This window comes from Dyella sp. C11 (genome assembly GCF_003121485.1).
Lineage (GTDB): Bacteria > Pseudomonadota > Gammaproteobacteria > Xanthomonadales > Rhodanobacteraceae > Dyella.
This window is the reverse complement of sequence record NZ_QAVX01000007.1, coordinates 1-57,671: the sequence shown is the minus strand read 5'-3', so window position 1 is coordinate 57,671 and position 57,671 is coordinate 1. Positions and strand designations below refer to the sequence as shown.

The 57,671-nt window shown below is 61.4% G+C and carries 52 protein-coding genes and 1 pseudogene; 21 read left to right on the top strand and 32 right to left on the bottom strand.

The annotated features are described in order from the left end of the window. The first annotated feature begins 308 nt into the window (after window positions 1-308). The 4 genes from trxA to DK366_RS08750 all read left to right on the top strand — a co-directional run bounded on the left by trxA (window position 309) and on the right by DK366_RS08750 (window position 4,881). Window positions 309-659 (top strand): thioredoxin TrxA, encoded by a 351-nt coding sequence (gene trxA, locus DK366_RS08765; protein WP_109125164.1) that lies wholly within the window; start codon window positions 309-311, stop codon window positions 657-659. Between the two features lie 185 nt (window positions 660-844). Continuing rightward, window positions 845-2,617, top strand: a complete 1,773-nt coding sequence (gene rho, locus DK366_RS08760; protein ID WP_109125278.1) for a transcription termination factor Rho — start codon at window positions 845-847, stop codon at window positions 2,615-2,617. Between the two features lie 477 nt (window positions 2,618-3,094). After that, complete coding sequence (locus tag DK366_RS08755) at window positions 3,095-3,871, top strand: hypothetical protein (protein ID WP_109125163.1); 777 nt, start codon at window positions 3,095-3,097, stop codon at window positions 3,869-3,871. A gap of 236 nt (window positions 3,872-4,107) precedes the next feature. Continuing rightward, entirely contained in the window at window positions 4,108-4,881 is a 774-nt protein-coding gene (locus tag DK366_RS08750) for a hypothetical protein (protein ID WP_109125162.1), read from the top strand. Between the two features lie 59 nt (window positions 4,882-4,940). Here DK366_RS08750 and DK366_RS08745 read toward each other — a convergent pair whose 3' ends face one another. The 4 genes from DK366_RS08745 to DK366_RS08730 form a co-directional block, all read right to left on the bottom strand. Beyond that, window positions 4,941-5,522 carry an OmpA family protein gene (locus DK366_RS08745; RefSeq protein ID WP_109125161.1) on the bottom strand — a complete coding sequence of 194 codons (582 nt, stop codon included), beginning with the start codon at window positions 5,520-5,522 and terminating at the stop codon, window positions 4,941-4,943. 237 nt (window positions 5,523-5,759) lie between these two features. Then, the gene (locus DK366_RS08740) at window positions 5,760-6,008 is read right to left on the bottom strand and encodes a hypothetical protein (protein WP_232820976.1); all 249 of its coding nucleotides are present in this window, start codon (window positions 6,006-6,008) and stop codon (window positions 5,760-5,762) included. Window positions 6,009-6,103: 95 nt separating this feature from the next. Beyond that, entirely contained in the window at window positions 6,104-7,777 is a 1,674-nt protein-coding gene (locus tag DK366_RS08735; RefSeq protein ID WP_198651487.1) for a methyl-accepting chemotaxis protein, read from the bottom strand. A gap of 160 nt (window positions 7,778-7,937) precedes the next feature. After that, window positions 7,938-8,333: a GFA family protein gene (locus DK366_RS08730; protein ID WP_109125276.1), complete on the bottom strand. Its 396-nt coding sequence runs from the start codon at window positions 8,331-8,333 to the stop codon at window positions 7,938-7,940. A gap of 190 nt (window positions 8,334-8,523) precedes the next feature. Between DK366_RS08730 and DK366_RS08725 the strand changes: the two genes are divergently transcribed. Further along, on the top strand, window positions 8,524-9,363 hold the full coding sequence (locus DK366_RS08725; RefSeq protein ID WP_109125159.1) for an endonuclease/exonuclease/phosphatase family protein: 840 nt from the start codon (window positions 8,524-8,526) through the stop codon (window positions 9,361-9,363). A gap of 24 nt (window positions 9,364-9,387) precedes the next feature. Here the strand turns inward: DK366_RS08725 and rsgA are convergent, their stop codons facing one another. From rsgA to DK366_RS08700, 5 genes are all read right to left on the bottom strand, one after another. Further along, window positions 9,388-10,440, bottom strand: coding sequence for a ribosome small subunit-dependent GTPase A (gene rsgA, locus DK366_RS08720; protein ID WP_109125158.1), 1,053 nt, complete (start codon window positions 10,438-10,440; stop codon window positions 9,388-9,390). A gap of 262 nt (window positions 10,441-10,702) precedes the next feature. After that, window positions 10,703-10,987, bottom strand: coding sequence for a hypothetical protein (locus DK366_RS08715; RefSeq protein ID WP_109125157.1), 285 nt, complete (start codon window positions 10,985-10,987; stop codon window positions 10,703-10,705). A gap of 77 nt (window positions 10,988-11,064) precedes the next feature. Beyond that, window positions 11,065-11,595: a PH domain-containing protein gene (locus DK366_RS08710; RefSeq protein WP_157956483.1), complete on the bottom strand. Its 531-nt coding sequence runs from the start codon at window positions 11,593-11,595 to the stop codon at window positions 11,065-11,067. A gap of 84 nt (window positions 11,596-11,679) precedes the next feature. Further along, the gene (locus DK366_RS08705; RefSeq protein WP_198651486.1) at window positions 11,680-13,146 is read right to left on the bottom strand and encodes a hemopexin repeat-containing protein; all 1,467 of its coding nucleotides are present in this window, start codon (window positions 13,144-13,146) and stop codon (window positions 11,680-11,682) included. 286 nt (window positions 13,147-13,432) lie between these two features. After that, on the bottom strand, window positions 13,433-13,789 hold the full coding sequence (locus tag DK366_RS08700) for a hypothetical protein (protein WP_198651485.1): 357 nt from the start codon (window positions 13,787-13,789) through the stop codon (window positions 13,433-13,435). Window positions 13,790-14,052: 263 nt separating this feature from the next. On the opposite strand from DK366_RS08700, the gene DK366_RS08695 reads away from it, so the two are divergent. Further along, entirely contained in the window at window positions 14,053-14,835 is a 783-nt protein-coding gene (locus DK366_RS08695) for a hypothetical protein (protein WP_109125154.1), read from the top strand. 239 nt (window positions 14,836-15,074) lie between these two features. Beyond that, the gene (locus DK366_RS08690; protein WP_109125153.1) at window positions 15,075-15,407 is read left to right on the top strand and encodes a hypothetical protein; all 333 of its coding nucleotides are present in this window, start codon (window positions 15,075-15,077) and stop codon (window positions 15,405-15,407) included. 439 nt (window positions 15,408-15,846) lie between these two features. Here the strand turns inward: DK366_RS08690 and DK366_RS08685 are convergent, their stop codons facing one another. Continuing rightward, entirely contained in the window at window positions 15,847-16,311 is a 465-nt protein-coding gene (locus DK366_RS08685) for a hypothetical protein (protein WP_109125152.1), read from the bottom strand. Window positions 16,312-16,669: 358 nt separating this feature from the next. Beyond that, the gene (locus DK366_RS08680) at window positions 16,670-17,197 is read right to left on the bottom strand and encodes a hypothetical protein (RefSeq protein ID WP_109125151.1); all 528 of its coding nucleotides are present in this window, start codon (window positions 17,195-17,197) and stop codon (window positions 16,670-16,672) included. A gap of 256 nt (window positions 17,198-17,453) precedes the next feature. On the opposite strand from DK366_RS08680, the gene DK366_RS08675 reads away from it, so the two are divergent. From DK366_RS08675 to DK366_RS08650, 6 genes are all read left to right on the top strand, one after another. Further along, on the top strand, window positions 17,454-17,999 hold the full coding sequence (locus tag DK366_RS08675; protein WP_157956482.1) for a PAAR domain-containing protein: 546 nt from the start codon (window positions 17,454-17,456) through the stop codon (window positions 17,997-17,999). After that, window positions 17,996-18,598: a lysozyme gene (locus DK366_RS08670; RefSeq protein WP_232820975.1), complete on the top strand. Its 603-nt coding sequence runs from the start codon at window positions 17,996-17,998 to the stop codon at window positions 18,596-18,598. The genes DK366_RS08675 and DK366_RS08670 overlap by 4 nt, the downstream gene beginning before the upstream one ends. Window positions 18,599-18,603: 5 nt before the next feature. Continuing rightward, entirely contained in the window at window positions 18,604-18,975 is a 372-nt protein-coding gene (locus DK366_RS08665) for a hypothetical protein (protein ID WP_109125148.1), read from the top strand. Between the two features lie 302 nt (window positions 18,976-19,277). After that, window positions 19,278-19,754: a hypothetical protein gene (locus DK366_RS21185; RefSeq protein ID WP_157956481.1), complete on the top strand. Its 477-nt coding sequence runs from the start codon at window positions 19,278-19,280 to the stop codon at window positions 19,752-19,754. 157 nt (window positions 19,755-19,911) lie between these two features. Then, window positions 19,912-20,691 carry a hypothetical protein gene (locus DK366_RS08655; RefSeq protein ID WP_109125146.1) on the top strand — a complete coding sequence of 260 codons (780 nt, stop codon included), beginning with the start codon at window positions 19,912-19,914 and terminating at the stop codon, window positions 20,689-20,691. Window positions 20,692-20,746: 55 nt separating this feature from the next. Continuing rightward, window positions 20,747-21,745: a restriction endonuclease gene (locus DK366_RS08650; protein ID WP_109125145.1), complete on the top strand. Its 999-nt coding sequence runs from the start codon at window positions 20,747-20,749 to the stop codon at window positions 21,743-21,745. Between the two features lie 73 nt (window positions 21,746-21,818). Here the strand turns inward: DK366_RS08650 and DK366_RS08645 are convergent, their stop codons facing one another. After that, on the bottom strand, window positions 21,819-22,439 hold the full coding sequence (locus DK366_RS08645) for a hypothetical protein (protein WP_109125144.1): 621 nt from the start codon (window positions 22,437-22,439) through the stop codon (window positions 21,819-21,821). 774 nt (window positions 22,440-23,213) lie between these two features. Here DK366_RS08645 and DK366_RS08640 point away from each other — a divergent pair. Next, a complete protein-coding gene (locus DK366_RS08640; RefSeq protein ID WP_157956480.1) occupies window positions 23,214-23,903 on the top strand; it encodes a hypothetical protein in 690 nt (229 codons plus the stop codon). Between the two features lie 235 nt (window positions 23,904-24,138). After that, the gene (locus DK366_RS08635) at window positions 24,139-24,894 is read left to right on the top strand and encodes a hypothetical protein (RefSeq protein WP_157956479.1); all 756 of its coding nucleotides are present in this window, start codon (window positions 24,139-24,141) and stop codon (window positions 24,892-24,894) included. Between the two features lie 166 nt (window positions 24,895-25,060). On the opposite strand, the gene DK366_RS21180 is transcribed toward DK366_RS08635, so the two are convergent. The 5 genes from DK366_RS21180 to DK366_RS08615 form a co-directional block, all read right to left on the bottom strand. Continuing rightward, window positions 25,061-25,468, bottom strand: a complete 408-nt coding sequence (locus tag DK366_RS21180; RefSeq protein WP_157956478.1) for a hypothetical protein — start codon at window positions 25,466-25,468, stop codon at window positions 25,061-25,063. A gap of 163 nt (window positions 25,469-25,631) precedes the next feature. Beyond that, entirely contained in the window at window positions 25,632-27,311 is a 1,680-nt protein-coding gene (locus DK366_RS08630; RefSeq protein ID WP_109125141.1) for a DUF262 domain-containing protein, read from the bottom strand. A gap of 405 nt (window positions 27,312-27,716) precedes the next feature. Further along, on the bottom strand, window positions 27,717-28,460 hold the full coding sequence (locus tag DK366_RS08625) for an NrdJb (protein ID WP_109125140.1): 744 nt from the start codon (window positions 28,458-28,460) through the stop codon (window positions 27,717-27,719). A gap of 200 nt (window positions 28,461-28,660) precedes the next feature. Continuing rightward, complete coding sequence (locus tag DK366_RS08620) at window positions 28,661-29,269, bottom strand: histidine biosynthesis protein HisIE (RefSeq protein ID WP_198651484.1); 609 nt, start codon at window positions 29,267-29,269, stop codon at window positions 28,661-28,663. 107 nt (window positions 29,270-29,376) lie between these two features. Beyond that, window positions 29,377-31,524 (bottom strand): adenosylcobalamin-dependent ribonucleoside-diphosphate reductase, encoded by a 2,148-nt coding sequence (locus DK366_RS08615; RefSeq protein ID WP_109125139.1) that lies wholly within the window; start codon window positions 31,522-31,524, stop codon window positions 29,377-29,379. A 353-nt stretch (window positions 31,525-31,877) separates the two neighbouring features. On the opposite strand from DK366_RS08615, the gene DK366_RS08610 reads away from it, so the two are divergent. The 4 genes from DK366_RS08610 to DK366_RS08595 all read left to right on the top strand — a co-directional run bounded on the left by DK366_RS08610 (window position 31,878) and on the right by DK366_RS08595 (window position 37,256). Next, entirely contained in the window at window positions 31,878-33,254 is a 1,377-nt protein-coding gene (locus DK366_RS08610) for a Do family serine endopeptidase (RefSeq protein ID WP_232820974.1), read from the top strand. Window positions 33,255-33,696: 442 nt separating this feature from the next. Further along, a complete protein-coding gene (locus DK366_RS08605) occupies window positions 33,697-34,890 on the top strand; it encodes a substrate-binding domain-containing protein (protein WP_109125138.1) in 1,194 nt (397 codons plus the stop codon). An 8-nt stretch (window positions 34,891-34,898) separates the two neighbouring features. Then, complete coding sequence (locus DK366_RS08600) at window positions 34,899-35,594, top strand: HAD family hydrolase (protein WP_109125137.1); 696 nt, start codon at window positions 34,899-34,901, stop codon at window positions 35,592-35,594. Between the two features lie 282 nt (window positions 35,595-35,876). Beyond that, window positions 35,877-37,256, top strand: a complete 1,380-nt coding sequence (locus DK366_RS08595) for a leucyl aminopeptidase family protein (RefSeq protein ID WP_109125136.1) — start codon at window positions 35,877-35,879, stop codon at window positions 37,254-37,256. Window positions 37,257-37,525: 269 nt separating this feature from the next. Here the strand turns inward: DK366_RS08595 and DK366_RS08590 are convergent, their stop codons facing one another. Next, complete coding sequence (locus DK366_RS08590; protein ID WP_109125135.1) at window positions 37,526-38,131, bottom strand: DUF4126 domain-containing protein; 606 nt, start codon at window positions 38,129-38,131, stop codon at window positions 37,526-37,528. 177 nt (window positions 38,132-38,308) lie between these two features. Between DK366_RS08590 and DK366_RS08585 the strand changes: the two genes are divergently transcribed. Continuing rightward, window positions 38,309-40,045 carry a M1 family metallopeptidase gene (locus DK366_RS08585; RefSeq protein WP_109125134.1) on the top strand — a complete coding sequence of 579 codons (1,737 nt, stop codon included), beginning with the start codon at window positions 38,309-38,311 and terminating at the stop codon, window positions 40,043-40,045. 510 nt (window positions 40,046-40,555) lie between these two features. On the opposite strand, the gene DK366_RS08580 is transcribed toward DK366_RS08585, so the two are convergent. From DK366_RS08580 to DK366_RS08525, 12 genes and pseudogenes are all read right to left on the bottom strand, one after another. Beyond that, window positions 40,556-42,814: a carboxy terminal-processing peptidase gene (locus tag DK366_RS08580; protein WP_109125133.1), complete on the bottom strand. Its 2,259-nt coding sequence runs from the start codon at window positions 42,812-42,814 to the stop codon at window positions 40,556-40,558. Window positions 42,815-42,832: 18 nt separating this feature from the next. Then, window positions 42,833-43,834 (bottom strand): lipoyl synthase, encoded by a 1,002-nt coding sequence (gene lipA / locus DK366_RS08575; protein WP_109125132.1) that lies wholly within the window; start codon window positions 43,832-43,834, stop codon window positions 42,833-42,835. Between the two features lie 10 nt (window positions 43,835-43,844). Beyond that, window positions 43,845-44,513: a lipoyl(octanoyl) transferase LipB gene (lipB, locus tag DK366_RS08570; protein WP_109125131.1), complete on the bottom strand. Its 669-nt coding sequence runs from the start codon at window positions 44,511-44,513 to the stop codon at window positions 43,845-43,847. 134 nt (window positions 44,514-44,647) lie between these two features. Continuing rightward, window positions 44,648-44,938 carry a DUF493 family protein gene (locus tag DK366_RS08565; RefSeq protein WP_109125130.1) on the bottom strand — a complete coding sequence of 97 codons (291 nt, stop codon included), beginning with the start codon at window positions 44,936-44,938 and terminating at the stop codon, window positions 44,648-44,650. A 13-nt stretch (window positions 44,939-44,951) separates the two neighbouring features. After that, entirely contained in the window at window positions 44,952-46,184 is a 1,233-nt protein-coding gene (locus DK366_RS08560) for a D-alanyl-D-alanine carboxypeptidase family protein (protein WP_109125129.1), read from the bottom strand. A 58-nt stretch (window positions 46,185-46,242) separates the two neighbouring features. Then, entirely contained in the window at window positions 46,243-47,196 is a 954-nt protein-coding gene (locus tag DK366_RS08555) for a septal ring lytic transglycosylase RlpA family protein (RefSeq protein ID WP_109125128.1), read from the bottom strand. Next, window positions 47,193-48,206: a lytic murein transglycosylase B gene (gene mltB / locus DK366_RS08550; RefSeq protein WP_109125127.1), complete on the bottom strand. Its 1,014-nt coding sequence runs from the start codon at window positions 48,204-48,206 to the stop codon at window positions 47,193-47,195. The genes DK366_RS08555 and mltB overlap by 4 nt, the downstream gene beginning before the upstream one ends. A gap of 100 nt (window positions 48,207-48,306) precedes the next feature. Continuing rightward, window positions 48,307-49,380 (bottom strand): annotated as a pseudogene (gene rodA, locus DK366_RS08545) (rod shape-determining protein RodA). A gap of 41 nt (window positions 49,381-49,421) precedes the next feature. Further along, window positions 49,422-51,437, bottom strand: a complete 2,016-nt coding sequence (gene mrdA / locus DK366_RS08540) for a penicillin-binding protein 2 (RefSeq protein WP_109125126.1) — start codon at window positions 51,435-51,437, stop codon at window positions 49,422-49,424. A 4-nt stretch (window positions 51,438-51,441) separates the two neighbouring features. Then, the gene (gene mreD, locus DK366_RS08535; RefSeq protein ID WP_109125125.1) at window positions 51,442-51,927 is read right to left on the bottom strand and encodes a rod shape-determining protein MreD; all 486 of its coding nucleotides are present in this window, start codon (window positions 51,925-51,927) and stop codon (window positions 51,442-51,444) included. Beyond that, the gene (gene mreC / locus DK366_RS08530) at window positions 51,924-52,916 is read right to left on the bottom strand and encodes a rod shape-determining protein MreC (protein ID WP_109125124.1); all 993 of its coding nucleotides are present in this window, start codon (window positions 52,914-52,916) and stop codon (window positions 51,924-51,926) included. Before mreC ends, mreD begins: the two co-directional genes overlap by 4 nt. A 22-nt stretch (window positions 52,917-52,938) precedes the next feature. Then, window positions 52,939-53,985 carry a rod shape-determining protein gene (locus DK366_RS08525; protein WP_038623286.1) on the bottom strand — a complete coding sequence of 349 codons (1,047 nt, stop codon included), beginning with the start codon at window positions 53,983-53,985 and terminating at the stop codon, window positions 52,939-52,941. Between the two features lie 261 nt (window positions 53,986-54,246). Between DK366_RS08525 and DK366_RS08520 the strand changes: the two genes are divergently transcribed. Continuing rightward, the gene (locus tag DK366_RS08520) at window positions 54,247-55,182 is read left to right on the top strand and encodes a carbohydrate kinase family protein (protein WP_109125123.1); all 936 of its coding nucleotides are present in this window, start codon (window positions 54,247-54,249) and stop codon (window positions 55,180-55,182) included. Window positions 55,183-55,238: 56 nt separating this feature from the next. Here the strand turns inward: DK366_RS08520 and glpK are convergent, their stop codons facing one another. Continuing rightward, the gene (glpK, locus tag DK366_RS08515; protein WP_109125122.1) at window positions 55,239-56,738 is read right to left on the bottom strand and encodes a glycerol kinase GlpK; all 1,500 of its coding nucleotides are present in this window, start codon (window positions 56,736-56,738) and stop codon (window positions 55,239-55,241) included. A gap of 78 nt (window positions 56,739-56,816) precedes the next feature. Further along, on the bottom strand, window positions 56,817-57,371 hold the full coding sequence (locus DK366_RS08510) for a TIGR00645 family protein (RefSeq protein ID WP_109125272.1): 555 nt from the start codon (window positions 57,369-57,371) through the stop codon (window positions 56,817-56,819). Window positions 57,372-57,671: the final 300 nt, after the last annotated feature.

Here is a 57,671-nt window from a genome sequence, read left to right as displayed (position 1 = left end):
TACGGTTCCCTGGTCTGGCGCCGGCGGGAGCGGCGGCGTGCGACAGCTCCGCTGGCATAGGTCAAAGGACTGCGTGGCCCAAACCACTGTCAGTCAAGGAAAAACCCTTTCACCTATGTCAACGGAACCGTCCCTGGCCGCCCTTGAATCGCTTGAATCGTGCCCCGACTTCGGCTGGAATGGAGGCCTATCCGCCACATCGGCGGACATCCTTCCGGTACGACCCCGCGCTTCATGGGCGCCCCAGTGTAGCCGATGCTGGGCGCGCGGTCGTGAAACCCCTTACCCGCCTACCTTCGGAGACCCCGGTGAGCGACCTGATTACCCATGTAAGCGACGACGCCTTCGAGCAGGAAGTGCTCAATTCCGTTACCCCCGTGCTGCTGGACTTCTGGGCGGAATGGTGCGGCCCCTGCAAGGCCATCGCGCCGATCCTCGACGATCTGGCCAAGCAGTACGAAGGCAAGCTGCGCATCGCCAAGATCAACATTGACCACAACCAGAAGACGCCCCGCAACTACGGTGTCCGTGGCATCCCGACCCTGATGGTCTTCAAGAACGGCAAGGTCGAAGCCACCCAGATCGGCGCCGTGAACAAGGGCGTGCTGACCCAGTTGATCGACAAGGCGATTGCCCAGCCGGTCGACAAGGCTGTCTAAGACGTATCTGCACGTCAGCGTCATCTCAGAAAAACTTTTCTGAACTTTACCGGCCGCGGCGCTTTACGACGCCGCGGACCCGGTGCTAGATTTCCTCTCGCCTGTCGGGACTGTCCTGTCCCCCGCGCCATCCGCGCAACGCAACCTTCCCTCCTTTTTCAACGGCGCCCCGCAGAGGTTTGCCCGTGTCTGCTATCGAAAGCAAAGAATCCAACGACGCCAAGAGCGCCGACGCCAAGCCTGTGGCTGAAACCCGCACGCGCGCGCCGCGCAAGTCCGCTGCAGCGGCTGCCGCCGCCGCGGAAAAGGCCAACAAGCAGACGCCGCTGGACATGCCGCCGCTGCCGCCGGTCGAGCGCCCCGCGCCCGCTCCGGTAGGCGAGGCCCACGCTCCGGCGCCGGCGCCTGCCGCCGAATCCGCTCCCCAGCAGAACAACGAGGGTGGCCAGCGCCAGCCGCAGGAAGCCCGCGAGGGTGGCCAGCAGCAAGGCGGCGGCCAGCAGCAGAACGGCGGTGGCAACCCGAACTTCAACAACCGCAACGACCGTGACGGTCGCGGTCGTCGTCGTCGCCACGAGCGCAACAACAATCAGCAGCGCGGCCAGGGCGGCGGTGGCGGCAACCAGCAGCATCCGCGCAACAACAACGGCCTGCCGGTGGACGACGAGTACGCCGATGCCGGCAGCAACGATCGCCTGATCAACCTCACCGAGCTCAAGCGCAAGAACGCGATCCAGCTGGTGGAATTCGCCGAATCGCTCGGCATCCAGGAAGGCGTGGCCCGCGCCCGCAAGCAGGACGTGATCTTCTCCATCCTGAAGGCCCACGCCCGTTCGGGCGGCGGCATCTGGGCGGAAGGCGTGCTGGAAATCCTGCAGGACGGCTTCGGCTTCCTGCGCTCGGCCGATGAGTCCTACCTGGCCGGTCCGGACGACATCTACGTGTCGCCCAGCCAGATCCGCCGCTTCAACCTGCGCACCGGCGACTACATCACCGGTCGCGTGCGCCATCCGAAGGAAGGCGAGCGTTACTTCGCGATGCTCAAGGTCGACGACATCAACGGCGATCCGCCGGAAGCGTCGAAGAACAAGATGCTGTTCGAGAACCTGACGCCGCTGTTCCCGCGCAAGGCGTTCAAGCTCGAGCGCGGCAACGGTTCGACCGAAGACATCACCGGTCGCATCCTTGACCTTGTCGCGCCGGTCGGCCGTGGCCAGCGCGGCCTTATCGTCTCGCAGCCGAAGTCCGGCAAGACGATGATGCTGCAGAACGTGGCCCAGGCCATCCAGTACAACCATCCGGACGTCCATCTGATCATGCTCCTGATCGATGAGCGCCCGGAAGAAGTGACGGAAATCGCCCGCACCGTGCGTGCCGAAGTGATCTCCTCCACCTTCGACGAGCCGGCCGTGCGCCACGTGCAGGTTGCCGAAATGGTGATCGAGCGCGCCAAGCGCCTGGTCGAGCACAAGAAGGACGTGGTGATCCTGCTCGACTCCATCACGCGCCTCGCCCGCGCCTACAACACCGTGGTGCCCAGCTCCGGCAAGGTGCTCACCGGTGGTGTGGACGCCAACGCGCTGCAGCGCCCGAAGCGCTTCTTCGGTGCGGCCCGCAACGTGGAAGAAGGCGGCAGCCTGACCATCATCGCCACCGCGCTGACCGACACCGGCAGCAAGATGGACGAGGTGATCTACGAAGAGTTCAAGGGCACCGGCAACATGGAAGTGCACCTGAGCCGTCGCATCTCCGAGAAGCGCGTCTACCCGGCCATCGACATCAACCGTTCCGGCACCCGCCGCGAAGACCTGCTGATCGAACCGGACCTGCTGTCGAAGATCTGGATCCTGCGCAAGCTGCTGCATCCGATGGACGAGCTGGCCGCGATGGAGTTCATGCTCGACAAGATGAAGAACACCAAGTCCAACGACGAGTTCTTCAATTCGATGAAGCGCTGAGTCGCCCATCGAAACGCCACAGGCAAAGGCCACCTTCGGGTGGCCTTTGTCGTTTCAGGTGTTCCCGGGCACCTGAAAGAGGCTCTGAAAACGCCGCCTAGGCTGTTTGACGTATTTCCCGCCGCGCCAGACGCGTCACCATGCGTGAGCCGCCCGGCATCAGCCCCGTCGATGCATCGTGTTGTAAGCAAGGCGCAAGCATGCTGCACCCGATGTCCGAATCGACGGGTCACCTTGCGGAGCCGGCCACCGATGGTCACCTGTCCCATTTCAGCACCCTCACCGGCTGCTCATCGCCCGCCGTTCGTCATCACTCCCGCTCTCGCCCGGCGCCATGCCGATCGAGCGCATGCGAATGGCTGCATCACTCGTCCACGCTCTTGATGCCTTGCTGATCCGCAGCCGGCGTCATCGCGTGGCTGCGCCCTCGAACGACCTTCCCTCACCCATCGGGGTTCATCCCCAGAGGAGCATGCGATGAAGCACACTACGCTCGGGCTGGCACTGACGCTGCTGTTTTCATGCACCACCGCCGCGCTGGCCGCCGACAATGCAAAGACCATGGTGGTTCGCGACTACACCGACTCGGTCGCACCGGCGGACCAGGAAGCCTATGAAGCAGGCATCAAGTCCTTCAACCAATGCCTGAGCCAGCACGGCTTCAAATACAGCTGGACTGCCTGGGTGCATGAAACCGGCGACACGTATTCGTATTCCTACGTCACCGATCCACTGCCCTGGTCCGCGTTCGACGCCATGCAGGCGGCAGGCAAGGCCTGCGATGGCACGCTTCGCAGCGCCGTGAATCCGCACCTGAAGAGCGAGTACAGCGCCTTCATGCAGGTTCATCCCGACATGAGCCACCTGGCTCCCGGGCAGACCATCAACTCGCCCTATGTCGAAGTGATCAGCTTCAAGCTCAAGCCGGGACATGAGGCACGCGAGGCGTTCACCGACGTGGTGAAAAAGATCGCCGCGGCCGCGGACAAATCGAAATGGCCCAATCATTTCGCCACCGCGGAGATCCAGGATGGCGGTCACGATGCACCCGATTTCCAGGTCATCCTGCCGGCCAAGTCTTGGGAAGAACTGGGCAAGGACCCCGATACGCCGCTGTGGGCCATGGTGGAGAACGTCTACGGAAAGAGCGATGCACAAGCCATGCGCAAATCGCTCAACGATGCCGTGGTGGAACAAAATTCCCATGTGGACAGCATGAGCGCCGAGCTGACCTACAAGGCCGCAGGCAAGTAACGGCACGACCGCTGGAAACCTCACCCAAGAAAAGGCCGCCCTCAAGGCGGCCTTTTCTTGCGGTCGTTTCCGGCGCTGTATCACAGCCACCACCCGCCCCTATGGCCGTCTGCGTCGGCGGAGCCGTATCGTAGACCGGTGCCGCGATGGCCCGAACAGGCACGCGGAGCGAAGCCACGAACCAGCGCAGTCCAACCACCGCCCTCGACGCAGGACCGTAGCCCAAGGAGATGTCGATGAAAGCCGTCCCTGTACTGCTCGCCTTTGCACTCGCCAGCACCATCACCATGAATGCACGCGCGGCCAATGACGCACCCGGCGTCATCCGCACCTACACCGATGTCGTTGCGCCAGCAGAACAGGCCGCCTACGAGGCCGGCATCAAGTCGTATAACCAGTGCCTGGCGCAGCACGGCTTCAAGTACGCGTGGACGGCGTGGACGCACGAAACCGGCGACACCTACAGCTACACCTACACCACCGATCCCTTGCCGGCAGCAGCGTTCGACGCCCTATCGCAGCAGGCGAAGGCCTGCGACGACACCTTGCGCACGGCCATCAACCCGCACCTGAAGAGCGAGACCAGCGCTTTCATCCAGCCGATTGCCGCGCTGAGCCACCTGCCCAAGGACAACGCAAGCCACCACGCCTTCGCGGAAGTGAACTACTACAAGCTCAAGAACGGGCACGAAGCGCAGGAGACGTTCGCCGATGTGATGCACAAGATCAGCGCCGCGGCGGACAAGACGAAATGGAATTACTACTACGCCATCAGCGCGCAGGCATACACGGGCGGCACCGATCCGGAATTCATCATGGTCGTCGCGGATGACCACTGGGCCGACGTCGGCAAGATGCCCGACGTGCCGATGTGGAAGATGGTGGAGCAGGTGTACGGCAAGGACGAAGCACTGGCCATGCGCAAGTCACTCAACGACGCCGTGCAATACGAAACCGTGCATATCGAACGCGTGAGCGATGAGCTCACCTACCGTCCGGCGAGCAAGTAACGCTTTGAGACAAAGGCCGCCCTGGGGCGGCCTTTGTCATGCCTCGCGCTGTTGTTGAATCAGCTGTTGCCGGCAAAATCCGTCACCAGCGACACACGGCGGTTGGGCATGCCCTGCTCGCCCGTCGCGCCCTTCACCACCTGGCGGTTGCTCACCTTGCCGTAACCCACGGCACGCACCTGATCAGCGTTCAAACCACCGCTTTGCACCAGGTAGTCACGCACGGCCTGTGCACGCTTGAGTGCGAGGTGCTGGTTATAGGCGGCCGAACCGGCCGGGTCGGCAAAGCCCTCGGCGGTAATCACCGCGTTGGCGTGGTGATCCTTCATCACTTTGGCGAAGTCATCCAGACGATGCTTGTCCTCGTCGCGCAATGCAGTCTGGTTGGTGTCGAAGTGGGCGATCGTATCCACGTTGATGCGACCTGCCATGGCCGTGATCTGCGTGTCGTACTGCCCGAACTTCTGATGCATCTCCTGCGTTATCGCATCGATCTCTTGCTGCTGCTTCTGATCGTTGGCGCGCAGTTCTGCGACGGTGGCATCGAAATCGCTCTTCTTGACGTAACCGGTGCAGCCGCACAGGGCGACGATCATCACACCGAGAACGCCTCGACCGATGCGAGAGCGGGTAATTGCCATGGGGTGTCTCCTCTCGTTAGCGGTGCGCACGCCAGCCACTGGATCGGCAGGCGGTTCGCATGAGGAGTATGCACGGCAGGCGTCAATCCGGTGCCAATGCGTTCAAGCTACCGTTTGGACGTCTATTTGCAAATAGCGGATACACAAAAACCGCAGCCAGGTTCTTCACGGGCCGCAGTCCATTGCACCATGCGCCAAAAATCCAAAACACCGCATGAATACGGCGACCTCGCGACCTCAGGAACGGGCCGCGACCTTGCGAAAACGACGTTCCTGCACCTTCCACATGGCGATGCCATAACCCGCACCCGCCAACGCCCACCAGAGGAACACCGACTGCGCCGTGGTAAGGCGCGGGTGCGGAATCACATACGTCATGATGAGAAACAGCGGCAGGCCGTAGCAGAGCATGCCGCGCAACAGCACGTACCGGAGCATGCCCTGCTCACGGACCTTGGCCCAACGATCAAATTCCTTGCTCTGCATGCGTGCCCCGAAACATGGCGTCCTGAAAACGGAATCAAGCATGGAACGCGCGAGCGCCCCATGCGTTGAATCCGCCGGTGGAATTTGTTCAGAACTTAGAACTCGGTCCACTCGTCGGCGTTGGCCATGGCCGGCTTGGGGCTGCTCCAGGCGGCCTGGGACGGCGCTGCGGCGGCCTTGGGTACCGACGCCTCGGTAGACCGCCGAACCGCCGGGGAAGCCGCCTCACGGGGTGCCTCGCCCTGCAGGGTGAAATAAGCCACCTGGTTCACCAGCGACTGAGACAGGTCCAGCGTGTTGCGGCTGGCCGCACTGGCCTCTTCCACCAGGGCCGCATTCTGCTGCGTCACCTCGTCCAGCGTGACCACGGCGTTGTTCACCTGGCCGATGCCCGCCGATTGCTCCTCGGAAGCCGCCGCGATGACCTCGATGATCGTGCTTACCTCGCGAACGTCGCTGGCAATGTCGTTGAGCGCGCCACCCGTACGCTGTACCAGCGCGGCACCTTCGGTCACCTTGTCGGTGGTGTCCTGGATAAGCACCTTGATGCTCTTCGCCGCCGCACCGCTGCGTTGCGCCAGGTTGCGCACTTCCGTGGCCACCACCGCGAAGCCACGACCCTGCTCGCCTGCGCGCGCTGCTTCCACGGCCGCGTTCAAGGCCAGCAGGTTGGTCTGGAAGGCGATCTCGTCGATCAGCACCACGATCTCGGCGACTTCCTTGCTGGCCGTCGTAATGGCCTGCATGGCACCCACGGCGGAGCCTGCGATGTCGCGTCCCTCCTCGGCACGCTTGCGCATGCGCATGGCCATCTCGCGTGCCTGCACGGCGCCCTCGGCGTTCTGCTTCACCGTGCTGGAAAGTTCTTCCATCGACGCGGCAGTTTCTTCGAGCGAACTGGCCTGTTCCTGCGTGCGCTGGGAGAGATCGTCGTTGCCCTGCGAGAGATCACGCGCGGCCGAGGTCACCTGCTCGGCCACATCACGCACCTGCGTCACGATGCTGGCAAGCTGGCGGTCCATTTCGTCGAGCGAACGCAGCGTGTCGCTGAATTCGTCGTTGCCGCTGACCACCGTCGCATTGTTGAGCTTGCCTTCCTGGATTGCGCTGGCCAGTGCACGCGCCTGATTGAGCGGTCGCGTCACCGCGCGAATCAACACCACGGCCACGCCAACCAGCGCCGCAATGGCCAACAGCAGCACGGCCAGGGAGATCTGCCATGTGCGATGAAAACTCGCTGCGGCATCCTGCGCGGACTGCGCCGCCTGCTTTTCGTTGATCACGATCAGCTTGTCGATGGCATCCGTGGCCTTGCCCATCTCATCGGCCACCTTGCCGGTATGCAGCTGGCGGCCTTCTTCCGTCTTGCCGGCGTCGAGCAACGCAGCCTCGTGGCTGACATCGGCGCCACTGGCCTTGATCAGATCGTCGAATTCCTTGGCGACCGCGCGCTCGTCGTCGGCCGACACCATGTCGGGGTAGTAACGCTTCCATGCAGCCATCAGGCGCTCATGTCCCGCATTGATTCGCTGCACCGCGTCGTGGCGCGAGGAATCGATGATCGAGCGGTTGAGCGCCAGGCGATCTTCCACAATGGCGGCGCGAGCATCGCTGATCGCCGTCATGGCAAGCACGTTGTTTTGATACATGTCGTCGACCATCGCGTACGTGCTGCGCACGCCGTACAAGCCGACCAAACCGATAATCACGGCGGCCAACAGGGCCAGGCCCATGGTCGCGATAATCCTCAAACGAATAGTAAGACGCATGCTGCTACTTCCCCTGCTGAAGGGCGGATCACCCCCCGAGTGGGGTATCGGCATGGGAAAAGCGTCCTTGACAGGCAATTTCTTGCGTCGCGTGACGTGGTTGGCAATCCTTCAGCGCGCCACGCGCAGCGTCAGCCCCGCGTCGCCGTGTCCGGCGCTGTCACTCGATGTGTTCCATGTCTTCGGGCAGTGCCACCCACGGATGCATGCATTCTTCGAACACGGACACAGTCGGTGCAGGGAAATCCGCATTCGAGAAGGCACCCACCGGCACGCCGACAACGCCGGCCACCGAGTCCAGCCGGTAGTACACGGTGGAACCGCAAACCGGACAGAAGTAAAAGCTTCCCGTGCCGCCCGTATCGCCCGGTCGCACATAGATCGTCGCGTTGCCGCGTATCACCACGCTCTCCTCGCGAAACCTGGCCTGCACCCCGAACACGCTGCCGGTGCGGCGCTGGCATGCGTTGCAATGGCAAATGGATACGCGCAGCGGTTCTTCCGTGGTGCGGAGCATGAGCTGGCGACAACTGCAGGTAGCAACGCGCTGTGGCATGACGATGCTCGCGAGGGTGAAGTGGAGCGCTTGTGCTTTGCATCGCGCCAGGACGAAACCGGGTTTCGGCAGGCGCACTCGTCTTGCCGGGAAACGCGCGCACTATACGTGGTCCCGGCGGATTCCCGCATTCTTCGCGAACGTGGGCACCCGTGTTACGGTCCAACCTCCCCTTTCACGGAGCTGACCCATGCGCCTGTCGCGAGCACTGCATGCCGTTCTTGCCATCGCCTTGGCCGCCGCCAGCCTGCCGCTGGCTGCGCAAACCCTGCGCGTCATGAGCTTCAACGTGCGCGTGCCGGTGGAAGCGGACGGCCCCAATCGCTGGGAAGCACGCCGCGACATCATGGTGCGCACCATCCGCGAACAACACCCCGATGTGCTCGGCACGCAGGAGCTCCACCAGGAACAGGGCGACTACATCGTGGCGCACCTGCCGGAATACACCTGGTTCGGCATCGACCGCCGCGGCGGTCACAGCGACGAACACATGGGCGTGTTCTATCGCAAGGACAAGCTGGCGCTGAAGGACTCCGGCAACTTCTGGCTCTCCGACACGCCCGACGTGCCGGGCAGCATCACCTGGGGCCACCCGCTGCCGCGCATGGTGACGTGGGCATTGTTCGAGGACAAAGCCACGCATCGCACGTTCTACTACTACAACACCCACCTGCCGTATCGCGAAGAAGACGAGCCGGCCCGCGTCAAGGGCGCCAAGGAGATCGTTAGCCGCCTTGCCGCACTGCCGGCGAATGCGCCCTTCATCCTCACCGGCGACCTCAACACCGACCCCAGCAGCCCCACCTATGCGGAGCTGACGAAGGTGCTGGTCGATACGCGCAAGGTGGCACCGAAGGTCGAAGGCCCGGAGAAAACCTTCCACAACTTCACCGGCAATCCCACCGAGCACATCGACTTCATCCTTGAGCGCGGCTTCACGCCGACCTATTTCGCCACCGTCACCACGCAACAGGACGGCCGCTACCCGTCCGACCATTTCCCGGTGGTCACGGACCTGCGCTGGAAATAACGCGACAAGCGCCGGGGCGGCGCACTACCGCCCCAGTCGCTCACGCTTCGCACGCATGATCTGTTTCGCCATCGCACCGAACTGGCGGCTTTGCTCGCGCTGCTCACGCAACGTCTGCTGCGCATGCATCGCTTCACGTTGCAGCTTGCGATAGTTGGCCAGGCGCCGCGCACCCAGCGCGCCGTCACTCACGGCGGCTTCCACCGCGCAACCGGCATCGCCTTCGTGATGGCAATCGCGGAAGCGACACTGCCGCGCAAAAGCCTCCACATCCTCGAACACCGCCGCGAGTTCCGGTACCGCCGTCGCCAGGCGAAGTTCGCGCATGCCGGGCGTATCGATCACCCAGGCACCGGACAACGTGGGGAACATCTCGCGCGCCGTGGTGGTGTGACGACCACGTGCATCATCCTCGCGGATACCGGACGTGCGCTGCCACGCATCGCCCACCACCTGGTTGGTCAGCGTAGACTTGCCCACACCGGACGATCCGACGAACGCCACCGTGGTGCCCTGCGCCAACCACGGTGACAGCTGCGACACCGACGCGTCATCCTGCGCATTGAGCGCAACCACGGCCACGCCGGGCATCAACCGTTCCGCCTCGTCGACAAAACCGGCCACGCCATCGCCGATATCCGCCTTGGTAAGCACGATCACCGGCGTCACGCCGGCATCCAGCGCCAGCGTCAGATAGCGCTCAAGGCGCGATGGATTGAAGTCGTCATTGCACGACGACACCACGAACAACACATCGAGATTCGCCGCGATGGACTGGCGGCGATGCTCGCTGCCGGCTGCCACGCGAACGATTTCCGACCGACGATCGAGCAAGCCGCGCACGCGATCGGCATCGTCCTCGATCATCACCCAGTCGCCCACCGCCACGCCCGCATCGGCGAGATGGTGCGGCAACACGACCGATGCCTGACCGCGTGAGGACATCACGACCAGCCCCGAACGATGCACGGCCATCACGCGCGCGGGATACGCCGCCTCGAAATCGGCCAGCGTCAAATGGTGAGCAAGCTCCGGCCGCCAGCCGAGCTGGTGCAGCGAAAACGCCTGAAAAGACATGGAAACACCCTTCGAACGAGAAGAACGACGGCCACACGAACGGGGCCGAACGAATCGCCGGGGTGCGAAGCGAAAGTGTGAAGCGCGGGCCAGCGGAAAGCTGGCCGGACAATCAGAAGCGCGTCGACCCGGCGGAGGCTGCTGCTACAACAATCATGGTCATTTCCTCCTGTGACTGGGTTGACGGGATGCGCAGAGTAGCCACGCGTGTTGCCGCACGCAAGTGCTGATTTTCGTTAGGTGTTACGCATATGGGCAGACCTCACAGGGTCTGGATGTTTACCTTGCGGTACTCACGAAGTGCGCGACTGCCTGCCGGACACACCAAGTTGATCAGGTACTCATCCGTAGCGAGTAGTGCCGCAGCTTCAGTAAGCGACAACGCGTAGACCTTGTTCTTTGCATTGTTCGTCGGATCGGCCGAATGTGCCGGCTGCTTGCGGTTGAGAACATAGCGACCTGACGAATCCGGCTTGGCGATAAAGAGCTTGCCGAGTGCGCGGCCACGCGTGCCGAACGCGCTGATCTTGACGACGGTACCTGTCATATAGCCTCCCTGTGGATGACACGTCATAGCGCCCTTTCGTGATGCCGAAAAGGCGCCGCGCATTATCCACGACCCGACTACATCTGCTCCACCGGCAACACCCGCCGACGCGACCGCTCGCGCAACGAGCAATCACGCAACGTATCCGCCATCGCTTCCAGGTCCGGAATGCCATACAGATACACCGACGTCATGCCGGCATCCGACGAATGCAGGTGCACGGTGCAATACCCAAGCATGCGCTCGCCCAGCGGCTTGTGCAGGTCGATGTGATCCACACGGAACAACTCCAGGTTGTCCTGCATCTTGGAGAACAAGCCGCGCTCGATGCGCACGCGTTGCGTGGTGATGGTGAAGCGTGTCGAGAGGCTGCGAATCCAGTAAACCAGCAGCGCAATGCCAAGCGTGATGACGATCAACACATATTGGCCGACGGAATACACCACCGCGGGATGTCCTTCGAACAGTGTCCTTTCCACCGTGGCTTCGCGCGCGGCGACATAAGCGTCGATATCCGTTCCGCAGAAGCGGCACTTGTGCGCCGCGACCATGATCATTTCGCCACAGGCGGGGCACGGCTTGCGCTGCTCGTCCATTTCACGTCCCAAGGATTGGCTCCCCGGGATTATGGGGCCTGCCAGTGCATGGCGCGTGGGGAAACGGTCAAGCTTTGCGCCGACAGCCCCAAACCCTCAAGGCTGCCGCAACACCAACCGGTGCTCCACCTCGGCCTTCCTGTGGATGACGACGCCACCCACGCTCAACCCGAACGACTGCGTGAATGTCTGGCTCGGCGCGCTGGGCAGCAGGCTGTACATGCTGTTGGCGGCTTCCACCGTGGAAAAGGTCCAATCCACGCACTGAGGTTCGGTGTCGAGCACGGACATCAGGTTGGATGCGGTGTACGTCATGGTGCCCGCACCCGAGGAAAGCGTCGTCGTGGCGCCGTTGATGTCACCGACGAAGTTGAGTTGGAACGCCACGATGGGCGCCAGGTTCTGCGCAGGCTGGTTGCTCAGCGAAATGGTGCGATTGCCCACCGTGTTGCCGTGATTATCGATCAACACATAGCTGGCACCGATGACGTTGTCGGCTTCATCGTTCAACAGCGTGATGATGATCTGGTAACCCGCCGGCAGCGTATTGCTCGGCAGTGTCGCCAGCGGCTCCCTGATGTTGACCACCTGATCGTGCTTGGTATGCCAGTTGTCCACCATGCAATCGAGTACGTGCGATGTGGCGTCCGGTATCAGCAACACCACGTATTGCTGCGCACCGTCGAACGCCTGGCTCGCCGAATACGCGTTGATCTGGAAGCCGAAGCCGCTGGTTCCGGTGATATCCGTATCCACGATGATATGCACCTGCAAACCACGCAGGTGATTGCACCACGTGAGTATCGGCACGCCAGGCCCGACACGTACGCGCTGTTTCTCTGCCGCTTCCGCCAACGGCTTGGCCGGACTATAGAGAAAGTAGTTGGAGTTGCTGCCCAACCCCTTGGCGGGAACGGGCGCATAGGGTCCCGCGCTGTTCAAGGCCGCGCTGATGCCTTTGCCGCCGAAACTTCCCCAACCCCAGTTGGACGAAATCGGCTTGGGATAACCCGCATCCACCGTGCCCGCGCCCTCGTCCGCGCGCGTCACGCGAATGTATTGGTCGCCTGAAAAGAAGTAGCAGCGCGAACCGCTATAAAGCGCTGCATCAATGCCGTTCGCTCCAAACGAACCCCAACCCCACACCGAAATGGGTCGCGGGTAACCGGCATCCACCGTGCCCGGCCCTGTTTCCCCGCGCGTGACGCGAATGTATTCCTTCCCCGAAAAGAAATAGCACTTGGAGTTGCTGAAAAGCGCAGCGTCGATGCCGTTGGCGCCAAACGAACCCCAACCCCAATTAGCCGCAATCGATTTGGGATAACCCGGATCGATGGTGCCCGGCCCGGTCGTGCCGCGCGTGGTGCGAATATATTCCTTGCCCGCGAAGAAATAGCACTTCGATCCGCTATACAGCGCCGCATCGATGCCGTTGGCACCGAACGAACCCCAACCCCAGTTGGGCGAGATGGCACGCGGATAACCCGCATCCACCACGCCCGGACCGGTGTCGGTGCGCGTGACGCGGATATATTGGTTGCCCGCAAAGAAATAGTCGTACACGGCCGCCTCCATGAGAGGCGCCGCCCCTCACGCGCTGGTGTTCCATTGGCGCCACGCACGCAAGGGAAACAACACCCGTGAAGCCGGCAAGGCGTGCGAATCATCGTGGAGCGTAGCGCCGCGCAATGCATGGCCTCCATAGCGCATAAGCGCTAACGCACCCGCGAAAGACACACGCTGCACGACCGGTTCGAGCTTTCTACTTAATCCTTTCGATCAACGCGGAACATCGATGCGCAACGCGCTTTCGGCGCCGATTATTCACCCGCGACGTTCCAAAGCAGCCTTACTGCCCCGGCAACGGCAGGCATTCCATGACCTCCACCGAATCACCGGGAAAGATCATGAAGTGCGGATGCTTCTCGAACATTTTCACTGCCGCTTCGTGCGATGACGCCTGCACGATGGTGTAGGCCGTGAGCGCATTGCGGAACGGCTCCACGCCACTCTTCGATGCGCGCAACGTTTTCCCCAGCGGCTTGCCCACATCCACAATGGCATCGCGATGCTCATGTACCCACTGGCCCCACGCCTGCTCGCCCTTCGTTCGACGCTCCGTAAGCTCCGCATCGCTCAGCGCATCCCAACCCGATGCCTTGCGAGAATTTTCGTTGGCGACGTACACCGCCATGAACTGTTTCATGTCGTGCTCCTTCGTTGTCAGAGGGACACATCACCCCAAGGCAAGCCGCAACGGCGGTGTGGCTGCGGGGCGCAACCAAAGCATACGTACCGGCAGATTATGTTGTGGAACATATTCTGCTCTGGCTCAAGACGAGGCGAATGCGATCGCCTCAGGAAATGGCTTCTTCCGCCGTTAAGTACTGGGGCTCGCGCCCCAGGCCCGCGGCGCCTTCGACCTGGCAACGGCCCGAATACAGCAGCCCATCGTCATGAAGGAACGCCATGCCACCGAAAGCCAAGCGACAACCCGCCAAGCAAAGTCCGGCCAAGACGCCTCTATGGAAGAAGCTCACGCTCTCCACCCTCCTCCTGGGAGTTGGTCTGCTTTTCGCGACCTACCTGAAGGCCACGCTGTTCGTCCCACGCATAAGCGACCAGGCCGCCACGGAGATGTTCGACAGCCTGGACAAGGAAACCCTTGCCAACGTCGATGCCATCAAGAGCTCGCAGGAAGCCGCCGATGTCACCATCGACTTTGGACAGCGCAACATTGACGACAAATTTGTGCTGTCGCTTGCGCGCATCTCTTACATGGGTGCAACAGCCCGGGAGAAGGTACTGACCAACAAGCTCCAGGGCGCGCGCATCGATCTCATCAAGGACATTCTTGAGATGATGGAAGACCTTGGCGATTGCGGCCAGGACCATCAGTGCAAGAACATCGAAGCCGCCATTAAAGACAACATGGATGCCGCAGCGGAAACCCGTAAGAACGGGGAAGACCTGCTGGCCATCCAAAGTCGTGTACGCGACTTCCTGACACCTCTTACCGGCAAGCCGACGGCAGAAGAACAAGCCGACTTCATGCTGTTCATGGTGCAAGCTGTCAAAAGCCCCGCCACCCTCGTCAAGAGCCGGGAAGACAAGCCGGCATTTGGCGACATCGCGAAGCTGCAGGCATCCACCGACGCCCTGGTGATCATGCACCGTGATCTCTACCGCGAATACACCACCCGCATGCGGGTCAAGCAAGCCATCGCCTCGTTGCTTTCACGCGATCATTGATGACGGACTACGCTGTGACCGCCTTGGATGACATCCAGGACGGCATACACACGGATACGTTTCATCGGCCTGCGCCGACAGGCGCCAAGGCTTGCATTTGCTACTTTCGACTTGTCACTCGCCACGTTCTTTGCAGAGAAACGCGAGTGACCATGACAACGCATCGTCATGAGGCGCGGGCCGCAGGTGCGACAACACCCACGACCCGCTAACCATCACCAACTGAACGAGAGTTGATCATGGCTGTCCACGATCATACGGCACGCGCACGCCTGTCCTTTCCAGCAGGTGACGCACTCAACGCCACGCCCAACGCCGATCCCACGGCGCACCGCCCATCGCCCTATTCGCTACGCCTTTCCACCCTCGACGACATAGCCCTGGCGCATTACGCGCTCTCACAGCTGTGGCTAGAAGACGAGAAGTGCCGAACGGCGCTTGCGAAAAAGATCGCCACCGAAACACCGGCATGGCCACTTCCTCCGTTGTTCAAGGAGGGTGTGTCCTTGGCAATCCAGTGCCTTGAGCAGCACGCCCGCCAGCTCGACGGCAAGCGGGCAATGAATGCGTAAGCACGACCGATGATCGTTCCCGCGGTGCATCGGCCGGTCTGGCGATGCACCGCACCTTGGTGATCCTCGACATCACACAGATTTCCCCTACACGGATGGCGGCCAGTGCCTATCCGTTGATCCATCGTGCCTGACGCAAAATTGGCACGCTGCGGGTCGCGCTTGTGCATAAAAAATTTGCCGTCATTCCCGCGAAGGCGGGAGGCGCTTTTCAACGGATAGATGTCCGGTCATCCAGTGCCTTTTTCGCCATGCGACCTGACTGACAAGAGCGAAAGTCACTGGATTCCCGCCTTCGCGGGAATGACGGTCAGGAGAGGCGCCGCAGACGCCGGGTGCGCCGCGTGCGATGCGTGCGATGCGTGCGATGCGTGCGATGCGCACGCTCTCACCCTTTCACGGCTCTCATCGCGTACCTAGGCGCGCGAAGCTTGATCCATCAGGCGGACGTCGCCGCATCCTTGGGCACATGCGTGTCGATCCACTCAACGATGAACGTATCGAGCGGCATGCGCTCCGGCACGTCGATATCCGCCTCCCGCACAAAGGCGGCCGCCGCCTTGATCAACGCCTGCCGCGCAATGCTGGTCGCCTGCCGCGCCGCCGCCTGCTTCTGCCGCAGCTGCACGATGTGCGGGGACGGCCTGCCCGGTTTCGCGTACTTCTGATATTTGCGCAGCTCATCCGCCGCCAGCTCGGTATCAGCCGCTGCCTGCCACGTCGCCCGGCGCGCCTTCAGCACGGGAATCAACAAGGCGGCCGCGGGCGACCAGGCCGCCGGGGCAGCGGCGCTCACCAGCAGCCCTGCCAGCGCGGGTGACATGGCGGCTTGGGTATCGGCCGTGATGTCGCCGGAACGCTCCAGCACATCCAGAAAGCCCGCGTAGCGGAATGGCTTGATCATGAGAACCTGGGAAGAACGATGGAAGGAGGCCGCCACCTATGGTCGGCCAGCGCTCGAAACATGGCCAATGGACCGGTACGCGCCCGTATGGCGAGCGGTAAAAACACGGTTTGCTGAATCTTTCCGACGCGCCATCGCGAAAATTTGCTTCCGACGGTCAGTTTTTACGACTTCCTAAGGAAGCCCTTATGAAGCTTCAACGATCAGACACCTAATCTGGACCCACTCCCGAGCCGACAGGACGACTCAGCGAGTAGCGACCGCCTTGCTGGCGGAGCACCAACAGCCCATCGGATGTGTGGAGCTGGCTGGAACAGATGGGCGGACGCGCGAGCGCCGCCCATTTCCTTTTCTGGGGTCAGCCCGTCTCGTTGCCGCGGTGAAGGTGCACGCCCAATTCCGTGGCGAGCTCCCGCATCGGCTCCACGTTGCGCGACAACGTGATCCAGCCCGCCACGCTGTCGTCATCCGTATCCAGCACCCACAGCGTGTAGCCATGCGGCGCCAGGTTGTCGTACGCCACGCCCAGCAGGTCGGAGGTATCGACATCCGCATGGAAGTCGTCCTCGTCCACGTCGCCATCCCAATCGATGTCGATATTCCAGCGCGAGGCAAGCTCTTCAATCGCCTGCACCAGCGCCCGCGTATCCCCCGCCTCCACCCGAAACGCCGCCCGCCAATCCGCCACCTGCCCCACCACCTCGGCGACATTGATGTCGTCCTCCGGCGTATCCGCCACCACCTCGCGATACGCCGCGAACTGCTGGAACGCCGAATCGTCGTCGCCCGGATTGATCATCAGGAACAACTGCCAGACGTAGGCGTCGAGGGAATCGTCGTCATCGTCGAACTGGTGTTCGGTGTCGAAGGAGTCGTCGGAGCTCATGGGATTGCGGCCTCCCGGGCCGTGCACAGGTGATCGCCGAACGGTGCCGCACCTACAAGAACCGTCGCGTAAAGACTTAGCGTAACGGGATTTTAGCTGATGGTCAGGCCCGGCAGTCCAAGGCTATATCTCGGACCCGACGCACCTGTTGAGACCACGGCCTCTCACGCCTCCTCTTCGCCCGAGATTTCGACTGCTCATCGTTATGGCAGACGTTTCGCGGCACACCCGAACGCAGAAAGCACCAGGAGTAACTATGTCTCTCGCAGGAGGCCCTATCCGGTTAGGCGACCGAACATCGGGCGGCGGCCAAGTCATTTCCGCAAGCGGAACTCTTTTCATCATTGACGATTTACCCCTCGCACTTGCTGGCGACAAAGCCACATGCAACAAGCACGGCGGCATACAGACATTTGTCGAGTGCTGTCAGAGCAATTCCAGCGACGGCAAGGGATGGATCATCGAAGGCTGCAAGCTAAGTTGCGGATGTTTTGCCTTTAGCTCTTGCGCGAGCAGCTTCTGGGTCGAGGACACCGTCAGTACAACCTCCGGTAGTGGAGGACTAACCAACATTACTTGGCTGGGCGCTTCAACCACCATTTCCCCCGAAGAACCAAACCGTAACGACCATCAATTCCAGATTCTCTCGCGACACGGCAAGCCGCTCGTCAACGCGACGTATCGCATAGCAACAGCGTCAGGATCGGAGATGACGGGAGTCACCGACTCGCGCGGTATGACACAACGCATTGCGACTTCGGCGGCCGAGCTACTTCACATCTACTTGGTCCGCGAATCATGACGGAAAGGTCATTCGGCACGAATGAAGCACATCTCGGATCTGCACCAACAAATACCCAGCCGGGTTCAGTAACGCAGGTAGACACCAGCTCACTACCAAAAACTATCATGACGTTTAGTGATCAAGGGATCGACATGCTCAAACGCGTAGAGACACTCCGCTTGATGCCATACGATGACCAAACATCGCAGGATGTGAACCACTACGTACCTGGCGCAACCATAGGCTATGGGCACCTTATCCAAGCGAGTGAATGGACAACCTACGCCAATGGGATCACCGAGTCGCAGGCAGATGCACTCTTCAACTCGGAATTGCAGCCATTCGTTAGCACGGTCAACCGTGGCCTCAATGTTGGCGTGACCCAGAATGAGTTTGATGCACTCGTGGCGCTTTGCTTCAACATGGGCCAAGGCGCCTTTCTCAGCTCGTCGGCACTTCGGCTCATCAACGATCCGCAAGCAACGACAATCTATGGATCAGTCGATGAGGCGTGGCGCGCGTTCAATAGATCGCAGGGCCGAGAGAACCGCAGCTTAAACAATCGACGGAATGCGGAACTCGACATCTACCACAACAGCAATTACTCAGGATGGTGACATCTATGCGCATAGGTAAGAACGCACTTCTTCTTGTTTTAGCCTTCTGGTGCGGCGCTGCGTCGGCCTCGTATGACGTTGTCATTTCTACGCCAAAACGTGTGATTGTCGTGGTCGTCAAATGTCAGGAGGGCGACGTGAACTGCAACGACATCAAATTAACTGAGGTAGAGAAGACCACGGGCAAAACAAGGAGCCTTGAAGGTACTGACTGGGTACGTCTTTGCCAGGGAAGCGAAACGCCTTGTCAGCATATTGGCTTCAAGTTTCCGCAGGCTGGGCAGACCATCTACGTCGGTGATGACGACAAGTTTTCAGTCATCGATCAACATGGAAAAGAAATTGATGCTGAGCTCGGCAAGCGCCTAGAGCCATAGCGATACGCGGAGAACTATATGGCCGAGATGGCAAGCAGATACTCCACCAATACGACCGGTGGTGGCGCAAGGCCGCGACGCCGAAACCATTTAGGGCGATATGGCGCAAACGATCAGAGAATATGCTGATTCAATTCACCGTGTCGCACGTGCAACTGACCTCAACGTCTTTGACGTAAGTCCAAAATCTGTGGGAGACGTGGAAGCAGGCAACTTGTCGAAGAAGCACAGGTCAATACCCGAGTGATCAGGTTCTTTAAACCACTCAATGACGCTGGGTACCACTTGGAGATTCAAGACCTATGATCGCTCTAAGTCTTGTTATCACATCCATGCTTGCTGGCGCCCATACAAGCCAGTGCACCCTGAATCCTCTTCCTCTAGCCGTGGAAGTCGTCCGTTCTTCTAAGGATGTCAAAAGTTATGTCGTGATGAACCCCAAAGCGATGAGCATCTTGCTCAAAGACGGCACGCTCATACGCGTGGTTAGCATGGGGTGTGTCGACTCAGGCAGCATCGCCCACGCGTGGATCAACAACCCGCCTCCTCCTGAGGACAAAGCGGCATGGAATAAACTCTTTATCAAGATTGCTTCTGCTGCGTTTGATCCCGCCGATGCGAAGAGCTTTTCCGCCTGGATTCCAAGCGCGAGCTTCACAAGCACTAACGGTTCACTGCTCAGCGCGAGCACTAGCGAAAATGTCGACATGTCCATCGACGTCAGCCCACTCTTCGATGCCGTGACGACCGAGATAACCATGTCGGTTACCTATCATTGAAGTGATAGAGGCTCAGCGCCAGGGTGATCGTCAGCAAACAACACCAACTGGCGGGGTGATACTGGCTGCATTCAATGCCTCTACCGGCAACGCCTCCTATTTAAGCAGCAGCGGTTTGTGCCGATAACTTGATTTTTGACGGATCAACGATCTCGCCATGGCGGCAACATTTGGAAGCATTCTCAGCCTTCTAAGGAGGGCAAAGAAACCAGCTTACTTTCTCGCTCTGCCCGCCGCATACCTCGCAGGTCAGGCTTATCACGAAGGGTACTTGAAGCACTTCGGAATCGCCGAGGGGTTGTTCCCCATCGATGTCACGGAAACATACAGGCAAGCGTTTATAGGGTTCATTGCTCTCTTCACCCAGGTAATGGAATTCCTAAACAAGAGTTTTGAAAATCACCCTTTATGGTCAATTTTCCTATTTGTACTGACGATGATTTTCGTCGCAGCGTTTTTTCACCAGCGAAGGCCGGTCGACGCCTCCCGTCCCAAGCCTGAGCCACACCCGAAACCGGAATCAAAATTCAGGCGAAATCTTGCCTTGTTGACGACCCGACTCCCCAGCGCGCCAGAAGTTATCAAGGACTTTGGTCGAACCGTGTTCGTAGTTTTAACTTTGACATATTTCATGTTTGTTGGATTGATTTTCTTCCTTCTGGTGTCAGTGATCATCATCAGAACCTTCCTCCATGTCGGTGACGTAGCTGCCGCGCGAGATCAAGGGAACGACTTTGAAGGGGCCGCTACTGCGTACGTCAGACGAAGCAATAGCATCCAGGAGGAGGCTTTCAGCGTCCTAGTTTGCGGACAGCAGTTCTGCGCCCTGTATTCGCAAACATCAAAGGGTTTCGTTGCTCCAATATCGTCCATCACATGGGTTGACCACGCCCAAGGGCAACCTATGCCGAAAGGTGGGGGTACTAAAGATCACTAAGAAGATCAGTTCAACTGACTGTATGGTTAGGCATGCGTGAACTCAGGGAGGGGTTATGGCAAAGCGCAGGGGAAGCAATTTTGATGTCTTGGCATCGATGCCTTGGCCAATTGGCATCGTGCTGGGGGTTATCGCCTTCGTAGGGGTTCAATACGGGATTGGCTGGCTATGGGGTTCCAGCGACGACCTGTTCCTCTTGGGAATCGCGAAAGCCGCAAAGGCCGGCATGTACACCTTCATAGCGTGGTTCATGCTGATCGCTTGCTGCATGGCCGCTTCGCTCTCGTTCCTAAAACGCGGTAGTCGGCGACAGTTGCTGGAATCTCAGACGGGTATCGAGAGTCTGCGCAACATGGATTGGCGAAGTTTCGAATCGCTAGTGGGAGAAGCCTTTCGGCACCAGGGCTACAGCGTGGAAGAAACCGGCCAGGGCGGCGCTGATGGCGGCAAAGACCTCGTGCTGCGCAAGGACGGGCTGAAGATCATCGTGCAGTGCAAACAGTGGCGCTCGCAGAGAGTGCCCGTGCACGTTGTGCGAGAGATGTTTGGCGTACTGGTGCATGAGGGCGCCAGCGCCGTAAAGATCGTCACGCTTTGCGGCTACACGCCCGACGCCGGCGCGTTCGCCTATGGCAAGCCGATTGAGCTGATCGACGGCGCCACACTGCTCTCTACAGTCAAAAGCATTCAGATGAGAAAGGAGCCCGAGGGCACCTTGGACAATCCACTGCTTTTTGCTGGCAGCGCTGCGGTTTGCATATTGGTTGCGCTGGCACTTCCAACGCAGCAACCACAGCCGCTCCTCGTGACACGTTCACCAACACCTCCCGTCTCACAGCCACCTGTAGTCGCCGCGCCCGCAGCGCCGACAGCAAAACCATCTTCAACGCCCACCATTGCAATGAAGGCTACCGCGCAGCCAACCCACAAGATTTACAGGGCTGACGCGCCCATGTCTGATGAAGAACTTAAGGATTGGGAGAAGCGAAATCGTGAGGCCATGAAGATTCTTGAGAAGACCACTCCGGAAGTGGAGTCGTTGCCAACTCGTTGACTTCCACTGCCGGATCGACAAAAAGCGAGTGCTGTACCCGCTACTCAGGGGCAGCACGCCGCTCTACTCGTGGCTACGGATGCCGACCTTCCAAGGGAGTACGTGTCGACCGCTCCAGCTTCTCCATGGTGTCCAACAGCACCGGCTTGGTAGCGTGAAGTTGATCGAACAAGTCAAAGCACCCCGTACCCATCTTCTCGGCAGATGATGTGGAGAAGATGTGCGTTGCGCTCTGCCAGAGTCGGGCAAAGAACCCTACTTCCATCGGCTCGTGGATAGCCTCTACACCCGCTTGAATCGATTGCATCTGCTCACTGTTGGGCTGCATCACGCAGACTTTCCAGCCCTGCTCAACGATCAGACGCTCACTTTGCGTCAAACCGTAATCGTTTGGCGACGAGTAGAGTTTCAGGAAAACTTGTGCGATGTCGTTTTCACGCATCTGCCGGTGAAGGTCCATGCCGTCTGTTTCAAAGAGCATGTGCATAATTCCACATAGCACCACGGCAGAGGCTGCGCCTCCGAAAAGGGCACCGGTCCACTTAACGAACCCGGCAACGGCAAGGCCGACGGCGAACCCGGCGATGACTGTGGCAATACCTTGCCAGTACAAACCGGACAAAAACTCCGCCACCATCCAAACCACGCCACAAATTGAAAAAAACACGCCCAACAAAAATGTCTTTTGGCTCATGAACTACCGCTTCCCGCAAAACCTCTGTATCTGCAGCATCGAGGAGAACTTGAGGGGATGCCTGGGGAATAGCTGAAAAATCTGCCTCAGAGGTGCACTCGAACCTGGCTGCCTGTTCTGCCACTGCCCTTCTCGGTCTATCGCCTCATACAAACGACGCGACTGAGCGCAACCTCCGACCGACAAACGGGGTCAGGTTCACTTCCGCGTTAGGAAAAAAGTGAACCCGAGAAGGGAGCCCGACCCCGCTATCGCTGGTCTGCGTGTTCGCCGCCAGGGCGCCAAGCTCCGCTCTGGCCTCATGTCCTGGGCGCCTGCGAAACAACCGTTGCGAGCACAAGAATTGCCGTGTTCATCGGAGCCCAAATGCAGTCATTTACTCAATGAGCTGTCAGAAAATATCTATGGAAGCCACCCATTGCTTCCCGTTGGACTGTGCGCACAGGTCTCTTTCTCGAGAAATCATTGAGCGCGAAATTCAAATAACTCATTGATTATTCGCGGTCTTCCAGCGCACGGAGTGCCGCCACCGTGGAATCACCTCAGCGTCAAGTTGAACGGGATGCTTTTCTCGCGTCTCGTTCTTTGGTTGCCAAATGACATGGCCGTGTATCAGACGCGGGCTCCATTCATATCAGCCTTGCAACGGGAGAGTGCCATGAGCGGCGGTTGCGCATGCTTGGCCTGGTAAGTCTTCGAAGTTAGGCGGAAGCGGCGTTGCTTCAGCACCGCTTCTTTTTAAGGGGAATACCGATGCACCGACGAGACAAAGCCATGGCCACTGTGGCCGTACTAGGCATCATGTTAGCCGGCGCAGGCCCACTCGCAGCGCAGGAAAAACTAGAGACCATCTCAGTTACCGGCTCACATAAAGCGCTGGCTTTTAAGCTCGATCGCATACGTAGAGACTTCGCTCGATTCAACGATCTACCCGAGAGTGAGCGCGACAAGGTTCGCCTTTCCTTTTATCTGGCCGGAAAGCAAGTTCCGGATACCTCGGCACTTGAGCTGGCCATTGTCAGCGACCTTGAAACCCTTCCCGTTTCCGTGACGGCGCACGGTCGTGTCGATATCCCCCAAGCCGTCATGGACATGAAAGGCGATGCCGTCTTGCAATCCAACACCGCGGGCGCGCCGTTCAACATCATCTACAAGATCGATGTCGTCCCCGAGTCTCCCGGTTTGATGAAGGTCTCCTACCTTCGATCCGCCATCACCCAGGCGCGGAGCGCCTGGAAGAAGGAATACGGAGCAGGCAGCCTGCTGGTTCCCCGATTCAATTGTGCGAGCTTCCAGTTCTCGTCCATTCAACCGGTAAACATCGAAGACGAAAACCACTCGGTCGTATGGTCAGCGAGTGGAACGGACGTAAAAGTGCCCCTTTCTTCTCAGGCTTTGCCCGACGATGCCAAGTTGCTTTGGGACGACGGCCAACTTGTGCGCATTGCCGCCTGCAAGGAGTAAGCGTGGCGCATCCAAACATCCCAGCAGAAGATCTGTTTTGAGGTGTAAAAATGAAAGATCGATCGAATCCTCTCGCCATCACCACGAAGATCTTCATTGCACTGCTCTCGACCACTTACGTTATACGAGCCTCTGCGGACACGCTTGACGTTGGCCAAGACGGGATCATCCATGCAACGGTGAATGGGCACCCAGCAAAACTATTGGTTCGTGGTGACTGGATTTCGTACCCACGTTGAACCCCGATGCTGCTGTGCAGCTTGGCATTCGAAGCAATGTCTTCGCCAGCATGATAGGTATCCAGGCTATCGTTGGAACAACGATCATTCCTGGTCACACGGGCAAGGCAAAGTTCTTGATCGATGGCCGGGAAAGCAACCTACGAGCCCTTTGGTTCGACAAACCCGCGGCGTCGCAACTGGAAGGGCTGGCTGGCCCCAATGCGTTGGCGCAATCGGTGATTCGTTTGAACACTGGCGTTGCTGTTGAGCACCCGACGGTATTCAGTCTCCCCATTCAAGTGAACAACAACAAGGTGGGTACACAGATCACAGTGGACCAAACACCCATATTTGTGATGTTTAACCCCTTGCGCGAGCACACCATTGCGTCTGCAGCAGCTGGACAAGTTATTTCAGCTGCTCATGGAGGGAGGTGGTCAGGGACGAGCAACACTGAAGCCACAGACTTTGGTATCGACCGCCCAGTGCGCGGACTAAGCCTGGCGACTCCGATAGACATCGGAGCACTTCGCATTCAAACGATGTTAGTTCGCGACTACTCCCGTGTATCTGGAGTCGAGGAAGGTGGTGCATCCGCGAGCGCACTGGATCCAAGCGAAGCAACGTTGCCAGCAGTGGTGGTGACGGCGGACACCAAGAGCAAAGTCAAACCGCTCTACTACCTAACGCTAGGGCGCGACGCACTGGGTCACTGCGGTAGCATCACATTCAACAAGGACGCCAATCGAATTGAGCTTTCCTGCGAATAGCTAGATCAGTGTAAAGGGCTAGGCATTTCGCCTGGTCATGTGTATCAAGATTAGGAACAAACGGGAACAAACGGGAACAAACGGGGTCAGGTTAACTTCAACGTTAGCGAGAAGTGAACCTAACCCCGTTATCGGTTATCAAAAAGCGACCTGACCCTTGTTTTATTCAGGTTGCTCCAACGATTTGACAAACGGTCCCACAAGCGACCAACGCAAGGCCAATCCAACCAGCTACCTGTTTGAATTTTGACTCGGAGTGAGCGACTTCGATGTCTTGTTCAGCTTGTTCCCGGCGGCTCCGCACAACCGACTCCATACGATCTAAATTAGCATTGAGTGCTCTTGCTTTTATCCTTTGAAACTGTTCCACGCTGCTCAATGCGGATGCGAGCCGTATTTGGGAAGAAGCTCTAGCGTTTGCAAACGCGCCGTCCCAAAAGAGGCCGCTCATGCCAATCATAGCGCCACCGTAAGCAAGCAAAATCCCCGACTGCGCGAGACGCTTTTTTATATCCGAGCTAAGTCTGGGAAAATCAATATCTGCCAACCAAACAAAGGCGACCACAGCAAGCATTGTCAGGCCCGTGGTGAGAAGTGCATGGCCTACAGTTGGTAACTTTCTCTGCTTCAAAATAAATTGCCTAATGAATTTCTGCTGTAGTACTTAGATATTCGAAAAAAGTCAGAGTGTCTTCCTCTCGGAAAAACATCCCTCCCTTTTTTTGAAGCATGGACGATCAATCACCCCATTCGGTCTTGGCCCACTCAAGAATCGAGTCTTCCCGCTCTACAATGCTCTTTGCGAGCCAACCTTCCCGTTCAATTGCCTTGGCCACATCAACCGCAATTAGAAGCCCAGTATCTCTGTAAGCATCGGCCTTATCCTTTGGCATTTTATCCTGAAGCTGGGAATTCAAATTTGGAGGGAGCAAGACTAAGTTACCAAGTCGATTTTTGGCCTTCACAGGCCCTCGACTTTTAGGAAAAATATGCTCAATTGAATCCGACGGACTAGCCAACCAGATCTTGGCCCATTGTTCATTCTTAAACCGCATTCCTTTTAATTTTGCCAAATACTCTTCATACCGAAACATCATGTACCGAAGTTCGCGCTCCCACCCATCGTAGCAGTCGGCGCCCCTTAAAGCTTTAATCGCCTCATCGATCGGAAACTCGCTTCCTATATCGCAGATCGCTTGATCGATCTCTTTGAATTTCGGCTGTTCATTAATAACTCGCCAAGCAAGACGAACATAATCGCCTACGCGGGTACGCGCGTCGTTACCCAACATGCCGTAGATTCGAAAAGTCACTCGCTCCCAACGCTTAAGTAACCCGTCACGTTCGCTCTCTGTAAAGTCTGTTCTCAGTGCAATAGCCACTGCCAAAAGTCGTGCCTGCGAAATTCTCGTAACCGCATTAAGCCGTGTGTTAGCTAAAACAGAGTCACACGCATTCGTGCAATCCAGCAACCACGCTGCCACTTGACGCAGAGCGGCCGCGCTCACAGCACCAGTGGCCCGGAGAGCCTCCACTGCGTCCTCCTCACTCAAGGGGCGACTCGGAGCGGACTTTGACTGCAAGGTTGCAGCAAATCTTAGTGCTTCCGTGCTAAGACCTTGGCGAAGCCCTATCGATGAATAAATATCACGCCAGATGGAATGAAGCTCCCTAATAACCCCTGGCGCGTTGGCTTTTGGCATATCAAAGGCCATTCCCATCAAAATACTCTTCAAACGATCAAGCCAAGACACAGTCAGACCGCGACTATTGAGCACTTCAAAGACTGTATATACAGTTCTCTCTTGATCGATCTCATGCAGAAGAAAGTAAAGCTTGTTTTTGAGAAGCGACGCGAGACTCAGCAGGGTGCGGTCGCCAGTACTCCAAGACTCAACGAAACCATGGCAACTCTCTATCGCTTCTAGAATCTCCCGGTCAGCTATAGTCGCCGCGATCTTTGACGCGACCCTCGCACCATGACGAAGGTAGTTCGCAAAATAATGACTGCTATCGTGGTTTGTCTGAAGAAGAAGAAGCTCCCCGCCCTCGGGTTTCACCAGAAGGTCAGACAGCTCAAGATAGAGCTTCTCTTCATCCTTCACGGATCGATCAAGCGCAATACAAATCGCTTTTAGCAAAATAATTAAGGTAGTTAAGCGCTGCTGCCCATCCACAACCTCGAGCACTTGATATTCATCAGTGCCCAGCTCCTGCTTGTCTCGCCGAAGACATACCATGGCGGCCATGAAATGGACCTCGTCCTTTCCGGCCGCGTGAGTTTTCAGCAGGTCGCTAAAAAGATCATCGCGCTGATGCTTAGTCCAACTATAAGCGCGCTGGTACTCCGGAATTTTAAACAATCGCCCGAGCAGGAGTTTATTAAGCGCAAGGTATTGTGGCTGAATATTTAGCATCCCAACTCCAAAGATTTTTCGTGATCAACAAACTAACAAACCGGACTAACAAACGGAGTCGAACTAACCAACAGGGTCATTAAAGGGGCAGATTCATTTCCGTACAGGCGAGAAGTGAGCCTGTACACGATATCGCGTATTACGGACTCTTTATAAACGCACACTCTAATCCTTGTTCCCAACCACTTAGGCAGGGATTCATTTGCAACTAGGACCTCGCTCCTTATAGAAAAGACCAAACTTCGCCGGCACGAGGGCGCATATAATCCGCATGCCTCGCCCCTATTTGCTCGAGCACATCTAAAGCCAGGACGGCCCATGCCCTGTTGCCCCAGGTGATTTAAACAAAAGAAAGGGCGGCATTACTGCCGCCCTTTGTATTATCGAAAATCTCAGTCACATGCTTTAGCCGCATTTGCTGTAACCGCAATTCAAACAAGTCTGGCACCCATCCATCAGCACCAGCGCCTGCGTGTTGCACTTGGCGCACAGCGTGGCGCCCGGCGGGAAGCCCGTGGCGGATTCGGTCTTGGATTCGGTGGAGACAGGTGCAGCGCTCTTGCCGTTCGCAGCGGCCTCGTAGGCGGCGCGCTTCTCGGCAATCAGCTTGCGGGTCGACTCGTCCATCTCCGGGTCGTGGATGAGGCCGATGGACTTCATGTGTTGTTCGATGACCGCGCCGATCTCGGCGACGATGCTGGGCATGTAGATGCCGCCGGCTTTGAAGTAGCCGCCGCGCGGGTCGAACACGGCCTTCATTTCTTCGACGAGGAAGGTGACGTCGCCGCCTTTGCGGAACACGGCGGAGATGATGCGGGTGAGCGCCACGATCCACTGGAAGTGGTCCATGTTCTTCGAGTTGATGAAGATCTCGAAGGGGCGGCGCTGTTCGTAGGCGGTGCCGACGTTGAGCACGATGTCGTTGACGGTGACGTACAACGCGTGTTCGAACAGCGGCGATTTGATCTTGTAGGTGGAGCCGACGAGCGTTTCGGGACGCTCCAGGCTCTCGTGCATCTGGATGATTTCCGCCTTGGGCGCTTCCTTGGAAGCGGCCGGCTGGGCGGCGGGTGCTGCGGGGGACGCGGCCTTGTCCTCGGGCTTGACGACGTTGTAGCCCTTGATCTTCTTTTCGATCTTGATCGCCATGTGTGTGGTTCTCTTTGGGGAACCTCACGCGACGTTCCGTCGTTTTCGTGTCTTTCGCCTTGCTGGCCGGGAAGGCACTGGATTCCCGCCTGCGCGGGAATGACGGTTCGAAGAGTTTGAGGTTCGGGTGTTGCGGGCGGCTCGCGTCGCGGAAACAAACCGGCCCGGCGTTGTTGCGCCGGGCCGGTTCGGGTTACGACTTACTTGCGGCGTGCGGCTTTCTTGGCGACCTTGCGGACGACCTTCTTCGCGCTCGCCTTCTTGCTGGCAGTGGACCTCTTGACCGCCTTGGCGGCCTTCTTGCCGGCGACCTTGCGGACCGCCTTCTTCACGGCGGCCTTCTTGGCCGTCTTTTTGATGACCTTGCGGACGGCCTTCTTGGCAGCGGTCTTGCGCACTGCCTTCTTGGCGGCCTTCTTCACGGCCTTCTTGGCAACCTTCTTGGCGGCTGCCTTCTTCACGGCCTTCTTGGCGACCTTCTTGGCAGCTGCTTTCTTCACAGCCTTCTTGGCGGTCTTCTTGATGGCTGCCTTCTTCACAGCCTTCTTGACGGTCTTCTTGGCAGCGGCCTTCTTCACCGCCTTCTTGGCGGTCTTCTTGGCGCCAGCCTTCTTCACGGCCTTCTTGGCGGTCTTCTTGGCAGCGGCTGCCTTCTTGGCCGGAGCTGCCTTCTTGGCTGCGCTGGACTTCTTGGCACGAGCCTTCTTGGGCTTGGCTGCCGCGGTCACTTCGACCACGGGAACTTCGACCGGCGCGTCAACGACCGTTACGGTTTCTTCTTTCACATCAAACTCGGTATCGATGGACATGCGTGTTATCCCCTCCGACGTGGATTGTTTGTTGAGCCTTGCCACCGGATATTTCGGTGTCGTTCTTGGCAGTGGGCGATGCGTGTTACGGGGCATCGGGACATAGTTTAGAACTTTCCGTAATACCCTTCCTTCAAGGCATCGAACAAATTGGCGGCGGTGTGCATTTCGCCGTCGTATTCCACTTCTTCGTTGCCTTTCAGTTCCACCACGCTACCGTCTTCCAATTCGAAGCGGTAGAGGGTGCTCTCAAGGTCGGCTTCTTTGACGAGCACGCCCTGGAATGCTGCGGGGTTAAAACGGAAGGTGGTGCACCCCTTCAAACCCTGCTTGTACGCGTAGAAATAGATGTCCTTGAAGTCTTCGTACGGGTAGTCGGTGGGGACGTTCGCCGTCTTGGAGATGGACGAGTCCACCCACAGCTGCGCGGCAGCCTGGATGTCCACGTGCTCCTTGGGCGAGATGTCGTCGGCGGCCACGAAGTACTCGGGCAGCTTGGACTTGGGGGCGTCCGTGAAGGGCAGCGCGTCGGCGTTGATAAGCGCGCGATAGGCCAGCAGCTCGTAGCTGTAGACCTCCACCTTTTCCTTGGTCTTGCGGCCTTCGCGAATCACGTTGCGCGAGTAATGGTGCGCAAAGCTGGGTTCGATGCCGTTGCTGGCGTTGTTGGCCAGCGACAGGGAGATGGTGCCGGTGGGCGCGATGGAGCTGTGATGCGTGAAGCGCGCGCCGGTTTCGGCCAGCTCGGCCACCAGGTTGGGCGCCACGCTGGCCACGCGCTGCATGTAGCGGCTGTACTTGGCGTGCAGCACGCGACCGGGGATGGCATCACCCACCTTGTAGCCGTCGGCGACCATTTCCGGGCGCTTGCGCAGCATGTCGCCGGTGACGGTGTAGTCCTTGGCGAGCACGGGCGCCACGCCCTTTTCCTTGGCCAGGTCCAGCGCCACTTCCCAGCCGGCGACGGCCATTTCGCGGGAGACGTCTTCGGTGAAGGAGACCGCTTCGCCGCTGCCGTAGCGCATCTTGAGCATGGTGAGCGTGCTGCCCAGACCCAGGAAGCCCATGCCGTGACGGCGCTTGGAAATGATCTCGTTGCGCTGCTGTTCCAGCGGCAGGCCGTTGATCTCCACCACGTTGTCGAGCATGCGGGTGAACACCTTGACCACGTCGCGGTATTCGTCCCAGTCGAAACGGGCCTTGGGGCCGAACGGGTCGCGCACGAAGGTGGTCAGGTTCACCGAGCCCAGCAGGCACGAGCCGTAGGGCGGCAGCGGCTGCTCGCCGCAGGGGTTGGTGGCGCGGATGTGCTCGCACCACCAGTTGTTGTTCATCTCGTTGACCTTGTCGATCAGGATGAAACCCGGCTCGGCAAAGTCATACGTGGACACCATGATCATGTCCCACAGGTGTCGCGCACGGATGTGGCCGTACACCTTGCAGGCCACCAGGCCGTCGTCGCGCTCGATGTAGTTCTCGTGGGTGGCCCACTCGCGCCACACGATGGTGGACGCGTCGGTGAGGTCCACCTCGTCCTTTTCCTTCACGTGCACGGGGAACACCAGCGGCCAGTCCTGGTCGTGCTCCACCGCCTGCATGAAGCCGTCGGTGACGAGCAGGGACAGGTTGAACTGGCGCAGGCGACCGTCTTCGCGCTTGGCGCGGATGAATTCCTTCACGTCCGGATGGCTGACGTCGAACGTGCCCATCTGCGCACCGCGGCGACCGCCGGCGGAGGAGACGGTGAAGCACATCTTGTCGTAGATATCCATGAAGGACAGCGGGCCGCTGGTGTAGGCGCCGGCGCCCGACACGTACGCGCCGCGCGGACGCAGCGTGGAGAACTCGTAGCCGATGCCGCAACCGGCCTTCAGCGTCAGGCCTGCCTCGTGCACCTTCTCCAGGATGTCATCCATGGAATCGCGGATGGTGCCGGACACGGTGCAGTTGATGGTGGACGTGGCGGGCTTGTGTTCCAGCGCGCCAGCGTTGGAAGTGATGCGGCCCGCGGGAATGGCACCGCGGCGCAGCGCCCACAGGAAACGCTCGAACCAGTGCTCGCGAAGTTCCGGCGTGGCTTCCACGTCGGACAAGGCACGCGCCACGCGTTGGTAGGTGCCGTCGACGCTGTCATCGACCGGCGTACCGGACTTCGCCTTGAGGCGATATTTCTTGTCCCAGATATCGAAGGACGCCGGCTGCAGCGGGATGGCGGTGGAATCGCGGTTTACGGCTGGTGCACGCGCGGTGCTCATCGGCTTCCTGACCTCTCGGTATGGCCTCTCGGCCCCGTGTTGGTTTTTGTTCTGTTTGGCTAAGCCGTCCGCATCAGGCCGTATCGAAAACCCCAAGCCCGTGCGTACTGCTCGACCCTTGCGTTCCCTGCCCGACCTTTTGGGCCACCCTCCCCCCGAGGATGTTCCGTGACACCAGCTCTTGGGTGAGACCCCGGCCTTGTCACACAAGATGTTGTGGTCGCGAACAAGTTCGAACGTTACCCCCGCCCCTTTGCGATGTAAAGTGATTTCGTCAGTGCGTGTCGGATGGAACCGTCGCCGCCGCGTCGAGTCGAAGCACGGTCGATTCTTCTCGTGAAAAAGGAGCTTCCATGCCTGCCCGTTTCATCCGCCGACTGGCTGCCGCCGCCTTCGTTCTGGCCGCCGCCACGCCCCTCGCCCGTCGCGCGGCCCAGCCGCCTACCGTGGACGGCCAGCGGCTGCCGTCGCTTGCGCCGATGCTGGAGAAAGTGACGCCGGCCGTGGTGAACATTTCCACCAAGACGCGCGTGCAGGTGCGCGATCCGTTCTTCGACGATCCGGTATTCCGTCAGTTCTTCGGCCTGCAGGGTTCGCAAGGCGCGCGTTCGCGCGTGGAGCAGAGCCTGGTGTCGGGCGTGATCGTGGATGCGGCGAAGGGTTATGTGCGCACCAACAATCACGTGGTGGGCGGCGCGGACGACATCACGGTGACGCTGCAGGACGGTCGCGACTTCAAGGGCAAGCTGGTAGGAACAGACCCGGACACCGACCTGGCCGTGGTGCAGATTGAAAGCAACACCCTGCAGGCGCTGCCGATGGCCGATTCGTCCAAGCTGCGCGTGGGTGATTTCGTGGTGGCCGTGGGCGATCCGTTCGGCCTGGGCCAGACCGTGACCTCGGGCATCGTGTCGGCGTTGAGCCGCTCCGGCCTGGGCGGAACCGGCTACCAGAACTTCATCCAGACCGATGCCTCGATCAACCCCGGCAACTCCGGCGGCGCGCTGGTGAACCTGCGCGGCGAGCTGGTGGGCATCAACACCATGATCCTCTCGCCGTCGGGCGGCAACGTGGGCATCGGCTTTGCCATTCCCACCAACCTGAGCCGCGACGTGATGCAGCAGCTGATCGCCAACGGCAAGGTCAACCGCGGCAATCTCGGCATCGAGACGCAGGACATCACCCCGCGCATTGCCAAGGTGCTGGGGTTGAAGGACAACAACGGCGCCGTGGTGACGCGAGTGACCACGGGTTCGGCGGCGGACAGTGCGGATATCCAGGTGGGTGATGTGATCACCGCCATCGACGGCAAGCCGCTGCGCAACGCGCAAGACCTGCGCAACGCCGAGGGCCTGATGCCGCTGGGCAGCACGGTGAAGCTGACGGTGCAGCGCAACGGCGCCACGCGCGACGTGAGCGCCAAGCTGGTGCCGGAGAAACTCGCCACGGTGGACGGCGCCAAGCTGGACGCGCGCCTGGCCGGTGTGACCTTCAGCGAGCTCTCGCAGAATCAGCGCGGCCAGGGCATCCGTGGCGTGGGCGTGGGTGCGGTGCGCAACGGCAGCCGCGCGGCGCAGGCAGGGTTGCAGGCGAACGATGTGGTGATCGGCATTGGCAACCTGCGCGTGCCTGACCTGCGCACGCTGCAGCAACTGGCGGGCGTGAATCCGCGGCAGCTGGTGCTGGTGGTGTCGGGGGATGATGGGGTGCGGTACGTGGATGTCCGCTGATGCGTGTGATTTTTTGGAGCGAAAGTCACTGGACCCCGGCCTGCGCCGGGATGACGGTGAGGGGAATGTGCGCCTCGATCTTCTGAACGTTCCGACTTCCCATCCACATCCCATCACCCTCACCGTCATCCCGGCGCAGGCCGGAGGTGCTTCATCAACGGCCGAAGGGCCGGTCATCCAGTGACTTTGCATTCGGAAATCACTGAAAGACCAAATCCGTCGCATTCCACCTGCGACAATCCACATCCTCGTGAAATGCGCTAACCGCGCATGAACGCCGCCGGCAATGCGTGGCCGAAGTCGCGTTTTTCCTCGATGCAAGCGAGCCAACGCGCTTGCGGTTTGGCCGGTAGCTGGATGAAATAGCCGGGTTACACACTGCACGCGCGCCCGGTTAAGGCGGCTCGCGACCCATCATCATCATTCGGGGTTCCCAACCGCCATGTCATCACGACTTTCCCGCTTGCTCATCGTTGCGCTGCTTACCGCAGGCGCAGCCACTGGCGCATTCGCCGCCACCGGCAAGACCACCAAGTCCACCAAGAAGCCTGCTACCCCGCCGCCGCCGGCGCTGGTGTGGCGTGGTGACTACGCCACGGCGCGCGGCGTGGTCGAGGCCGTGGCTGCGGCTTACGAGAAGAGCGGCAAGGGTCGCATCGAAATGCAGCCGTTCAACACGGCCTCGGGCCTGGACGCCGTCGAGCATGGCCTGGCCGACATCGCCGGCAGCGCGCGCAGCAGCTCCAACGATGCCGAAAGCAACCTGCTGTTCACCCCGGTGGCGTTCGACGCGCTGGTGATGGTGACGCATCCGTCCAACAGCGTGCCGAACCTGACGGTGAAGCAGCTGCACGACATCTACCTGGGCAAGATCACCAACTGGCGCGATGTGGGCGGCAAGGACGCACCGATCAACCTGTACGCCGTGGCCAGCCCGGGCGACGGCGTGGAATACAGCCTGCGTCGCCTGGTGTTCGGCCGTGGCAACCAGCCGGTGGCCGCGCCGCGCCTGTACGTGAATACGGCCAAGCTGGAAGAAGCCGTGACGCTCGATCCGAACGCGCTGGGCGTGACCACGCTTTCCGGCGTGGCCGGCAATGCCAAGGTGCGCATGATCAGCATCGACGGCGTGGCGCCGAGCCTGTCCACCGTGTCCGACGGCAGCTACCTGCTCTACACCCCGCTGTTCCTGGTGACCAACAAGGAAAGCCCGAAGGCCGCGCAGATCTCCGCCTTCATGGACTTCCTGCTCACCGACCAGGTAAAGGCGTTGGCCCGTGCGCATCAGCTGGTGCCTTACATCGAAGCGCCGCAGCTCGCCCAGGGTGACAAGGCCCGTCGCGAGAAGCTGCTCGCCGAGAGCGGCGTGAAGGCCGACGTGGTGGCCGATCCGGTGCTGACGGAAGAAGTCCGTCCGACCATGCCGACCGCACCGGCCGCTGCTGAAGCCGCTGCCGCCCCGACGGCCGAGAAGGCGGGCGCTGCTGCTGGCCAGACCTACACCGTCTCCAAGGGCGACACGCTCGGCACCATCGCCAAGAAGTACTCGGTGTCGGTGGCGGATCTGAAGAAGTGGAACGACCTGTCCAGCGACAACGTGAAGATCGACCAGGTGCTGAAGGTCAGCGGCAACTGATCGCCCGCGTGCAGATCCGTGCCCTGACGCTCGACCTGGACGACACCCTGTGGCCGGTACTGCCGGCCCTGGAACGTGCAGACCGCGACCTGGACGCGTACCTGCGCCAGCACTATCCCGACGTGGCACGCGCATGGCCCATTCCGGCCATGCGCGCGCTGCGTGCCGAGGTTGCTGCCGAGCGCACCGACCTCGCCCACGATTTCACCGCGCAACGTCACATCACCATGCAACGCGCCTTCACGGCGTGCGGCATCGACGAAGCGCCGCTGGAAGCGCTGTGGGACGTCTACTTCTCGGCGCGCAACAGCGTCGACCTCTACCCCGATAGCCTCCCCGCCCTGCAGCGCATTGCCGCACGCTGGCCGGTGGTCAGCCTCACCAACGGCAACGCCGACCTGGACCGCATTGGCATTCGCGAGCACTTCGCGCATCACATCTGTGCCCGCGACACCGGCATCGCCAAACCCGATGCCCGCATTTTTGTCGCCGCCGCCGAGCACCTCGGACTGCGGCCTGAAGAAATCCTCCACGTCGGCGACGATCCTGAACTCGACGTCGTCGGCGCCCGCGACGCGGGCCTGCGCACCGCCTGGATCAACCGCCACGGCCACCCCTGGCCGGGCCTGCTCGGCACCGCACCTGACCTCGACCTGCGCGACATGACTGCGCTGGTGGATTGGTTGGAGGCGCAGGGCCAATAGCAGAAGGCGTCGCGGTTTTTCCCGTAGCCCAACCTTGTAGGAGCGCACTTGTGCGCGACTGCAGCGTTGCGATGTAGCGCTCCGTCGGCTGGTCGCGCACAAGTGCACTCCTACAAGGGATTCCGGGCCCGTGAGGTGCGATCGCCTTTTGTTGTGGGAGCACCAAGCGGGCCAACCGAGACCAAACCCAAATACCGTCTCGCCCCCGCCTCCAAAAGCGCGCATCATTACGTACTACTTCGCAGCCAACGCGACACGAAGGCGTGCCGCGCAAGGAACCTCATGTCTGTCCTGATTGAACGCAAGTCCGGCGACCGTCACAGCATCGCCATCGAGACCACCGACGCCCAACACTTTGCGGCCACCAAGCGACGCCTCACCGCGGCGCAGCGGCAGTGGTTGTCGGCATTCGGTTTCGAGGCTGCGCCGGGCACGTTTGCGCTGCTGCCCGATGAAGGCGGCAAGCTGGTGCGCGTGCTGGTGGGCGTGGATACCAGCGACGCGATCAGTGCCATGGGCGCGCTGCCGCGCGTGTTGCCGGAAGCCACCTATCACCTCGCCGACGAAGGTGTGTTGAAGGACAAGCTGCAGGCCGCGCTGGGCTGGGCACTGGGCGCCTACGAATTCACGCGCTATCGCAAGGCGCGTCGCGCGCCGGCCAAGCTCGCCATCGCCGCCAGCGATCTCGCCACGCTCAAGCCGCTGATCGAGGCCACCGCGCTGGTGCGTGACCTGGTCAACACGCCCACCGAAGACATGGGGCCCAAGCATCTCGCCGATGCGGTGAAGCAGCTGGGCAAGGCGCACAAGGCCAAGGTGCGCGAATGGGTGGGCGACGAACTGCTCGACGCCAACTTTCCCACCATCCACGCCGTGGGCCGCGCCAGCCATCGCTCGCCGCGACTGATTGAGCTCACCTGGGGCAAGAGCAGCGATCCCAAGATCGCCGTGGTCGGCAAGGGCGTGTGCTTCGATACCGGCGGCCTGGATCTGAAGCCCGCTGATGGCATGCGCTGGATGAAGAAGGACATGGGCGGCGCGGCGCACGCCATCGCGCTGGCCGGCCTGATCATGCAGGCGAAGTTGCCGGTGCGCTTGCAGCTGCTGATTCCCGCGGTGGAAAACGCTGTCTCCGGTGCGGCGATGCGTCCGGGTGAAGTCATCACCACGCGCGCCGGCATCACGGTGGAGGTGGACAACACCGATGCGGAAGGCCGCCTCGTGCTGTGCGATGCGCTCACCTATGCAAGCGAGCAGAAACCGGAACTCATCATCGATTTCGCCACGCTCACGGGTGCCGCGCGCATCGCGCTCGGTCCGGATCTGCCGGCGCTGTTTGCCAACAACGATGATGCCGCCGATCAGGTGATCGCCGCCGGCCGCACCGTGAACGATCCGCTGTGGCGCCTGCCGTTGTGGCGCCCGTACCGCAAGATGCTGGAGTCCTACCTGGCCGACATGGCGAACTCCGGCGCATCGCGTCACGCCGGTGCGATCACGGCCGCGCTGTACCTGGAGCGTTTCGTTCCCGAGACCACGCCGTGGCTGCACCTGGATACGTACGCGTGGAACGATGCCGATCGTCCGGGTCGTCCGCGCGGGGGCGAAGCGCTGGGACTGCGCGCGTTTTTTGCGTTCTTGCAGCAGCGCTACAAGGGCTGATCCCGTAACTGGGTGTGCGAAAAAGGGCGGCCCATGGGTCGCCCTTTTTTGTTTTCTCAAACCCGCAAGTTTCCTGGCGGAAACGCGCCAGCAACCTCACTTGTAGGAGCGCGCTTGCGCGCGACCGCATCGCATGGGTGTACATCACCGCCTCGTTTTGGAAACCCGGTCTGTCGTTGGGATCTTTGCGAACATTGTCGACAGGGGTTTCGTCAGCTCCGCGGTCGCGCACAAGTGCGCTCCTACAGAGCCACTGGCTGCAGGCGGAGCTAAGCGCCAGACGCGCCGGGCCTCGCTCCACGCAGCTTCCTCGCCAGCGTACGCAAGCCACGCAAAATCTTCGGCACCAGCCACAGCAGGAACAACACGAAGATTCCCAGCAGCACCAGAAACACCGCGGGGTGTTGCCACATCAGGTACATGCCGCCCAGCCACGACACGTCTTCGCCCAGGCTCGCGCCCCAATTGCTGAAAGGCTCGGGCGAGGTGTTGATCAATGCCCTTCCACCCATCTTTGCCAGGTGCGTGCCCGACGCGAGCGTGCCGCCCAGCAGCGCCGCTGCGAACTGCGCGCCCGCACCCGAATCACGGAACACGCCCCACGCAAGCAGGGCGCCCGCAGGAACGCGAATGAAGGTGTGTATGGCGTCCCACACGCTGTCGAAGGCGGGAATCTTGTCGGCCAGGAACTCGCCCAGCGACAGCACGCCCGCCGTCACCAGCACCCAGGTATCGGTGAGCATCTGCAAGCCATCTGGCAGGTGCACGTAACCCAGCCGCCCGAGCAGACCCGCGATGAATACCGTGGCGTAAAGGCGAAAGCCGCTGGCCCAAGACAGGCCACCCGCCAGTGCGAGGTTCTGCAGGGTATCCATGCACAGCCTCCGGTAATGACACACGAACGACCAACGCAAGCATGCGCGCTGGTGCGAATCGCCACAACCGCACGGACGGCCGATGCGGCACTAGCGGAGGCAACCGTGACTTCCGGCGATGACGACTCCCGCCGCGGAATGTCATCCTGCGGGTTTGATCCGACGAGACACCTGCCGATGACGACCCCACGCCTGCTCTCGTTCGCCCTGTGCGCGGCGCTCGCCTCTCTCGCCCATGCGGACGACGCCACGCCGGCATCGCAACAGCCTCCGCTGACCGAACAGACGCAGCGCTCCGGTGGAGAGCTGCCGGTGGAACAGCAGCGCTTGAATTTCGATCATGCCGAACTGCATTTCAGCGTCGACCCGGCGCAGCAAACGCTGGATGCGCAAGCGAAGCTCACGTTCACCTCGCGCGAATCCACCGATGTGCTGCTGCTCGATCTCGATCCGCATCTCACCATTTCCCAGCTTTCGCTGGACGGCAAGGCGGTGGCTGCAACCCAGTGGAGCAATCCGGATGGCCGCCTGCGCATCGCGCTGCCCAAGCCGCTCGCCAAGGGCGGCAAGGTCACCGTGGATATCCGCTATGGCGGCAAACCGCATGTGGCGAAGAAGGCGCCGTGGGATGGCGGTTTCGTGTGGAGCCACACCGACGACGGCCAGCCGTGGATTGCCACCGCCGTGGAAGGCGAAGGTTGCGACCTGTTCTGGCCGTGCATCGATCATCCGCAGGGCAAGCCCGACCTGGTCGACACCTACATCACCGTGCCAAAGAAGCTTGCCGCGCCAGGCAACGGCACGCTGGTCGACATCAAGGAACACGGTGACACGCACACGTATCACTGGCGCGCCAATCATCCGACCACGTACGCCATTTCCATCAACATCGGCCCGTTCGATGTGATCAAGGGCGATTACCGCAGCCGCTACGGCAACGCGATTCCGATGCAGATGTGGTATCTGCGCGGACACGAAGCGCAGGCAAAGCAGTTGTTCGGCGAGTTCCCGCGCATGCTCGATTTCTTTGAGCAGGAAATTGGTCCGTACCCGTTTGGCGACGAGAAAATGGGCGTGGTGGAAACGCCGCATCTGGGCATGGAACACCAGACCATCAACGCCTACGGTAACGGCTATCCACGCAGCGAATACGGCTTCGATTGGCTGCTGCAGCACGAGTTCTCGCATGAGTGGTTCGGCAACCAGATCACCAATGCCGACTGGGACGACATGTGGTTGCACGAAGGTTTCGGCACGTACATGCAACCGCTGTATGGCCAATACCTTTACGGCGACATGCCGTACTTCTCGATGCTGCAGAACGAACGCAGCATGGTGAAGAACGCCTTCCCCATCGTGAAGGGACAAAGCCAGTTCGAGCACGAGGTGTACGACGCCGAGCATGGACCCGGCAACGACATCTACTACAAGGGCTCGCTGATGCTGCACACGCTGCGGCAGATGATCGGCGACCAGGCGTTCTTCGAAAGCATTCGCCGCCTGGTGTATGGACGTCCAGACCCCAGGCCCGGCAACTTCACGCCACGCTACGCCACCACGCGCGACTACATCGACATCGTGAACCAGGTGAGCGGACGCGATCTCAACTGGTTCTTCGATGTGTACCTGCGCGAAGCGGCCCTGCCCTCGCTGGAAACCCGCCACGAAGGCGGCACGCTTTCCCTGCACTGGAAGGTGCCGCACGACAAGCCGTTCCCCATGCCGGTGGATGTGCAGGTAGGCGACAAGGTGATCACCGTGCCGATGACCGGCGGCGCCGCTTCCATTCCCGTACCACAGGGCACACTCGTGATCATCGATCCGCGGAGCAAGCTGCTGCGCGATATGCCGCATTTTGCGGAGTATCAGCAGTGGAAGAAGGAGCAGGCGGCGAAGAAGGCAGCGGCGAAGTGACGTGATTTTCTCCCTCTCCCCTCCGGGGAGAGGGTTGGGGTGAGGGGCCAATCTGGCCATAACGCGGCTACTTACTGCTGCTGAAGTAGACACCTCGCTTGAAGCAGCGTCATCGCAAGCACCCGCCCCTCACCCCAGCCCTCTCCCCGAAGGGGAGAGGGAGCAAGGGCGTGCTTCGAAATCACCCGTGCGATATGCCGCATTTTGCGGAGTATCAGCAGTGGAAGAAGGAGCAGGCGGCGAAGAACGCAGCGGCGAAGTGACGTGATTTGCTCCCTCTCCCCTCCGGGGAGAGGGTTGGGGTGAGGGGCCAATCTGGCGACAAGGCAGCTATTTGCTAATGCCAGAACGGATACATCGCTTGAAGCAGCGTCATCGCGAGCACCCGCCCCTCACCCCAGCCCTCTCCCCGGAGGGGAGAGGGAGAGAGACCACGCTTCGGAACCACCGCACGCACAAACAAAAAAGGCGGCCATCTGGCCGCCCTTTTCGTCCATCCTCAAACCATCCTCAGTGAGCCGCCGGACCCTGCGGCTTCTCCGGCGATGCCGCCGCCGTCGTTGCGCCGGTGCTGGAGAACTTGCCGCCGTACGGCAACACCTGCGCCGCCAGCTTCGAGTCGCCCTTGATCAGGCCCACGGCGTCGAACAGGATGTGCGCCGTTTCGTCGAGCTGCGGATCGGCTGCCTTCTTGGCGTCCTTCTCCTGCTGCAGTTCGGTCTTCAGGCTGCGCTCGTTGGCGTTGAGGCCGTCGTCCATCGCCAGCGAATCATCGTCGTCAGCCGACGTATTGCCGTCGATGGCCTTATGGCGCGCACGGAACGAGGCCTGCACGGCGTCCAGATCCTTTCGCTCGGCTTCACGCTGGGCAAAGTTGAGCGAGATGCTGGTCTTGTCGCGCATCTTCTTGTACTGCGCCAGCTCGTCCATCATCAGCTTCCAGCCCGGCGAGGTGGCCGTGCGGGAATCGTGGCGGGTCTGCAGCTGGCCCAGGTAGGCGTGCAGGTCGGCCACCGGCTTGTAGTCGGCAGCGGCGATCTGCGTCCACGGCAGCGCGTTGTCGTAGGTCGACTCGCCGAAGTCCTTCTCGTCGCCGTTCTTCGGGAACTGGATGTCAGGCGTCACGCCCTTCAGCTGCGTGGAGCCGCCGTTGATGCGGAAGAATTCCTGGATGGTCATCTTCAGCTCGCCATACTGCGGCTTTTCGCTGTTGTTGCGCGTGAAGCGGTCCAGGTCCACCAGGTTCTGCACGGTGCCCTTGCCGAAGGTGGGCTGGCCGATGATCAGGCCGCGACCGTAATCCTGGATGGCTGCCGCGAAGATTTCAGAGGCGGACGCCGAACCACGATTCACCAGCACGGCCATCGGGCCGCTCCAGGACATGCCCGGATCGTCGTCGCCCTGCACCTGCACTTCGCCGCGTGCGTCGCGCACCTGCACCACCGGACCCTGGTCGATGAACAGACCCGTCAGTTCGTTGGCTTCGGCCAGCGAACCGCCGCCGTTGTTGCGCAGGTCGATGACCACGCCTTCAACATTCTCGGCCTTCAATTCGCCAAGCAGCTTGGCCACGTCGCGGGTCGCGCTCTTGAAGTCCTTGTCGCCTTCGCGGCGAGCACCGAAGTCGGAGTAGAAGCTCGGCAGGTCGATCACGCCGATCTTGCGCGTGACGCCGGCGTCCTTGATCTCGATGACCTTCTTCTTGGCGGCCTGCTCTTCGATGCTCACCTTCTGGCGGACCAGGGAAATCATCTCGTGCTTGCCGTCCACGCCCGCGTCGGCCGGGAGAATTTCCAGGCGAACCGTGGTGTCCTTCTTGCCGCGGATGTGCTTCACCACATCGTCGAGGCGCCAGCCGATGACATCCGTCATCGTGCCATTCGCGCCTTCGCCAATCGCCACGATGCGATCACCCACGTGCACCTTGCCCGACTTGGCCGCCGGGCCAGCCGGCACGATTTCGCGGATCTGCGTGTATTCGTCGCGTGCCTGCAGCACCGCGCCGATGCCCTCCAGCGACAGCTTCATGGAGATGTCGAAGTTCTCCGCCGCGCGGGGACCGAGGTAATCGGTGTGCGGATCGGTGGATTCGGCATAGGAGTTCATGAAGGACTGGAACGCGTCTTCGCCGTCCAGCTGCTTCACGCGGTCGATGTAACCGGCGTAGCGCTTGTCCAGCGTCTTGCGGATTTCGTCGTCCGGCTTGCCGGCAAGCTTCAGGCGCAGCCAGTCGTTCATGGTGCGCTCGCGCCACAGCGTGTCGAGCTCGGCCTGATCCTTCGGCCAGTCGGCCTTCTTGCGGTCGTAGTTGTAGGTTTCCTGCGTGTTGAAGTCGAAGCCCTGCTTCAACAAACCACGCGCGTACGTCATGCGCTCGATGGCGCGCGTGATGTACAGGTTGAACATGGAGAACGGCCCGGTGAGAACCTGGTTCCAGATGGCGTCGTCCATCTGCGTCTTCAGCGGCGCGAACTTGGCCAGGTCCGCCTGCGTGAAGAACACCTTCTCGCCGTCCAGGCTTTCCACGTAAGCCTTGTAGATCTTCTGCGACATGGCGTCGTCGAGCGGCTTGGCGTCGTAGTGGAAACGCGTAAGGAAGCGCGCGGAGAGCTGCGCCGCCTGTGCCTGCGTCACGGTGGGCTTCAGCGGCAGCGTGGAGAACTTGCGCGGCTGGCTGCTATCGGTGAGATCCGCCGCGGACTGCGCGTACGCACCGGCACCACTGACGGCAAGGGCAATCAACAAAGCTAGCGAGGGGCGCAGTTTCATAGGTTCTCTGGGAGCTCTTCAAGCGTGCTCGGTGACGCCTGCGGCGTGAGCCTGCAGGTCGGCGTGGTAAGACGAACGCACCAGCGGACCGGACGCGACGTGATGGAAACCCATCGCTTCGCCGGCTTCGCGCAGGGATTCGAATTCGTCCGGCGTCCAGTAACGGACCACCGGGTGGTGATGCGGCGTGGGCTGCAGGTACTGGCCGATGGTGATCATGTCCACATCGTGCGCGCGCAGGTCGCGCATGGTTTCCAGCACCTGCTCCATCGTTTCGCCCAGGCCCAGCATGATGCCGGACTTGGTCGGCACGTCCGGATGCTGCGCCTTGAAGCGCTTGAGCAGATCCAGCGACCACTGGTAGTCGGCGCCCGGACGCACTTCGCGATACAGGTGCGGCACGGTTTCCAGGTTGTGGTTGAACACGTCCGGCGGGAAGTCCTTCAGCACTTCCAGCGCACGCTCCATGCGGCCCTTGCCGCGGAAGTCGGGCGTGAGGATTTCGATCTTGATGTCCGGCGCGGCGTGGCGCGTGGCGCGAATGCACGCGGCGAAATGCTCGGCACCGCCGTCGCGCAGGTCGTCGCGATCCACCGAGGTGATCACCACGTACTTCAGGCGCATGTCGCGAATGGTTTCGGCAAGGCGCGCCGGTTCCAGCGGATCGGGCGCAGCCGGGCGGCCATGTGCCACGTCGCAGAACGAGCAACGGCGCGTGCACACTTCACCCAGGATCATGAAGGTGGCGGTGCCCTTGCTGAAGCACTCGTGGATGTTCGGGCACGAGGCTTCTTCGCACACCGTGACCAGCGAGTTTTCGCGCAGGCGCGACTTCAACTGCTGCACGGCGTTGCCCTGCGGCAGGCGCACGCGGATCCAGCTCGGCTTGCGCAGCGTCGGCACGTTGGTGTCGAAGCCGGCGCGGTTCAGCCCGATCTTGTCGTTACCCAACTGCTTCTCGACGCCGGTGGCGCCGACGACGCTGATCGGGATGGCCTTGGAGGTAGAGATATCGCTCATGTAGGAAAACTCAGACCGCTACGCGAGCGGGTAGTTCAGGGAGGATGGGGGGCGCGGCCTCGGCGACGAAACCGAACTGGCGGCAGAACTCCTCCACCAGGGCGTCCTCGACGTCCGACAGGCGCGACGGACCGCCCAAGTCTAACACTTGCGTGACTTCCAAACCCTTGTAGCCACAAGGATTGATGCGGTGATACGGCTCCAGGTCCATGTCCACGTTGAAGGCCAATCCATGGAAACTGCAGCCGCGACGCACCCGCAGGCCCAGCGCCGCCACCTTGGCGCCCGCCACGTAGACGCCCGGGGCGCCCTCCAGGCGGTCGGCGCCGATGTTCCAGTGGCCCAGCGTATCGATGATGGCCTGCTCGATCTTGTTCACCAGTTCCCGCACACCCACACCGGCGCGTCGCAGGTCGATCATGGGATAGCCCACGATCTGCCCGGGGCCGTGATAGGTCACCTGGCCACCGCGATCGACGTGGATCACCGGGATATCGCCCGGCGCCAGCACGTGCTCGGTCTTGCCTGCCTGGCCAAGGGTGAACACGGGGTCGTGTTCGAGCAGCCAGAGCTCATCGGGGGTGTCGGGTCCCCGGTTGTTGGTGAAGTGGCTCATCGCCTCCCAGGTCGCCTCATAGGGCTGGCGACCGAGACGACGGACTTTGAGCGGCAAGGACATGGGGAATGGCCTGGGAACGGAGCTGATTATCTGCGGCCGTGAGATGGCCCTTGCAAGGGCTGGAAGTCACTGGCGCGCTGGCGGGAACGGCCTTCCCGCCAGCTCTCGGGGCGCCTGGGCGGCACCCGGGCGCCTTACAGCGTGTAGCGAATATCCGGATCGGCACGCAGGGAGGTGTGGGCCTGGTCGTACTGCTCGCGCGTCTCGGCACGGAAACTCACCGTGACCGAGATGAAGTTGCCTTCGCGCGAGTGACGGTGCTTCACCGTCTCATGCAGCACGTGCAGGCCGATACCTTCCAGGATCTGCGGCACGCGGGCCTTCAGGTCCACGGCGGCGTTGCCCATGGCGGTGATTTCAAACTCGCCGGGAAACTGGAAGCCCTGGCCCTCTTGCTGGGCCTCGATGGAGTCGATATCGCGCATCACAGAACCTCCGTCACTTCTTTTCGTCGGGCTTCTTGTCGCTGTGGAACCACAGCATGATGCTGTCCCACAGGCGACCGAAGAAACCGGCCTGCGGTGCATCGGCCAGGGCGATCAGCGGCACGTTCTGCACCGGCTGGCCATCCAGCGTGATGCGCAGCGTACCGACCTGCTGCCCCTTGGTGAACGGCGCGATCAGCGTCGCCGGCACGTCCATGGTGGCCTGCAGCTTGTCGTAATCGCCGCGCTTTACCGTGACGAGCACGTTGTCGGCCACGCCCAGTTCAAGCTGATTGGAAGCACCCTTCCACAGACGCGGCGTCGCCAGCGGCTTGTTGCCGTCGTAGAGCTTATGCGTCTCATAGAAACGGAAACCGTAGCTCATCAACGCCATGGCGGCGTCGGCGCGGGTCTTCTCGTTGGTCGAGCCCATGACGATGGCGATCATGCGCGAATCGCCCTGCTTGGCCGAGGCGGCCAGGCAGAAGCCGGCAGCGGCTGTGTGACCGGTCTTGATGCCATCGACGGTGGGGTCACGCCACAGCAGCAGGTTGCGGTTGTGCTGCTTGATGCCGTTCCACTCGAAATCCTTGATCGCCGAGATCGCATAGTCCTCGGGGAAGTCGTGGATCAGCGCGCGCGAAAGAATGGCGATGTCGCGCGCCGTGCTGTAGTGGTTGGCGACCGGGTAACCCGACGCGTTCACGAAGTTCGAGTTGGTCATGCCCAGCTGCTTGGCATAACCGTTCATCAGGCCTGCAAAAGCCTGCTCGGAGCCCGCCGTGTGCTCGGCCAGCGCGATGGCGGCGTCGTTGCCGGACTGGATGATCAGGCCGTACAGCAGGTCCTTCAGCGGCACCTGGCTGTTGAGCTTGAGGAAGCTGGTGGAACCGTCGGTGCCCGCACCGCCGCTGCGCCATGCGTTCTCGCTGATGTTCACCGGATCGGTCATGTGGACCTTGCCGTTGGCGACTTCGGCCGAGACCACGTAGTCGGTCATGATCTTGGTGATCGATGCCGGCTCCACGCGCAGGTCAGGCTCCTTGGAGGCAAGCACCTGGCCCGTGGCGTAATCCATCAGCACCCAGCTCTTGCCATCGACATCCGGCGGCGGCGGCACCGGCGCCTCGGGCGTGACCGGGCGCGGCACCGGAACGGGCTTGGGCGGGGTCTGCTGGGCAACGGCGGTGCCGACGACCAGAGCGGCGACGGCGAGCGAAGAGAGGGTACGGCGGATCAGGTTCATCGTTCGGTTCGGTCCAATGGCTATCGCGACGCCGAGGCGCCGCAAGAAATTCAATGCGTCAGTCTACCGCGACCTGCGGCTTGGGCAGCCCCATATTCTGGATGCGGGACGTGACATCGTCAGCCTGGTCGACGCTGGCGAGCGGTCCCACGCGCACGCGGCGGACATTGCGGCCGTTGATTTGGGCATCCACCACCTGTACGGGCGCAAAATTGGCGGCACGAAGTTGCTGCGCCACGCGTTCCGCGTTGCTGGCATCGGAGAATGCGCCCACCTGGAGGAAAATGCCGGGCCCCGGGCTGGCAGGTTTGGGCGGCGGCGGTGGCGGCGGAAGGGTTTGCGCGGTAAGCGGCTGCGACGGATCGATGGCCCGCACTTCGACCAGGCCCGTGCCCTTGGGCCACACGCCAATGCGCACGGCGGCCGCGTAGGAAAGGTCGATCAGTCGGTTGTCGTGGAACGGACCGCGATCGTTGATGCGCACGATCACGCTCTTGCCGTTTTCCAGATTGGTCACGCGCGCATAGCTGGGAATGGGCAGCGTCTTGTGCGCGGCGCTGAACTGGTACATGTCGTAGTCCTCGAGGCTCGAGGTCTTGTACCCGTGGAACTTGTTGCCGTAGAACGAGGCAATGCCACGCTCCACATACCCGGTGGGCGAAGGCATGACGTTGTAGGTCTGGCCCAGCACGGAATACGGCGTCTTGTTGCCGTAGAGCGCGCGCGGCTCCACCTTCGGCACCGGCTCGGGCAGCTTGGCAATCGCTTCCGGCGGCAGCCCTTCGGGCACGCTGTCCGTGTCGTCGCGATAGCGGCTGCTTTGCGGACGACTGATGTCGTCGTTGACGCCACCACGCGACGACGACGTTGACGATGAACCACCGCCGCTGCTGGACGACGAACCGCTGCGCGACGTGGCGCCCGGATGACTGGTGGAGGGACGGGGCTTCCCGCCGCTGCAACCTGCCAGCAGCGCGATCAGCAGGAGGGGCAGCGCAAGCCGCCAACTCATTGCGTGGAACTCATCCCGTTGGCTCCTTCCGCAATCGCCTGCGCCAGCTGGTGCACGGCCAGCGCGTACAGCGGACTGCGGTTGTACGTGGTGATCACGTAGAAATTCTGGAAGGTGAACCAGTACTCCATGCCATCCGCGCCCTGCAGCGACTGCAGGCTGCTCGGCTGACCGGGATTGAGCGACTGCACGGGCGCGTAGCCCCAGGCTTCGAGCTGCTCGATCGGCCATTGCGGTTTGGAGTCCTTGACGGAGATGGAGCGGGCCGCGCTGTCCGCACGTGCCGGTGCGGCGACCAGGCCACCCGTCTGCCAGCCATGCTTGGCAAAGTAATTGGCGACGCTGGCGAAGATGTCGGGCAGCGAATTCTTCAGATCGATGCGGCCATCGCCATCGGCATCCACGCCATAGTCGCGGATGCTCGCCGGCATGAACTGGCCCCAGCCCTGCGCACCCGCATACGAACCCGTCAGCGTGTCGACAGGACCGGCGAGATGGTTGTCGGGCAACTCCAGCAGGATCTTCAGCTGATCGCGGAAATACGACGCACGCGGCGGGTAATACAGGCCCAGCGTGACCAGCGCATCGAGCACTTTGTATTTGCCGGTGATGCGACCGTACGAGGTCTCCACGCCGACGATCGCCACGATGTATTCGGGCGGCACGCCGTACTGCTTGCCGATGCTGTCGAGCAAGGCCCGATGTTCGCGATAGAACGCGATGCCATCGTTGATGCGCTGGGGCGTGAGGAAGATCGGGCGATAGTCCTTCCACGGCTTGCCTTCAGCGGGACGGCTGATGGCATCGAGGATGCTCTGCTGCTTCTTCGCGCCATCCAGCAGCGCATTGAGCGACGCCGCACTCTTGCCCGTATCGCGGGCCACTTCGCTGACCAGCTGTGCTTGTCCGGGATGGGTTTGCGCAAGGGCCGGCATGCATGCCGTGGCGAACAGAAGGCCCAGCGTGGCAACGAGGCGACGAGTCGGGAGCGACGCGGGAATCGAGGGCATGAATGACTTCGCTGTCGGGAACGGCTACGTCCCAAGCCTAGCACGCGCGCAGGTAAAAACAGCCGTATTTTGCGAGGGCAACCGTCTGATTGCCCGGCTTCTACTTGTGAATCTTCCGATTCGCGTAGATTGACATCAGCACGCCGAAACCCGTGAGCAACGACACCGCCGACGTGCCGCCGTAGCTGATCAACGGCATCGGCACGCCCACCACCGGCAACATGCCCGCCACCATGCCGCCGTTGACGAACACGTACACGAAGAAGCTCATGCCGATGGCACCGGCCAGCAGGCGCGAATACGTGTCGCGCGCTTCCATGGCAATCCACAGGCAACGCCCGATGATGAAGGCGTAAAGCAGCATCACGCAGATCACGCCGACCAGGCCGAATTCTTCGGAGAACACGGCGAAGATGAAGTCGGTGGTGTGCTCGGGCAGGAAGTCCAGGCGTGACTGCGTGCCGTGCTGCCAACCCTTGCCGAAGACGCCGCCGGAACCCACGGCAATCTGCGACTGGATGATGTGCCAACCGTTGCCCAGCGGATCGGATTCCGGATCGAGCAGCGTGCGCACGCGATGGCGCGGGTAGTCGTGCAGGAAGTGCCAGGCCGCCGGCACCATGGCGCCCACGACGGCCAGCAGGCTGCCGATCTTCCACCAGCGCATGCCCGACAGGAACAGCGCGAACGCACCGGCGGCGGACACCAGCAAGGCCGTGCCCAGGTCGGGCTGCTCGGCGATCAGGCCGGCCGGAATCGCAATGAGCAAGCCGACGGCGGCGATGTCCTTCCAGCTCGGCGGCAACTGACGCGGATGCAGATACCACGCCACCATCATCGGCATGGTGAGCTTGAGCAGTTCCGACGGCTGGAACGACATGACACCCAGGTTCAACCAGCGCTTGGAACCGCTGCGGATCTCGCCGATGCCGGCCACCACCAGCAAGAGGAAAATGCTGGCGGCTTAGAGCCATGGCGTCCAGGTGCGCAACGTCTGCGGCGGGATGCGCGAAATAAGCATCACCAGCACACCGCCCATGACGAAGCGCGCGGCCTGGCCGCCGATCATCGCCATGTTGCCGCCGCTGGCGCTGTAGAGCGTGACCAGACCCACCGTGGCCAACGTGATCAGGCCCAGTGCCAGCGGAATGTCGATGCGCGGCCGCTTCATCATGCGGCGGGCAAGGTTCACCAGGCGAACCTGCAATTCGTCGATCACGGGTTGCCTCCATCATCGGGTGGCGTCGCCGTGCTGGTGCTGTCGGCGGGCATGGCGGACATGTCGGCAGGCGTGGCCACGGGGGTATCTTCCGGCAGGTCCGGAACGGTCGAAGGCACGGCCGGGCTACCTTCGGTCTTGTCCGGCGCTGGCACCGGGCCGCCGTTCGCTGCCAGCCACGCTTCCATCACCTTGCGCACGATGGGGCCGGCGTCCGCCGCACCCCAGGCACCGGATTCGAGCATGGCCACCACGGCGATCTTTGGCGCTTCCGTGGGCGTGTAGGCAATGAACCAGGCGCGATGTCGCGTCGCCAGATAGGCCAGGTTCTTGTTGGTGTCGTATTCGTTGCTGCGGCGGGAGAAACGTTCCGCCGTGCCGCTCTTGCCGGCCACGCGCAGCGGGAAGCCCTTGAAGACGCCAGCCTCCTGGGCCGTACCACCTTGCCCGTACACCACCGCTTCCATGCCTTCGTTGATGACATCCCAATCGGCAGGCTTGCGAATCACCGAGGGCCCCGCCGGCGGATTGCTCAGCGGCACCGGGCGCTCCTTCACGGCGGCCGTTGCCATGACCAGTCGAGGCGCATACGGCGTGCCGTGACCGGCAAAGGTCGCGGTGGCATGTGCGAGCTGCAGCGCCGTCACGTTCCAATAGCCCTGGCCGATGCCGGCAATCACCGTCTCGCCCTGGAACCACGCATATTTGCTGCGCGTGGCTTTCCATTCGCGCGACGGCAGGATGCCCTCGGCCTCGCCAAGCAGGTCGATACCGGTCTTCTTGCCAAAGCCCAGGCTTCCCATCCAGCTCGCCAGGCGATCGATGCCCATGTCCAGCGCGAGTTTGTAGAAGTAGGTATTGGTGGACAGCTGGATCGCGCGAACCATGTTCACGGTGCCGTTGCCGCCACGAACGTCGTCGCGATAACAACGCTGCTGGCCAGGAATGCAGAACTCGCCCGTCGACAACACCGTGTCGCCCGGCCGGCGTATACCCAGTTCCAGGCCGCCCAGCGCAAGGAACGGCTTCACCGTCGAGCCCGGCGGGTACGCGCTCTTGAGTGCGCGGTTGAGCAGCGGCTTGTCTTCGGCATTCATGTAGCCGCTGTAATCGGCCTTGCTGATGCCGTTGACGAACAGGTTCGGGTCGTAGCTGGGCACGCTGACCATGGCCAGCACCTGCCCATTGCGCGGATCGATGGCCACGGAGGAACCCGGGCGCCCCTGGAAGGCTTCCGTTGCCGCCCGTTGCACGTGCACGTCGATGCTCAGGTAGATGTTCTTGCCCGGCGTGGGCGCGTGCGTTTCGAGCACGCGCTGCACGCGGCCATCGGCGTTCACTTCAACCAGCTCGTAGCCCGGCTCGCCGTGCAGCATGTCCTCGTAGGAACGCTCCAGCCCGCTGCGACCGATGTGGCTGGTGCCCTTGTAGCGATCCGCATCCAGCCGCGCCATGTCGTCCGCATCGATGCGACTGACATAGCCCACCACGTGCGCGAACAACGGCCCGTACGGATAGCGGCGCGTGAGGTACGGCACCACGTCCACGCCCGGGAATCGCCAGCGGTTGATGGCGAAGCGGTCGATCTCGTCCTCGGTCAGGTGCAGCTTCAGCGGCACGCTGTCGAAGCGGCGGTTCTGCTTGAGCTGCTTCTTGAACGCATCGATGTCGCCGTCATCCAGCGGCACCACTTCGCGGATCGCCGACAGCATGGCGGGCATGTCCTTGATCTGCTCCGGCACCACTTCCAGACGGAACGCGGGAACGTTGTCGGCCAGCAACACGCCATTGCGGTCGTAGATAAGACCACGCGCCGGCGGAATGGCGCGTGGCTTCACGCGGTTATTTTCCGAGCGCAGCGCGAATTCGTCGTGGCGCTGCACCTGCAGGTAGTGATAGCGCGCCACCAGCACGCCCAGGCCCAGCAAAATCAGGGCGAAACCCACCATCGCGCGAACGCGGAACAGCGTGGTTTCACCACGAGTGTCCTTGATGGAGCGTCGCCGGGCCATGGCGTTACTGGATGCGCAAACGCATGCGCAGGTCGTCCATCAGCAGGAACAGGAACGGCCACAGCGCGGCGCCGACGAACGGCGAGATCCACCACGTGGGCGGAGGCAAGGCATCACCCGCAAAGGTGCGCACGATCAACAGCAGCACGCGGTCGTTGAGCAGCAACGCCAGCACGGCCAGCGTCTGCTGCCACATCGGGAAGAAACGCAGGCGCGAGCGAAAGCGCAGCGCGATGAACACCAGCGCGCACAGTCGCATGGCCTGTTCGCCAAGCAGCACGCCGTTCAACAGGTCGGCGCACAACCCCACGGTGAAGGCCAGGCCCAGCGTGACGCGATCACCCGATTCCAGCGACCAGTACAGCAGGAACAACGCCGGCCAATACGGCTTGAACGGCTGCAGCGGTGCGGGTAGCGGAATCAGCATGGAAAGCACGGCAAACACCAGCGTGCCCACGAACCACAACAGACTGACGCGAGGTTTGCTCATGGCTGCACCGCCGGATTCGTCGCGACGGGAGGCGTCTGCGCAGGCGCGCTTGCCGCGCGAGGCGGCGCGGCCCCGCTGCTACCCGGTGCAGGGGCAAGGTCTGCCGGAGGCCCGGAGGGGACGGCAGGCGGCGGCGGGCCCACGGGCTCGGCAAGGTCATGCAGGATCAGCACGTTGTCGCTGCGACCCAGGTCCGCAGCCGGCCGCGCCCGGCCTTCCAGGAACAGGCCCGATGCGGCGGGCTCCACGCTGCGAATCTCGCCCACCGGGAAGCCGGGCGGGAAACGCCCGCCGAGCCCCGACGTGAGCAGCTTGTCGCCTGGATGCACATCGGCGGCCATGGAGATGTTCGGCAGGCTCAACAGGTCGCCTTCGCGGGTGCCATAGGCCACCGTGCGGAAGCCCGTGCGCTCGATCACCACCGGAATGGCGTGATCGGGATCGGTCACCAGCATCACCAGCGAGGTGCGCGGCATCACTTCCACCACCTGCCCCATCACGCCGTGCGCGTCGATCACCACCTGCCCGGACTTCACGCCATCGTGCGAACCCACGTTCACGAGCATGCGGTGGCGATACGCGCCCAGGTCCACGTCGATGACGCGTGCCAGCTGCACGTTGAGGTCGAGCGTGTGCTGGGTATCGAGCAGCTCTTTCAGGCGCTCGTTCTGTTGCGCCACCGCCGCCATGCGGTTGAGCTTGGCGTTGGCCAGCAGCAGGTCTTCACGCAGACGCTGGTTCTGCTCGGTGAGCATCTTGCGGTCGGAGAACGCCACGCTGAGCGTGTGCATGCCCGATGCCGGCAGGCTGGCGAGCCGATAGACGGGCTCCACCAGCACTGACGTGGCGTAGCGAAGGCGCCAGATCCAGCCGTTGCGATGGTCGAGCACCATCAGCACCATGGCCAGCGCGAGATACATCATGAGCCTGAGCGTGCCGGCAACGGTGCCGGCAAACAGGGGCGAGGATTCCTCGCGCGCAAGCGCCATGGCCTAACCCCTGTCGCGTGGTTTACTCGGCAGCGAAGAAATCGCTGCCGTGCTGATCGATCAGCTCCAAGGCCTTGCCGCCGCCACGGGCCACGCACGTCAGCGGCTCGTCGGCCACCTGCACGTGAAGACCGGTTTCCTCGGAGATCAGGCGATCCAGGTCACGCAGCAGTGCGCCACCGCCGGTGAGCACGATGCCGCGCTCGGCCACGTCGGAACACAGTTCCGGCGGCGTCTGTTCCAGCGCCGACTTCACCGCTGCCACGATGCCCGACAGCGGCTCGTGCAGCGCTTCCAGCACTTCGTTGGAGTTGATGGTGAACATGCGCGGCACGCCCTCGGCGAGGTTGCGGCCGGAGATCTCGATCTCCTTCACGTTCGTCTGCGGGAAGGCGCAACCGATTTCGAGCTTGATGCGCTCGGCGGTGGATTCACCGATGAGCGTGCCGTGGTTGCGGCGCACGTAGTTGATGATGGCCTCGTCGAAGCGATCGCCGCCAACGCGCACGGACTGCGAGTAGACGATGCCGTTGAGCGAGATCACGGCCACTTCGGACGTGCCGCCACCGATGTCCAGCACCATCGAGCCGCGCGCCTCGTGCACCGGGATGCCGGCACCGATCGCAGCCGCCATGGGCTCTTCGATGAGGAACACGTCGCGGGCACCGGCGCCTTCGGCCGATTCCTTGATGGCGCGACGCTCCACCTGGGTGGAACCGCAGGGCACGCACACCAGCACGCGCGGGCTGGGACGCAGCATGCGCGACTTGTGCACCTGCTTGATGAAGTGCTGGAGCATCGCTTCCGTCATGGAGAAGTTGGCGATCACGCCATCCTTCATCGGACGCACCGTGGCAATGTTGCCCGGCGTGCGACCCAGCATCTTCTTGGCGTCGCTACCCACGGCCGCCACGGCACGCGGGCCACCCGGACCGCGGTCCTGGCGAATGGCCACCACCGACGGTTCGTTCAGGACGATGCCCTGTCCCCTCACGTAAATGAGGGTATTGGCCGTGCCAAGGTCGATCGAAATATCGTTGGAGAAAAATCCGCGAAACTTCTTGAACATGGGTCCGCCGCGCGCCGGCTCTGGCTAAAAAGTAAGCGCGCCAGTCTAGTCAGCAAACCCCCGGATCGCAAGGACAATCTCGTTAAGAAAGCCTTTGTTTTGGCTGTGATATGCGTGTTTCCAGCGGTTCGCCACAGCCTTGCCACAACCGGAAAAACTCGCGATGCGAACAGGTTCCCGGTATGATTTGGAAGTTTGGGCCAGTCCGGGCAAATCCGGCGGTCTGCCTACTCGTTCACCTGACAGGACCCGCCTCGCATCATGTCTGCCGTCATCTGCGGATCGCTCGCTTACGACACCATCATGGTGTTCCAGGACCAGTTCAAGAACCACATCATTCCGGATCAGGTCCACATCCTGAACGTGTCGTTCTTGGTGCCGCGGATGCGCCGCGAGTTCGGTGGCTGCGCGGGCAACATTGCCTACAACCTGAAGCTGCTGGGCGGCGACCCGTTGCCGGTGGCCACCGTCGGCCAGGATTTTGGCCCGTACCGCGTCCACATGGAAAAGTGCGGCATCCGCCTGGACTACGTGCGCGCGTTCGATGACCAGTTCACGCCGCAGTGCTTCATCACCACGGACCTGGACAACAACCAGATCACGGCCTTCCATCCGGGCGCCATGCTGAGCGCGCACACCAACCACGTGCGCGACATTCCGGAAATCACCTTCGCCATCGTGGCGCCGGACAGCCGCGACGCCATGCTGCAGCACGTGGATGAATTCGCTGCCCGTGGCGTGCCTTTCATTTTCGATCCGGGCCAGGCCATGCCGTTGTTCGACGGCGCCGAATTCCGTTCGATGATCGAGAAAGCCACCTACGTCATCGTTAACGATTACGAGTCGCAGCTGTTGCAGCAGCGCACGGGCTGGAGCGCCGAGGAAATCGCATCGCGGGTGAAGGCGTATATCGTCACGCTGGGACCCCGCGGCTCGCTCATCCACACCGATGGCACCGTCCATGACATTCCGCCGGCGCGCGAGCGTCAGGTGGTGGACCCCACTGGCTGCGGCGACGCTTATCGCGCCGGCCTGATCTTCGGCATCATGAAGGGCAAGGACTGGCAGACCGTCGGTCGCATGGCCTCGCTGATGGGCGCGTTGAAGGTGGAACATCCGGGCACGCAGAACCAGCACTTCGACTACGCGCAGTTCGCCGCCGAGTTCAAGGATCAGTTCGGCTACGCCCTCGACTGATACCTGCCCAACCGCTTGAAAGACACGGGGCCTCCTTCGCGGAGGCCTCGTTCGTTTCAGCTGACGCGAAATCCCATCGTCGCGTTCACGGCTTCTTGCCAGCCGCGGTAGAGATGATCGCGTTCGGATTCGCGCATGCCGGGTTCAAACCGGCGATCCACCTGCCACAGGCTGGCGATCTCCTCGCAGCTTTGCCAGAAACCAACGGCCAGGCCCGCGAGATAAGCGGCACCAAGCGCTGTCGTCTCCTGCACGCGCGGTCGCAACACAGGCACACCGAGCATGTCGCTCTGGAACTGCGCCATGAAATCGTTGGCGATGGCGCCGCCATCGGCACGCAGTTCCTTCAGCGCGATGCCCGCATCAGCTTCCATGGCCGTAAGCACGTCGCGCGATTGATACGCCATCGACTCCAGCGCGGCACGCACAAAGTGCTCCTTGCTGGTGCCACGACTCAAGCCGAACACCGCGCCGCGAACATCGCTGCGCCAATAAGGCGCGCCAAGCCCGACGAAGGCCGGCACCACGTAAACACCGTCGCTGGAAGCCACCCGCTCTGCATAAGCCTGCGAGTCCGATGCCTTGCCCAGCATGCGCAGCCCATCGCGCAACCACTGAATCACCGAGCCCGCCACGAAGATGCTGCCTTCCAGCGCGTACTCGACGCGATCACCCAACTGCCACGCGATGGTGGTGAGCAAGCCGTGACCCGACGGCACCGCTTGTGCTCCCGTGTTCATCAGCATGAAACAGCCGGTGCCATAGGTGTTCTTCGCCATGCCCGGACTGAAACATGCCTGGCCAAACAACGCAGCCTGCTGATCGCCCGCCACGCCGGCAATCGGCACACTTGCCCCAAAGAACTGGGCGGGCGATGTGTGGGCGTAGACCTCGCTGCTCGAGCGCACTTCCGGCAATACCGCGCGCGGAATATTGAGGATGGCAAGCAGGTCATCGTCCCAGCAACGACGATGAATGTCGTAAAGCAGCGTGCGCGCCGCATTGCTGGGATCGGTTACGTGAGCCGCACCGCCGCTCAGGTTCCAAATCAGCCAGGTATCGATGGTGCCGAACATCAGCTCGCCGCGCTCAGCCCGCTCTTGCGCGCCCTCGACATGGTCGAGAATCCAGCGAAGCTTGGTCGCCGAGAAATAGGCATCGATGAGCAGCCCCGTTCGCTCGCGAACCAGCGCCTCATGACCGTCCCGCTGCAAACGCTCGCAGATCTCCATGCTCTGGCGTGACTGCCAGACAACCGCGTTGTGGATGGGCTGCCCGGTCGCGCGATCCCATACCACGGTGGTTTCGCGCTGGTTGGTGATGCCAATGGCTGCAATATCAGCCAGCTCGACCTGCGTATTGGCCAACAGTTCGGTGACGGTGACCAGTACGCTGGTCAGGATGTCGCGCGGGTTGTGTTCCACCCATCCCGGCTGAGGGAAGATCTGCGCGAATTCGCGCTGCGCCACGCCCGCCACCGAGCCGGAATGATCGAACAGCATCGCCCGGGAACTGGTGGTTCCCTGGTCGAGCGCGAGAATGTAACGCTGCTTCACGCGAGCCGGCTCCTGCCAACGCCTGAGGACAACAAGCGTAGCAACAACCGGCACCATTGGGCCTGCCAGCCGGCTTGATCAGTGTGCGGCGGCCTTGGCGTCCGGCTGCATGATGCGATCGATAAAAGCCAGGGCAATGGCCGACACCACGAATGCCAGATGCAACAGCACCTGCCACTTGATGGTTTCGGCATCCAGCGAGGCCGCCTTGATGAAGGTCGCGAGCAGGTGGATCGACGAAATGCCGATGATCGCCATCGCCAGCTTCACCTTCAGCCCCGTGGCATTCACGAGCGACAACCACTCCGGCTGATCCGGGTGACCTTCCAGCTTCAGGCGCGACACAAAGGGTTCGTAGCCGCCGACGATCACCATCACCAGCAGGTTGGAAATCATCACCACGTCGATCAGGCCGAGCACAGGCAGCATGATGGTGGTCTCAGCACTTTCAGCGCCCGCCACCACGTGACCGAAGAGGGTTGCATCGACCAGGTGCCACAGTTCGCGCACGAACTGCACGACGTAGATCGCCTGGGCCACGATCAAACCCAGATACAGCGGCAGCTGCAACCAGCGCGAAGAAAAGATCAGATAGGAAAGCGGGCCGGGGCGGCTCTTGATGGGAGTCGTCATGGTCATCATGTCGTCGATGGGGATCGACGATGATCGCAAATTTATGCGGCCTGCAACATCGCCCCAGGCGAGTACGTTCAGCTGAAGGACGCACGTTGGATTGGTGCGCGCATTACGGTTAAACCACTCGGCCAGGCAGTGACCCGCGGGCGTTTGGACGTCCATTCAAGCCGCGTGATTCATGGCGCGAAACGTGCCGCAGGATCAATATTTTCGTCGCGCACAAAGACAAACGCCTTCCCGGATGGGAAGGCGTTTGAGGGATAAAGCCCCTGGCGGTGACCTACTCTTGCATGAGGA

Excerpts from the sequence above, each read along its gene's own strand:
- DK366_RS08740 (WP_232820976.1), bottom strand. The coding sequence starts at position 6,008 with ATGCAGAGCAAGGAATTTGATCGTTGGGCCAAGGTCCGTGAGCAGGGC.
- DK366_RS08735 (WP_198651487.1), bottom strand. The coding sequence starts at position 7,777 with ATGCGTCTTACTATTCGTTTGAGGATTATCGCGACCATGGGCCTGGCC.
- DK366_RS08630 (WP_109125141.1), bottom strand. The coding sequence starts at position 27,311 with ATGCTAAATATTCAGCCACAATACCTTGCGCTTAATAAACTCCTGCTC.
- DK366_RS08615 (WP_109125139.1), bottom strand. The coding sequence starts at position 31,524 with ATGAGCACCGCGCGTGCACCAGCCGTAAACCGCGATTCCACCGCCATC.
- DK366_RS08590 (WP_109125135.1), bottom strand. The coding sequence starts at position 38,131 with ATGGATACCCTGCAGAACCTCGCACTGGCGGGTGGCCTGTCTTGGGCC.
- mrdA (WP_109125126.1), bottom strand. The coding sequence starts at position 51,437 with ATGGCCCGGCGACGCTCCATCAAGGACACTCGTGGTGAAACCACGCTG.
- DK366_RS08685 (WP_109125152.1), bottom strand. The coding sequence starts at position 16,311 with ATGATCAAGCCATTCCGCTACGCGGGCTTTCTGGATGTGCTGGAGCGT.
- DK366_RS08680 (WP_109125151.1), bottom strand. The coding sequence starts at position 17,197 with ATGAGCTCCGACGACTCCTTCGACACCGAACACCAGTTCGACGATGAC.
- DK366_RS08715 (WP_109125157.1), bottom strand. The coding sequence starts at position 10,987 with ATGACAGGTACCGTCGTCAAGATCAGCGCGTTCGGCACGCGTGGCCGC.
- DK366_RS08580 (WP_109125133.1), bottom strand. The coding sequence starts at position 42,814 with ATGAAACTGCGCCCCTCGCTAGCTTTGTTGATTGCCCTTGCCGTCAGT.
- mltB (WP_109125127.1), bottom strand. The coding sequence starts at position 48,206 with ATGCCCTCGATTCCCGCGTCGCTCCCGACTCGTCGCCTCGTTGCCACG.
- DK366_RS08695 (WP_109125154.1), top strand. The coding sequence starts at position 14,053 with ATGCCACCGAAAGCCAAGCGACAACCCGCCAAGCAAAGTCCGGCCAAG.
- DK366_RS08610 (WP_232820974.1), top strand. The coding sequence starts at position 31,878 with ATGCCTGCCCGTTTCATCCGCCGACTGGCTGCCGCCGCCTTCGTTCTG.
- DK366_RS08595 (WP_109125136.1), top strand. The coding sequence starts at position 35,877 with ATGTCTGTCCTGATTGAACGCAAGTCCGGCGACCGTCACAGCATCGCC.
- DK366_RS08625 (WP_109125140.1), bottom strand. The coding sequence starts at position 28,460 with ATGGCGATCAAGATCGAAAAGAAGATCAAGGGCTACAACGTCGTCAAG.
- DK366_RS08645 (WP_109125144.1), bottom strand. The coding sequence starts at position 22,439 with ATGAGCCAAAAGACATTTTTGTTGGGCGTGTTTTTTTCAATTTGTGGC.
- DK366_RS08745 (WP_109125161.1), bottom strand. The coding sequence starts at position 5,522 with ATGGCAATTACCCGCTCTCGCATCGGTCGAGGCGTTCTCGGTGTGATG.
- rsgA (WP_109125158.1), bottom strand. The coding sequence starts at position 10,440 with ATGTCTTTTCAGGCGTTTTCGCTGCACCAGCTCGGCTGGCGGCCGGAG.
- DK366_RS08655 (WP_109125146.1), top strand. The coding sequence starts at position 19,912 with ATGGCGGCAACATTTGGAAGCATTCTCAGCCTTCTAAGGAGGGCAAAG.
- DK366_RS08665 (WP_109125148.1), top strand. The coding sequence starts at position 18,604 with ATGCGCATAGGTAAGAACGCACTTCTTCTTGTTTTAGCCTTCTGGTGC.
- DK366_RS08555 (WP_109125128.1), bottom strand. The coding sequence starts at position 47,196 with ATGAGTTGGCGGCTTGCGCTGCCCCTCCTGCTGATCGCGCTGCTGGCA.
- DK366_RS08510 (WP_109125272.1), bottom strand. The coding sequence starts at position 57,371 with ATGACGACTCCCATCAAGAGCCGCCCCGGCCCGCTTTCCTATCTGATC.
- DK366_RS08640 (WP_157956480.1), top strand. The coding sequence starts at position 23,214 with ATGGCCACTGTGGCCGTACTAGGCATCATGTTAGCCGGCGCAGGCCCA.
- DK366_RS08725 (WP_109125159.1), top strand. The coding sequence starts at position 8,524 with ATGCGCCTGTCGCGAGCACTGCATGCCGTTCTTGCCATCGCCTTGGCC.
- DK366_RS08730 (WP_109125276.1), bottom strand. The coding sequence starts at position 8,333 with ATGCCACAGCGCGTTGCTACCTGCAGTTGTCGCCAGCTCATGCTCCGC.
- mreD (WP_109125125.1), bottom strand. The coding sequence starts at position 51,927 with ATGAGCAAACCTCGCGTCAGTCTGTTGTGGTTCGTGGGCACGCTGGTG.
- lipB (WP_109125131.1), bottom strand. The coding sequence starts at position 44,513 with ATGTCCTTGCCGCTCAAAGTCCGTCGTCTCGGTCGCCAGCCCTATGAG.
- DK366_RS08690 (WP_109125153.1), top strand. The coding sequence starts at position 15,075 with ATGGCTGTCCACGATCATACGGCACGCGCACGCCTGTCCTTTCCAGCA.
- DK366_RS08560 (WP_109125129.1), bottom strand. The coding sequence starts at position 46,184 with ATGAACCTGATCCGCCGTACCCTCTCTTCGCTCGCCGTCGCCGCTCTG.
- DK366_RS21185 (WP_157956481.1), top strand. The coding sequence starts at position 19,278 with ATGATCGCTCTAAGTCTTGTTATCACATCCATGCTTGCTGGCGCCCAT.
- DK366_RS08565 (WP_109125130.1), bottom strand. The coding sequence starts at position 44,938 with ATGCGCGATATCGACTCCATCGAGGCCCAGCAAGAGGGCCAGGGCTTC.
- mreC (WP_109125124.1), bottom strand. The coding sequence starts at position 52,916 with ATGGCGCTTGCGCGCGAGGAATCCTCGCCCCTGTTTGCCGGCACCGTT.
- DK366_RS08605 (WP_109125138.1), top strand. The coding sequence starts at position 33,697 with ATGTCATCACGACTTTCCCGCTTGCTCATCGTTGCGCTGCTTACCGCA.
- DK366_RS08675 (WP_157956482.1), top strand. The coding sequence starts at position 17,454 with ATGTCTCTCGCAGGAGGCCCTATCCGGTTAGGCGACCGAACATCGGGC.
- DK366_RS08520 (WP_109125123.1), top strand. The coding sequence starts at position 54,247 with ATGTCTGCCGTCATCTGCGGATCGCTCGCTTACGACACCATCATGGTG.
- DK366_RS08670 (WP_232820975.1), top strand. The coding sequence starts at position 17,996 with ATGACGGAAAGGTCATTCGGCACGAATGAAGCACATCTCGGATCTGCA.
- DK366_RS08585 (WP_109125134.1), top strand. The coding sequence starts at position 38,309 with ATGACGACCCCACGCCTGCTCTCGTTCGCCCTGTGCGCGGCGCTCGCC.
- DK366_RS21180 (WP_157956478.1), bottom strand. The coding sequence starts at position 25,468 with ATGCTTGCTGTGGTCGCCTTTGTTTGGTTGGCAGATATTGATTTTCCC.
- DK366_RS08620 (WP_198651484.1), bottom strand. The coding sequence starts at position 29,269 with ATGTCCATCGATACCGAGTTTGATGTGAAAGAAGAAACCGTAACGGTC.
- DK366_RS08700 (WP_198651485.1), bottom strand. The coding sequence starts at position 13,789 with ATGAAACAGTTCATGGCGGTGTACGTCGCCAACGAAAATTCTCGCAAG.
- DK366_RS08650 (WP_109125145.1), top strand. The coding sequence starts at position 20,747 with ATGGCAAAGCGCAGGGGAAGCAATTTTGATGTCTTGGCATCGATGCCT.
- lipA (WP_109125132.1), bottom strand. The coding sequence starts at position 43,834 with ATGAGCGATATCTCTACCTCCAAGGCCATCCCGATCAGCGTCGTCGGC.
- DK366_RS08750 (WP_109125162.1), top strand. The coding sequence starts at position 4,108 with ATGAAAGCCGTCCCTGTACTGCTCGCCTTTGCACTCGCCAGCACCATC.
- DK366_RS08755 (WP_109125163.1), top strand. The coding sequence starts at position 3,095 with ATGAAGCACACTACGCTCGGGCTGGCACTGACGCTGCTGTTTTCATGC.
- DK366_RS08525 (WP_038623286.1), bottom strand. The coding sequence starts at position 53,985 with ATGTTCAAGAAGTTTCGCGGATTTTTCTCCAACGATATTTCGATCGAC.